Here is a 55,309-nt window from a genome sequence, read left to right as displayed (position 1 = left end):
TGCCGCCTGAGGTGGCCAGAGCCGCGCCCACCAACCAGGCCAACACCGCGCGCGGCAGGCGTAATTGCAGGATGACGAATTCATAGCGGGCACCCTCGGCGCGGCCCAAAAGCGTGCCAACCACGTCTGCCAGGGGAATCGGATACTCTCCGACCGAGACGCAGATAGCCAGCACGGCCAGGGTGGCCAGCAGCAGGGCGCCGATCACCCAAGGGACCCGCTGGTCGAAGCGCAGCGAGACCCCGCCAGGCAGCCGGTAGACCTTCCAGGAAGAGGACTGGGCACTCATCGTTTGATCTTGGAGCGAACCAAGTAGATGAAGACCGGCCCGCCAATGGCGGCGGTCATGATGCCCACGGGCATCTCCAGCGGGCGCACCAGCACGCGCCCCACCAAGTCAGAGAGCACCAGCAGGCTGGCGCCTACCAGCGCCGCGTACGGCAGGATCCAGCGGTAGTCCACTCCGGTGAACATGCGCACCATGTGCGGCACTACCAGGCCAATAAAGCCTATCGGCCCGGCCAGCGCCACTGCGCCGCCGGCCAGCACCACCACGATCACGGCGCTGATCGCTTTGATCCAGGCCACGTTTTGCCCCAGGCCGCGCGCCACGTCTTCGCCCAGCGAGAGTGTGGTGATCTGCCGGCCAAAGATCAGCGCCAGGATCAGGCCGCCCAAAATAAAGGGCAGGCTCTGCGTGACCAGCTCCATGCTGCGTCCGGCTACACTGCCCGCCAGCCAAAAACGCACTTCTTCCAGTGAGCGCTGATCAAAAAGCAATATAGTGGTGGTCAGCGAGGCCAGCAGGGCGGTCAGCGCCGCGCCGACGATGGTCAGTTTGTATGGCGTGACGCCGCCCCGGCCCATGGCGCTCAGCGCATACACAGCCAGCACGGTCAGCGTGCCGCCCACAAAGGCGAACAGGGCATACACCGGCAGGGCGCTGATCTTGAACAGGAAGATGCCGCTGACCACAGCCAAAGTGGCGCCGGCTTCGATCCCCAACAGGCCCGGGTCAGCCAGCGGGTTGCGCGTCAGCCCCTGCATGATGGCGCCGGCTACGCCCAGCGCCGCGCCGACTAGGATTGCCGTCAGGGCGCGCGGCAGCCGCAAAGTCTGAATGATCAGGTGCCCAGTGTCCTTTGCGTCGAATTGCGAGAAGGAAGCCAGCACATCCTGAAGATTGATGTCTGCTGCGCCAAAGGCAATGCTGCCCAGCGCCGCCAAGACCAAAATGGCGCCGGCCACGGGCAGCAGGCTGAAGAGCAGCCAAGGGCGGGTTTGAGAAGCGGGTTGGCCAGACATGCTGCTACGCGTGGGCGTGCTCTTCCTCAATATGCTTGCGGACCATCTCTACGCGTTCTTCCAGCGGGCGGTGCGGGCAGGAGGAACACATGCCGCCATTGTCGGTGCGATAGTACAGGCAGCAGGAATTGCGATTGACCATGTAGTGCGTCTCGCCAAGGTGTTCCACGGCGATCAAATCGTTGCGCAGGCTGAGCAAAGAAGGCACCGCCGCAAAAGCCCGGCTTTCCTGCGCCCCGATCAGCTCATTGCCCATCAGCTCGCCCAGCCACATCAAAGCGTAGGCGCAATAGTCTGCCGCGGTGGACCACATGGCGGATCTTCCCAAGCGGCTGTATGCGAAGGTCGCATCCACCACGGGTGTGAAGCTCTCGATCAGTCTGGCGCGCAGCACCTCGCGCAGCGCGTCCCGGTCGGCGACGACTTCGCAGTCCGGGTGGTCTGCGGCCGGGTCGCCGGGCAGGGCCATAAAGCCGCGCCCAATCCAGGCCAGCCCGGCGATGCCGGCCTGCTCATCAAAGCGCACTTGCAGGCTGTCGGCCCTCAGGTCGGGAACACGCTGTTCCACCAGGAACATGGCCATGGCCACCAGCTGGATGGGATAGATGTAGTGCCCGAACCACAGCATCGCCGGTGGGCGCAGCTGGTCAGCGGGACAATTTTTGCGCGTGCGTTCGATCACCTCGGCCAGCGCCGGGCCTTGGGCGTCGGCCAGTTGCCGCACGCTCATCCAACCCGGCTGGTCATCGGGCTGCGCCAGCAAGCGGTCGCGGCCCTCCTGATACAGCTGGCCCAGCCTGGCCAGCGATTCTTCAATGGGGTGCATCCTCTACAGCCTTTCTTCTATACGGCACGGGCCGGTCGTTCATTCCATCAGAATGAACGACCGGCCACGCCGACTGCGCCAAAAGGGCAGCGGGATTACTGGGTGGCTGGGTTGCCGTCCAGAGCGGCCACCAATAATGGCGGCAGCTCGCTGACCACATAGTCCAGGCTCAGCACGGTGCCGAAGTTCATGGCGTCGTACAGCGGCTGGTCTGCAGTCAGCAGGATGTCGCGTCCTTCGGCGTAGACGTTCAACTGCTGATACACAGGCTCTGCGCGGTAGGCAGCCCCTTCTTCGGCAGTATTGAATAGCCAGATGATCACATCCAGGTCCACCAGGTCCAGGCGCTCGCGACTGACGCTGGCGCCAAAGGCATCCCCCACCAGCTCACCGATCTCCGCTGGAATGACGAAGCCCAGGTTGGTCATGATGCGGCCGCGCACATCCTGCGGGCCGTAGATGTAGTAATTGTCCGGGTAACCCCAGGGCGAATTGACAACACCGCTGGCGCCCACGAACTGCGGATACTGCTGCTGGGCGGCAGCGAACTTGCCTTCCACCTCAGCCACCAGGTTGGCAGCCCGCTGCGGCTGGCCGACGATCTGGCCGATCACCAGAGTGATCTCCTGCCAGGGGATGCCCCAATCGGCGTATGCGGCGGGTTGGGCCACCACCGGAGCGATCTGGCTGAGGGTGTCGTATTCGTCCTGCGTGATGCCCGAATACAAGCCCACGATCAGGTCGGGGTTCAAGCCGGCGATCTGCTCGAAGTTGAGCTCGGCGCTGGAGAGCACCAGCGGGGTTTGGGCGTCGCCCAGGTAACTTTCGGCCCAGGGGAAGATGGCCCCCGGCTTCTCGCCGTACCACTCGCGGGTGGCCACGGGCACCACGCCCAGGGCCAGCAGGGCATCCTGCTCGGTCAGGCCCACCAGCACGATGCGGTCGGGGAGCTCTGTGATGGTGGTCTCGCCATACTTGTGGGCGATGGTCACCGGGTAGGCGCCGTCTTCCACAAGGGCTGCGGGGCCAGTCTCCTCGGCCACAACGTCTTCGGCCGGGGCTTCTACAGCAGCCTCTGGGGCTGCAACTTCCTGGTTGGCTGGGCTGGGCGCGCCGCAAGCGGCGGTCACCAGCAGCACCACAGCCAACCAGGCGAATTGGGTTTTGCGCATGTGCAACAAACTCCTAAAGGGTCTGAGAATTTGTCAGCCTTTGCTGACAGGCGTGGTTATAGTGCGCCCGTCAGGCGCGAACAAGCCTGAAGCTTGAAACCTTTGTTCAATCAGGATGAGAAGTAGCTTGTAGGTTTTGGTAAGTTTGTTTCTGGAAAACGAAAAGCCGGCAAAGTTCATTTTTATGAACTTTGCCGGCTTTTCAGTCGGGGCGAGAGGATTTGAACCTCCGACCTCACCGTCCCGAACGGTGCGCGCTAGCCGGGCTGCGCCACGCCCCGAATATGTAAGGTTGCCTTTCTGGCGGCAGCCAAACGGTGAGCGCAGATTGTATCGCGTATTTTGTGGCTTTCAAAGCCCGCCTGGCTCTAAAATGACGCCAAAGGGCGCGATGGTATAATTTTTTCTCTTAACCCAAACAAAGGTTCCAATATATGTCCGGTCACAGTAAATGGTCCACTATCAAACGCAAAAAAGCGGTCACCGACGCCAAGCGCGGCCAGGTCTTCACCCGTCTGGCGCGGGAGATCGCCATCGCCGCCCGTGAAGGCGGCGGCAACCCCGACACCAACTTCACCCTGCGCGTCGCCGTTGAAAAGGCCCGCGCTGAAAGCATGCCCGTCGCCAACATCGAGCGCGCCATCCAGCGCGGCACCGGCGAGGGCAAAGACGCCGCCGCTCTTGAGCAGATCACCTACGAAGGCTATGCCCCGCACGGCGTGGCGCTGATCATCGACTGCGTCTCCGACAACCGCAACCGCACTGTCTCCGAACTGCGCCATGTGCTCTCGCGCAGCGGCGGTAGCTTGGGCGAGGGCGGCTCGGTGGCCTGGCAGTTCACCCAGATCGCCTTCTTCGCTTTCCCCGCCGGCGAGCATACGGAAGAGCAGCTCTTTGAACTGGCCGCCGAAGCCGGCGCCGACGATGTATGGGTCGAAGACGGCCAGGCCGAGATCACCGGCCCGGTGGCAGCCTTCAAGCAGATCGGCGACGCCTTGCGCAACGCCGGCATTGCCATCAGCGACGCCGGCCTGCGCATGCAGCCCAACCAGGAGATGGATCTGGGCCCGTCCGAGACCATCCAGGTCATGCGCACCATCGAAGCGCTGGAAGACCTGGACGACGTGCAAAGCGTCGCCTCCAACCTCAACATCAGCGACGCTGCCCTGGAGCAACTCGCCTCCGCCTAAGGGCCTTATGCTGGCGATCGGGATCGACCCTGGCACCGCCATCACCGGCTACGGTGTGGTGCAGCGCGCCGCCAACGGCGACCTGCGCGCCCTGGACTGGGGCGTGATCCTGACCCCGGCGGAAATGCCCGGGGCCGAGCGCCTGCAGGTCATCTTCCACTCGCTCAACGACCTGCTCACCCGCCACCAGCCGCACACTGCGGCCGTCGAATCCTTGTTCTTTCAGCGCAATGTGCGCACCGCCATGAGCGTAGGCCAGGCGCGCGGTGTGGTGCTGCTGGCCCTGCAGCTGGCGGGCGTGCCCACCAGCGACTACAACCCCAACCAGGTCAAGCAGGCTGTCAGCGGCTACGGCGGGGCAGACAAAGGCCAGATTCAAAGCATGGTGCGTGCCCTGCTGGACCTGCCGGAGCTGCCTAAGCCGGATGATGCCGCCGATGCCCTGGCGGTGGCCATCTGCCATCTGAATACGCAGCGCACCCAGCAGTTGATTGCCCAGAATGGATAGGGTCTTATGAGCGATATTGAACTATTTATTCGATTCGGCGCCGCAATGGCGATTGGTTTTTCCATCGGTTTGCAGCGTGAGTTTTCGCACCGCGAGGGCGGCAAAGCCAACGGGGTGCAAACCCTGCCGGCCGGCGAGCGCACTTTCGCCCTGATCGGTCTAAGCGGCGCCCTGGCCGCCATGGCCTCAGACCAGTTTCGCCAGCCGCTGATCTTCTTCGGCCTCCTCATGGCGGTCGGCCTGCTGCTGGTCATCGGCTATGTCTTCAAGGCCCGCAACGAACACTTCGGCATGACCACTGAAGCGGCCATCCTGGTGACGGTGCTGCTGGGCGGGTTGTGTTATTGGAACTATGTGGGTTTGGCGGTTTCACTCGGCGTGATCACTGCCCTGATCCTCTCCATCAAGCTGGAAACTGACCGCCTGGTCACCGCCCTGACCCGCGAGGACATTTTCGCAGCCCTGCAGTTCGCCGTGATCAGCGCCATTGTGCTGCCCCTGCTGCCCAGCGGGGTCCTGTTCCCGCCGCCCTTCGATGTACTCGATCCTTTCAAGATATGGCTGATGGTGGTTTTCATCTCCGGCATCAGCTTTTTGGGCTATGTGCTGATCAAGCTGCTCGACAATGACACCGGCATCGGCATCACCGGCGTGCTCGGCGGCCTGGTCTCCAGCACGGCGGTCACCCTGGCGCTCTCCCGGCGCAGCAAAGAGAAGGGCATCGTGCGCGCCCTGGCCGTGGCCATCATGGTCGCCTGGGCGATCATGTTCGCCCGCATCCTGTTCCAGGTGGCCGTGCTCAACTTGGATCTGCTGCGCGCCTCCTGGCTGCCGCTGCTGGCCAGCGGTCTGACCGGCTTCGGCATTGCGGCCTATTTGTGGTTCTCCCGCCCGCGCAGCCCGGCCAACGGCCTGGTGCAGTTCAGCAACCCGTTCAGCCTGGGCACAGCGCTCAGCTTCGGGCTGATCTACGCGCTCGTGCTGCTGGTCTCACGGGCCGCCCAGCTCTATTTGGGCGACCAGGGTATCTTGCTCTCCAGCTTCATCGCCGGCTTTGCTGATGTCAACGCCATCACCCTGACGCTGGTGGAACTGGCCAATGCCGGCGGCCTGGATGTGCGCGTGGCCACCCAGGGCCTGGTGCTGGCAGCGGTGACCAACACGGCCTTTAAAGGCTTCCTCATGCTCCAGCTCGGTTCACCCGGCCTGCGCCGCACGCTGCTGCCCGGCTTGATCGCCGTGCTGGCCGTGGCGATTCTTGCCGTGTGGCTCTTCTAGTATGAGCGCGGGAACTCGTTTGCTTCTGCAAAGCCAGCCCCATTGCCCCAGGTCACGCTGATGGAGGAACCCCAACTCTTTTTTCATTTGTTTGCGGCAATGGCCATGGGGTTTCTTATCGGTCTCCAGCGCGAGCACTCTCACGGCGGACAGGGCCGAGAGATCCTGGCTGGTGAGCGTACTTTTGCGCTGATTGGGGCCAGCGGCTTCCTGGCTGCCTTCATGTCTGAGCAGTTCCAGCAGCCGCTGATTTACTTCGCGGCCATCGCCTTCGTGGGGGTGCTGACCGCAATCGGTTATTTCAGCGAAGCTACGCAAAAGGGCCGTGTCGGCATCACCACGGAAGTTTCCGTGCTGCTGGCCATGCTGCTGGGCGGGCTGTGCTACTGGAATTACCTGGCGCTGGCCGTGGCGGTGGCCATCGGGGCGACCTTGCTGCTCTCTTTGAAGATAGAGACGGATAGGCTGGTGGCAGCCCTCACGCGCGAGGACATTCTGGCGGCACTGCAATTCGCCGCGGTGACGGCCATCGTGCTGCCAATCCTGCCCAATGCGCCCTTGGGGCCGCCCCCGTTTGACGTACTCAACCCCTTCCAAGTCTGGCTGATGGTGGTCTTCATCTCCGGCATCAGCTTTTTAGGCTATGTGCTGATCAAGCTGCTGGGGGCCGACCATGGCATACGCATCACCGGCTTCCTGGGAGGCCTGGTCTCCAGCACCGCGGTGACCCTGTCTTTTGCCCAACGCAGCGTCAAATTCCCCAAAATGGCCAAGCCCTTCGCCCTGGCCATTTTGGTTGCCTGGACAATGATGTTCGCGCGAGTGATGGTTGAAGTGGCGGTGGTGAACGGTGACCTGCTGCGCGCGGTATGGCCGCCTGTGCTTGCCTCCGGCCTGGCTGGGCTGGGCTACGCGGTATTCCTCACCCTGGCAAAACGACGCGCTGACGAGGACACCGTGCATTTCTCCAACCCCTTCGATCTGCTTTCCGCGCTGCGCTTTGGCCTGCTCTACGCCCTGGTGCTGCTGGCGGCGCGCAGTGCGCAAATATACTTGGGCGATACAGGTGTGCTGCTGGCTGGCTTCATCTCAGGCCTGGCCGACGTGGACGCGATCACACTCTCGCTGGCGGAGTTGGCGCGCAGCGGCGGCCTCAGCCTGGACCTGGCCGCAAAGGCGCTGGTGAACGCCATTATGGCCAACACTCTGGTCAAGGGCGGCATGGTGCTCTTGGTCGGCTCGCCCAGTTTGCGCCGGACGGTATTGCCGGGGCTGATATTGATCCTCACTGTGGGCTTGGGAGCAGCCTACCTGCTATGATCGCTTCGTTGAGCGGGCGGGTGGCCCACATCGACGAGAGCGGCCTGACCCTGGAGATCTCCGGGGTCGGCCTGCGCGTCAGTGTGCCCCTGCCGCTGCTGCAAGAGACCCAGGTGGGGCAGAGTCTCTTCGTGCATACCTATCTGGTGGTGCGTGAAAATGAGCTGAGCTTGTACGGCTTCCCCAGCCTGGAGGCGCGCCAGCTGTTCACACTGCTGTTGAGTGTCGATCGGGTGGGCCCGCGTTTGGCGCTGGCGATCCTCTCCAAGCTCTCCCCCGGCGCGCTGCGCAGCGCCGTGCTGGCCGGCGACAGCTCGCTGATTGCCAAGGTTCCGGGCGTGGGCGCCAAGACCGCCCAGAAGATCTTGCTGCAGTTGGCCGATAAGGTGCAGCCCGGCGAGGGCGACGCGATCGCCTGGGAACGCCAGACCAGCGACAGCGACTTGCTGGCCGCGCTCACCGGCCTGGGCTACAGCGTGGTTGAAGCGCAAACCGCCCTGCAGTCCCTGCCAGAGGATGCCCCGGATGATCTGGAAGAAAAACTAAAACTGGCCTTGCAGTACTTCGGTCGCTAGTTGCGGCTGACGTCTTTCGGTTCGACCCCCAGGCCCAACAACTGCTCCTCCAGCTCGCTGATGCGGGCGCGGTACTCGCTTTCCATGTCGGCAAAGATGTCTCGCCGGTTGCGCTCGGTTTTGCTCTCGGTGTGCATTTGCATGGCGGGCGAAAGATCCAGCTCGCGGATCGTGTTCTCCACTTCGAAGATCATCGTGTCCAGCTGGCGCAGTTCCAGCGTCAGCCGGGCGAATTCAGCTTCCGGCCCCAGGCTGCCGCCGGCTTTGGCCGGGTGGCTCTTGGCCACGGTTTCCAAGGTCTCCAGGTCTTTGTTCATATAGGCCTGGTTGATCAGCGCCATGATCTCTTCCTGTTGCTTCTTCTCGGCCGCGTTATGGGTCACATCAGGGTGATAACGCTTGGCCAGCTGGCGGAACAGCTCGCGCAGTTTGCGCTCGTAGTCCGGGTCCTTGGCCGCCAGGGGCTTCTTGGCGGGCAGGCGTTCCTGCTCGCTGGCCGGCTCTTCGGGCGGCTGGTTGTGCGCCGCATACGGTTTGCCGCGGCGGCCGGCCAGCCAGCCGCTGGCGGGCGGCCCCTGGTCAGCCAGGATCTCGTCCAGCATCTGGCGCAGGCGCGCCCGCTGCTTCTCCAGCGGGGCCACGCGCCGGTTGTACACGTCGGTGAACTCCTGCAGAGCCCGGCGGGTGTTGCCCAGTTCGGTCTCCAGCAGGTCCAAATATTCGCGCCGGCGCTGGACTTTGGCGCGCACGCCGTCCAGATCGGGACGCACACTGGTGGAAAGGCTGGTTTTTGGGGAGGATTTCTTCATTACAAAGGTAGAATTATACCCACACGAGTCTTTTGAACCAAACAAAAGGCTTTGGGCGAGCGCCTTGGCCCAAAGTCTCTTTTGTTGCGTTTGTGAATTACTGGACAAGCAAAGGGCTTTCAGTTATCATCTGAAAATCAATTCGCCCGCCGCGATGGAGTGGATTTCATGTCAGATTTGATCAAAGACATTTCTTCTAGCCTTCAGAAACAGATCGAAGGCTTTAAACCCGAATTTGAACTGCGTGATATAGGCACCGTGACCGAAGCAGGTGACGGTATTGCCCGCGCCTCGGGCCTGGCTCAGGTGCAGGCTCAGGAGTTGGTTCAATTCGAAAACGGTGTGATGGGCATCGCCTTCAACCTCGAAGAGGACAACGTCGGTATCATCATCATGGGTGAGTTCTCCGGTATTGAAGAGGGCATGAGTGTGCGCTCCACCGGCCGCATCGCCTCCGTTCCGGTCGGCGACGGCATGATCGGCCGCGTGGTCAACGCCCTGGGTGAGCCGGTGGACGGCAAAGGCCCCATCGCCTTCAGCAGCTACCGCCCGATCGAGCGTATTGCCCCTGGTGTGATCCAGCGTAAAGACGTGGACACCCCGGTGCAGACCGGCATCAAGGGCATCGACGCCCTGACTCCGGTGGGCCGTGGCCAGCGCCAGCTGATCATCGGCGACCGCCAGACCGGCAAGACCGCCCTGGCGATCGACGCTATCATCAACCAGAAGGGCCAAGACCTTCTGTGTATCTATGTCGCCATCGGCCAGAAGAAGGCCGGTATCGCCCGCACCGTGGCCATCCTCGAAGAGCACGGCGCCATGGACCACACCGTGGTCGTGGTCGCCTCGGCTGAGGAACCCGCCGCGCTGCAATACATTGCCCCCTATGCGGGTTGCGCCATCGGTGAAGAGTTCATGGAAACCGGCCGCGACGCGCTGATCATCTACGACGACCTGTCCAAGCATGCCTGGGCCTACCGCCAGGTATCGCTGCTGCTGCGCCGCCCGCCCGGCCGTGAAGCCTATCCCGGCGATGTGTTCTACCTGCACTCCCGCTTGCTGGAACGCGCCGCCCGCTTGGCCAACAGCTACGTGCTGACCCCCAAGGACTTCAAAGAAGAGCTGGCCACCGAAAAGGATGCGCTGGACAAGAAGGTCTACGGCGGCCCGCTGGCCAAGCACTATGCCGAAGAGGCTGCCAAAGAAGTCAAAGACAGCAAGGTGGTCAAGCTGCAGGGTTCCGGTGGTTCCCTGACGGCGCTGCCCATCATTGAAACCTTGCTGGGTGACGTGTCTGCTTACGTGCCCACCAACGTGATTTCGATCACCGACGGCCAGATCTACCTGGAGGCCAACTTGTTCTATGCTGGCATCCGCCCGGCGATCAACGCCGGTTTGTCCGTCTCGCGTGTGGGCGGCGACGCCCAAACCAAGGCCATGCGCCAGGTGGCCGGTGGTCTGCGTTTGGACATGGCCTCCTTCCGTGAACTGGCTGCCTTTGCGCAGTTCGGTTCCAGCTTGGATAAAGCCACCCAGTCGCAGCTCAACCGCGGCCAACGCCTGCAAGAGGTCCTGAAGCAGCCGCAGTACAAGCCGGTGGCCCTGGAGCATGAGATTGTCGCCATTTATGCCGGCACCAGCGGCCTGGCCGACAACATCGACATCGAACGTGTCACCGACTGGGAAGCGGCCCTGCTGCGCTTCATGGACGCCTCTCACAGCGTCCTTCTCAAGGAAATTCGCGAGAAGAAAGCGCTGAGCGATGAGCTCAAAGCCCAGTTGAAGACCGCCATTGAGACTTTCAACAGCACTTGGTCGTAATTCGCTAGGAACTCATGGCTAACACCCGCGAAATTCGCCTACGCATCCGCAGCGTCAAGAACATCCGCCAGGTGACGCGCGCCCTGCAGGCGGTCAGCGCCAGCCGCGTGCGCAAGGCGATGGAGGCGGTGGAGCACACCCGCCCTTACGCCAGCAAAGCCTGGCAGGTACTGACCCACATCGCCGGGCAGCCCGGGCGCAACACCCTGCACCCGCTGCTCATCGAGCGCCCCGAGGTCAAGAACGTCATCGTGGTGATGGTCAGCGGTGAGCGCGGCCTGGCGGGACCCTATAACACCAACATCCTGCGTTATACGCTGGGACACTTCCAGAATTACGCCGTGCCCGTGCGCTATATCGCCGTGGGCCGTAAAGGCGCCGAGCTGCTGCACCGCCGCGGCCTGAATGTGATGGCGCAGTTCACTGAACTGCCGCCTGAACCCGAGTTTGCCGATGCCTCGCCGGTGGGCCGCATCGTGGTGGATGAGTTCCTTTCCGGCGCCGCCGACGAGGTCTACCTGATCTATACCAACTTCGTCAACATGGCGCGCCAGGTGCCCACCGTGAAGAAACTGCTGCCCCTGGAATTCGGCACCACTGAGGGCCTCGTGCGCTCGGAATTCGGCGAGCCGCCCGCAGCCGCCCACAGCGGCCCGGCGGCTTCGTACATTTACGAACCGGGACAAGAAGAGATCCTCGACCAGATCGTGCCGCGCTTTACCGCGTTGCAGGTTTACCAGGCGCTGCTGGAATCCAACGCCAGCGAGCACGCCGCCCGCATGGTGGCGATGAAGAACGCCACCGACAACGCCAACGAACTGGGCAACGCCCTGACCCTGGAATACAACAAGATCCGCCAGCAGAGCATCACCAATGAAATGCTGGACATCGCCGGCGGCGCCGAGGCTTTGGCGCAGGCCAGCAAGTAAGAATAGGAATTATTGGAGGACGAATGGCTGAAGCAAAAGGCAAAGTGGTGCAAATTTTGGGCGGTGTGGTGGATATCGCTTTTCCTGAAGGCGAACTGCCCTCCGTCTATGATGCCGTCGAGATCGAGCGCGGCGAAGAACGCCCGGTAGTGGTTGAAGTACAAACCCATCTGGGCAAAGGCCAGGTGCGCGGTGTGGCCATGGATGCCACCGAAGGTCTGCGCCGCGGCATGGACGTGGCATCTACCGGCGCGGCGATCACCGTGCCGGTGGGCGAGGCCACCCTGGGCCGCATGTTCGATGTGCTCGGCCAACCGATTGACGGTCTCGGCCCGGTCACCAGCGACACTTATTACCCCATCCATCGCCCGGCCCCGGGCTTCGAAGACCAATCCACCAGCGTGGAAGTCTTCGAGACCGGCGTCAAGGTCATCGACCTGATCGCCCCCTTCACCAAGGGCGGTAAGACCGGCATCTTCGGCGGCGCCGGCGTGGGCAAGACCGTGATCATCATGGAACTGATCCGCTCCATCGCCAAGGAACACCAGGGCAATTCCGTGTTTGCCGGCGTGGGTGAGCGCACCCGCGAAGGCACCCAGCTCTACCGTGAAATGATCGAGTCCGGCGTATTGAAGGATACTGTGCTGGTCTACGGCCAGATGAATGAGCCCGCTGGCAGCCGCCTGCGCGTGGCCCTCACCGCTCTGACCATGGCGGAATACTTCCGTGACCAGGGCCGCGATGTGCTGCTGTTCGTGGACAACATCTTCCGCTTCTCCATGTCCGGTTCCGAAGTGTCGGCGCTGCTGGGCCGTATGCCTTCTGCGGTGGGTTACCAACCCACCCTGGCCACCGAAATGGGCCAGCTGCAGGAGCGCATCACCTCCACCCGCTCCGGCTCCATCACCTCCATGCAGGCGGTCTATGTACCGGCGGACGATTACTCCGATCCCGCTCCGGTGGCCACCTTCACCCACCTGGACGCCACCATTGCTCTGGAACGTTCCATCGCCGACAAAGGCATTTACCCGGCGGTAGACCCGCTGGCTTCCACCTCCCGCATTCTCGACGTGAACGTGGTCGGCGAGGAGCACTACCGCACCGCCCGCGAAGTGCAGCGCGTGCTGCAGCGCTACAAAGACCTGCAGGACATCATCGCCATTCTGGGCATTGACGAGCTCAGCGAAGACGACAAGCTGATCGTGGCGCGTGCCCGCAAGGTGGAGCGCTTCTTCTCCCAACCCTTCTACGTGGCCGAGCAGTTCACCGGTATCCCCGGGCGCTATGTCTCGCTGGAGGACACCGTGCGCGGCTTCCGCGAGATCCTTGACGGCAAGCACGACGATCTGCCCGAGCAGGCCTTCATGATGGTCGGCGGCATCGACGAAGTGGTCGAGAAGGCCAAGAAGCTGTCTGAATAAGATTGCGCCTGGCTGGGTGTGGGGTTTGACCCCGCACCCAGCCGAGCGAATGTGAGCTTGCCATGACCATCCGTTGCGAAATTGTTTCCCAAGACCGTGCCGTTTTCCAGGGCGATGCCGATATTGTTGTCGTTCCTGGCACGGATGGCGAGATGGGCATTTTGCCCAGACACGTTCCCCTGCTTTCCACCCTGGGTCTCGGCGTGATCAAAGTGCGCCAGGGCACTGAGGAGCATCTCTTCACCGTCACCGGCGGCCTGGTGGAAGTGCAGCCTGACATCGTCACCATCCTGGCGGACGCCGCCGAAGATGTGGGCGAGATCGACATTGCCCGCGCCGAAGAAGCCAGGCGCCGCGCCGAGCAGCGCCTGGCCGAAGGCCCCGGTAAGGATGCCGAAGCTCTGTTGGCTGCCGAGGCGGCCCTGCGCCGCTCCTCCCTGCGTTTGGATGTCGCCCGCAAGTACGGCCGCACCACCCGGCGCAGTAGCCAGTTCCCAACTTCCCCTTCGGGCGAGTAAAATACGCCCCTTATGTCTAATTCGTCTGATCAACCGCGCCTCGCAAGAGCCGCGTTGGGTAAGCTTTAACTATGGCAATTCTGTCGCGTGAACTTGGCATCGACCTGGGCACGATGTTCATCCGCATTGTGGAAGGCGGAGAAGTCGTGCTGCAAGAACCCACCATTGTGGCGGTTGACCTGGATGAGCAAAAGATCGTGGCCGTGGGCGACGAAGCCCTGGGCATGGTCGGCCGCGTCTTGGAAGAATCCATCGAGGTCATTCGTCCCCTGCAAAAAGGGGTCGTGGCCTATTACGAACTGACTGAACTGCTTATTGACCATTTGGTGCGCAAGATCGGCGGCTCGGTGCGCTTCTTCAAGCCGCGCGTCATGGTCACCCATCCCTACGCCATCACCAGCGTAGAGCGCCGCGCCGTGCACGAAGCCGCCCTGCAGGTGGGCGACGCCCATCTGGTGCCGCAGCCCTTGGCCGCTGCCCTGGGCATTGACTTGCCCGTAGGCACGCCCACCGGCAACATGGTGGTCAGCATGGGCGGCGGCTGCACCCAGGCGGCCGTGATCGCCATGAACGACGTGGTTTCCGGCGACACGCTGCGCGTGGGCGGCCTGGACCTGGACGACGCCATCGCTGCCTATGTGCGCCGCAAATACGGCCTGCACATCGGCCAGCGCACCGCCGAAATGGTCAAGCTGCGCGTGGGCGCCGCCATCCCCCAGGATGAAGAGCACAGTATCGAACTGCAGGGCCAGGACCAGATCACCGGCCTGCCGCGCCCCATGACCATTACCACCTCGGAAGTGGTCGAAGCGGTGCAGCCCACGCTGGACGAAATGTTCGAAATGGTGCGCCAGGTGCTGGAGAAGACCCCGCCCGAACTGGCTTCGGACATCATTGACCGCGGCGTGGCCATCTGCGGCGGCGGTGCGCTGCTGCGCGGCATGGACCGCCTGATGACCCAGAAACTGGGCGTGCCGGCCTACTTGGTGGACGACCCGGTCAACTGCACCGCCATCGGCGCCCTGCGCGCCGTGGACATGGCCCAGATGCTGCAGCGCATCAACCGGTTATAGGAAAAAACTTCACTTGGTACAAAAAAAGCGGCGCTAAGCGCCGCTTTTTGTTTTTGACTGGCTAATCCAGATAGTATGTCATGCGCTGCAGGTGGATCGATGGGTCGATGTTCTGCACGCGTACCCCGGCCGGCACGCTCAGGTGCACCGGGGCGTAGCTCAGAATGGCGCGCACCCCGGCCTCGACCAGCTGGTTGACCACTTCCTGGGCCTGTGTGGCCGGCACGGCGATCATGGCAATCTTAATGCCGGCCGCAGCGATATCCTCTTTCAACTTGCGGCTGTCCCTGATCACAATTCCGGCGGCTTCTTTGTCCACCAGTTCCGGCTTGCTGTCAAAGATCATGGCAATACGAAAGCCGCGCTCACTGAACCCGCTGTAGCTCGCCAGCGCCCGGCCAATGTCGCCGGCGCCCACAATTGCCACATCCCACACGCGGTCCACTTTGAGGATCTCTCCGAGCTGCTTGGAGAGGAACTCGATGCGGTAACCCGTGCCTTGCTTGCCAAATTCGCCAAACTGCGAGAGATCCTTGCGGATCTGGGCGGCGGAAATGCCCAGGCGTTCGCCCAATTCCTGCGAACTGGTCACTTGTCGGCCTTCCTGGGCCATTTGCACCAGGGCGCGCAGGTAAATCGGCAGGCGCCCAATAACGATGTCTGGAATCGGTTTGCTCATCTGGCGAAGATCCTCCTGGCAACAGCCACATAACTTTATCACCGCTTTTTCTATTGTGCAAATCAGTACAATGACTTCACAAATGGGGTGCAATCCCCCTGTTGGATATAATCCACCCTGTCTTATGAGTGAACCCCAGTTTTTAGACGAAGTAGAAATTTCCGTGTGCTCAGGAAAAGGCGGCGATGGCATGGTCCATTTTCATCGCAGCTCACATAACCCGCGCGGCGGGCCGGATGGGGGCGATGGCGGCCGCGGCGGTGCAGTCGTGCTGGTGGTGGATGAGATGCTGCGCACCCTGCACACTTTCCGTTTCAAAAAGCAATTTGTGGCCGAGGACGGCAGTGCTGGCGGCACCAACCGGCGCAGCGGCCGCGCCGCGCCGGACTTGGAGCTGCGCGTGCCGCCCGGCACACGCGTGTGGGACGCGGCCAGCGGCGAGCTGATCGGCGACCTGACCGCCAGCGATCAGCGCATGGTGGTGCTGCCCGGCGGCCGCGGCGGCCGCGGCAACCAGCACTTCGCCACCTCGCGCAACCAGGCGCCGCGCATCGCCGAGAAAGGCGCCCCCGGCACGGAGCTGAACCTGCGCCTGGAGCTCAGCCTGATCGCTGACGTGGGCCTGGTGGGTGTGCCCAATGCGGGCAAATCCACCTTGCTGGCCTCACTGACCCGCGCCAAGCCCAAGATCGCCAACTATCCCTTCACCACTCTGCAGCCCAACCTGGGTGTCGCTGCCTTGGACGAAGACACTAGCTTGGTGTTGGCCGACATCCCCGGCCTGATCGAAGGCGCCCACGAAGGCAAGGGCCTGGGTCATGACTTCCTGCGCCATATCCAGCGCACGCGGGTGCTGGTGCACCTGCTGGATGGCCTGGCGGAGGACCCCCTGGCCGACTTTGGCCAGATCAACAGCGAGCTGGCCCTCTTCGACCCCCAGCTGGCTGAAAAGTCGCAGATCGTGGCGCTCAACAAAATGGATTTGCCCGACGTGCAGGCCCGTTGGCCGGACCTGGAGAAGCAGCTCAAAAAACTGGGGCACCGGGCGCTGGCCATTTCGGCCGCCAGCGGGCAGGGCGTGCGCCAGCTGCTGGGCGCCGCCGCGGCCACCCTGGCGGAGCTGCCGCCTCCTGAACCGGCCCCTGAATTGCCGGTCTATCGCCCGCAGACGGACCGCAATGAGTTCCACGTGGAACGTGAAGATGAGGCCTGGCGCCTCCACAACGCGCCTCTGGAACGGGCCGCCGCCATGACCTACTGGGAGCACGACCAGTCCGTGCGCCGCTTCCAGCGCATCCTGCAGCACTTGGGCGCCGATGAGGTCTTGCGCAAGGCCGGCGTGCAGCACGGCGACATGGTGCGCATTGGCGAGTATGAGCTGGAGTGGCAGGATTGAGCCCACGCCTGGGGATCTTTGGCGGCACTTTTGACCCGCCGCATCTGGGGCACCTGATCCTGGCCGCTGAGGCGCAGGCCCAGCTGGGCCTGGAGAAGGTGCTCTTCGTCCTCACCCCCCAGCCGCCGCACAAACTGGATAAGCAGATCAGCGCGCTGCAAGACCGGCTGGACTTGCTGCATGCCGCCATTCGCGGCCAGAGCATCTTTGAGCTCTCCACCGTGGAGGTCGAACGCCCCGGCCCGCACTACACCGTAGATACCCTGGCCCAACTGGCCGGCCTATATCCCCAGCACGAATTCGTCTACCTGATCGGCGGCGATTCCCTCGAGCATTTGCCCAGCTGGCACCGCCCCGCCGATTTTCTGGCGGCCTGCGCCGCCCTGGGCGTCATGCTGCGCCCTGGCGCCCAGCCGGACCTGGCCGCCCTGGAGGCGGCCCTGCCCGGCATCAGCGCCAAGCTGGAATTGGTGGACGCGCCCCTGCTGGAGATCTCCTCCAGCCAGATCCGCCGCCGGGTGCGTGAAGGCGGCCATTTTCGCTTTTACCTGCCTGGCGCAGTCTACGAGCTGATCTTGCAGCGCGGCCTCTACCGCGTCTAGTTCTCGAAGTACTCTGTCAGCAAATCGCGGATATCCGCGTCGCTGTGCTGGGCCAGGATGGCGAAAAAATCATGCTGGGTCATGAGACGCCCGCGACCCTGCTCGGCATACTCCCGCAAGAAGGCGAAGAAGACCTCGTCACCTGCCTGCCCGCGCAGCGCATGCAGGAACTGCGCCCCGCGCATGTATACTGCGCCGACATAGGACGAGAAGCCATCGTGATCGTAAATGCGGCTGTCCACGTTGCCGCTGGGGGCGAAACGGCCGATGCGGAACTCCCACCACCAATCCACCAGGTTCGGCTGCACTGCTTCGTAATAGAGCAACTCGGCGTAAATACTCAGGCTTTCATCCAGCCAGGGCTCCAGCGCCTGGTCGCTGCCCACCTGGCCAAACCACCAGTTGTGGGCGATTTCGTGGGCGGTCAGCATGGTTAGATAATTGCGCCGGTCGTAGCTGTAGCGCCGGAAGTAGTCAATATCCAGAAAGAACAGCCCGTCCGATTCCATCCCGTCCGGGAACCCGGCGATCACGATGGTGGCGCTCTCGTAGGGGTATGCGCCAAATAACTCCTCATACAGGCGCAGGGCGTCCGCCGCGGCCAGCAGTGCTGCCTGGGCCGCATCACGGAACTCCGCGTAGTAATAGATCGAAATTGGAATGTCGCCCTGGCGGGTTTGCAGACGCAGGTAGTGCCCGCTGGCCGACCAGGCGAAGCGCCGCGCATTCTGCAGCCGGTAGCGCCAGCCGCCATCTTCAGCCACAGCCGGCGCCGGGGCGGCCACGCTCAGCGTGGAAGGGCCGTTCACCACGCGCAGATGCACGTCGAAGTCGGCGCTTTCGTATACGCCGTGTTCGCCGGTGGCCGCCGGCGGGTGGGCAACCCAGCCCTGGCCCTCAATATAGGGCGGCACATAGGGATACCAGTCGATGAAATTGGTCTGCCGCTCGGCCCAGCTCAGCATGCCGGCGCCCTGCGGCAGGTACAGGCGGTACTCCAGCGCCAGGCTCAACGCTTCCCCCGGGGGCAGCGCTGCGGCCAGCGGCAGGCGCAGCAGGCCGCCCTCAATGCGGTGTTCGCTTGTGCTCAGGGCGGGGCCGGCAGTGCTTTCCAGGCGCAGCAGTTCGACGCCGGCATTTTGGCGCGGCGCTTCCACCACCAGCCAAATCTCCTCCAGTGTCTGAGCCGTGTTGTTGGTGTACTCGATCTGTTGGTTGACATCCAGGCGGTGGGCGGCGTAATCCAGCACGGCCTGCAGTTGGTAGCGCGTGCGCACGGCTGGGGCCGGCGGCGCGGTTGGCGGAGTTGCGCTTTCTACTACTGTAGGCGTGGGTGTTGGGCTGGCGGCTGCCGGCGGAAAAGGCGTCGGGGTTGGGAGGGCGGTTGCGGCCGGCGGGCTGGGCGCCGCGGCACAGGCCGCCAGCAGCCAGGTCAGCAGCAGGCCGCGCAGTCTCATTGCAGCCGCACCGGGGCAAAGCTGCGCCGGTGCTGGGCGCAAGGCCCGTATTGCTCGATGGCGCTGCGGTGGGCTTCAGTGGCATAGCCTTTGTGCGCGGCAAAACCATACAGGGGGAAGCGCCGGTCCAGTTTGCACAGCTCCGCATCACGCGCCACTTTGGCCACCACCGAGGCCGCCGCAATGCTCAGACACAGGGCATCGCCGCCCACGATCGGGCTTTGCGGCAGGTCCAGTTCCTGCAGCCGCAGATAGTCCACCAACAAATGCTGCGGTGGTATGCCCAAGCCCAGCACGGCGCGCTTGGCCGCCAACCGGGTGGCTGGCGCAATCCCGATGCGATCAATTTCTCTGCAGCTGGCTTTGCCGATCGCAAAGCCCAAGGCCTTTTCTTGAATGATCGGCGCCCAGGCTTCGCGTTCGGCCCGGCGCATCTGCTTGGAGTCACGCACGCCGTCCAACTCGCGCAAAATGCTTTTGCGGGCCGGCAAGATCACCGCCGCGGCGTAAACAGGCCCGGCCAGTGCCCCGCGGCCGACTTCATCAATGCCGGCTATCAGGCCTAACCCTTGCCGCCACAGCGGCAGTTCAAACTGCAGGCTGGGGCGCGGCCTCTGCACCGCAATCTCTTTAGGCATAGCGCCCCTGACGGGCGTTGCGCCGCACGGTCAGCACATCACGCAGCATCTGCAGCGCGTCGTGCAGCGGCCGCACATGGCTTTGCGGGCTGTAGTACCAGGGGATTGGCAATTCCAGGATCTGGTAGCCCAGCAGGCGGGCAATGTACAGAATTTCCACATCAAAGGCCCAGCCCGTGATCGTCTGGCGCCGGAAAAGCGCTTCGGCCGCTTCGGCCCGGAAGCCTTTGAAGCCGCATTGTGTGTCGTGCAGGCCGGGCAGCGCCAACAGGCGGATCATGGTATTGATCGCCCGCCCGCCAATATGGCGGTGCTCCGGTTCGTTGTAGCGTACTGCGCCAGGCGCCTCGCGTGAGCCGATCACCACCGGAACGCCGCTTTGCAGCGGCGCCAAAAAGCGGCTGACCTCTTCCACAGGCATCGAGAGATCCGCATCCAGCATCAAGCGCAATTCGCCGCACGCCTCCAGCATGCCCAGCTTCACCGCCAGACCTTTGCCGCGCCCCGTGGCGCGCAGCACCCGGAAGCCTTTATGGGCACGGCAAAACGCCTCAGCCACCTCAAAGCTGCGGTCACTGCTGCCGTTTTCAATGATCAGCACTTCGCTGGGATAGGACTGGGCCTGGACAAAGTCGCGGATCCTGGCCAAACTCTCCGGCAGGCGCCGTTCTTCGTTATAGGCGGGGACGATCAGGGAGAGCAGGGGGCCGGTCACGGGAGAATTATATACGCCCAGGGCGCGATGGTATACTGCGCGCCATGCGTGCATTGGTGCAGCGGGTACGCTCGGCGGCGGTCACCAGCGGCGACGAAGAGTTGGGACGGATTGCTCAGGGCGTTGTGATCTTGCTGGGCGTAGGCCAGGCGGATGGTGAAGCCGAAGCGCACTATTTGGCTGAAAAGATCGCTCACTTGCGCATTTTCGAAGACCCCCAAGGGAAAATTAATCTCTCGCTGCTGGATATTGGGGGACAGGCGCTGGTCGTCTCACAGTTCACCCTCTACGCCGACGCCTCCAAAGGCCGTCGCCCTTCGTTCACCCAGGCCGCCCCGCCGGAGCAGGCCGAACCGCTGGTCTCGCGCTTTGTCGAGCTTTTGGGGCAGCAGGGCGTGCCCACCGCCACCGGCCGCTTCGGGGCTGAGATGCTGGTGGAAATCCACAACGACGGGCCGGTCACACTTTGGCTGGAGAAGAATCCAAGTGAATCATCAACTCCGTGACAACCCGGTTGGGTTTCCCTTAAGTTAAGCAGAATCGCGGATAATCGTGCCAGGCTCTGGCATTGTTTGGGCGTTTTACATGTTGGGGGGCGGGGCCGCTTGTCAAGCTCCTACACGATCTACACAGGTTGCACGATCAACGAAATCGACCGGAGCAACATACGCAACACGCTCCTAGAACGCGCTGGCCTTCCACAACCCCGCATCCACCTGCACCCCCATCGCGCCAGCCGCCAGCAGCGCCTCGCCATCAGCCGGGGAATAGACGCCGCCCGCCGCGATCACCGGCAGGCTTTGTCGGGCCAGTTGGCGGGTTGCCTCCAGCGCTTGGGGCAGCTGCGCCGGGCCGTACAGTCGTCCGCTCACCAGCCGGCCACCAGCTGCGGGCAGGCTGCCGCGCGCCGGCCCCAGGCTGATCGCCGCCGCCCCGGCTTGCAGGGCCGCGTCGCACAGTTCCAGGGCGCGCGTCAGAGGCAGCTGGGCTATACAGGGCAGTTCGCCGCGGCCCGCCTGGCACAGCTCGCTCACCAGGCTGGCGGAGGCGTCTGCCGGAATGCCGATCTCCAGCGCCAGCACATTCTCCAGGCCCTCCACCCGCAGCGTCATCTTGCGCAGCTCCTCGGGCGATTGCGCCAACAAGTGCACGATAATCGGCACCTCGCCGCGCTTCCAGGCGCTGGCGTGCTTCTTCAGCGCCGCGCTCAGGCCGGGGTTGGGCAGCCCGCTGTGCAGCAGCACACCCCCGGGGAACTCCAACAGCTGCGCGGCTTCGGCCGCTCGCCGCGGCGCCAGGCTGATCGCGTTGGTGACGAACAGGCCCAGCGGCGCGGGCAGAGGCTGGCCCGCCGCGGGCGCAAAACCCAGGCTGCCGGCCGCGTTCATCCACTGGCTGGGCAAATCTAGGCCGGGTATTTCCACAGGTGTCATCTGCGCGATTATACGGGGCCAGCTATAATTCCTGCATGGCCACTCGCAAGAAGAACACCTCCCCCGCAGAAGTTGCTTCACCTCGTACAGAAGATGAGCTTGTCAGTCTGAGAGTTAAAAAGGCGCATTTGTACGGCCTTTTGGGTTTTCTGGCCGGCGTGCTGCTTGGTTACCTGGTTTGGGGCAGCAGCTTGCTCTCCGCGCTCGCCCCGCGCAGCGCCGAACTGCCGCAGCAAAGCCTGCCGCAAGAGCAGACCTCCGGCGACATCGTGGAACGCCGCTACCAAGTGCCGATAGAGGACCATGACCCCAGTTTCGGCGCCGCTGATGCGCCCATCACCATCATTGAATTTTCCGACTTCGAGTGCCCGTTCTGCCAGCGCTACGCCACGCAGACCCACGCACAGTTGATAGACACCTATGGCGGCCAGATCCGCTTCGTCTACAAAGATTTTCCGCTGACCAGCATTCACCCTCAGGCCTTCCCGGCGGCGTTGGCCGCCCAGTGCGCCAATGAACAGGGAGCGTTCTGGGCTTACCACGATATGCTCTTCAGCCAGCAGTTGCCTCTGGGCGATGAGACCTATCTGGCCTACGCCGAGCAGGCTGGTTTGGATGCAGCCGAATTCAGCGCCTGCTACGAAGAGCAGCGTTACCTGGCGGCCGTCCAGGCCGACTTTGACTTTGCCACCACCTTGGGCGTCAGCTCCACGCCGACCTTCTTCATCAATGGCATCGCCGTGATTGGCGCCCAGCCTTTCTCGGTCTTCGCGCAGATCATCGACTATGAGCTGGCCAACTTGGAAGACTAGCTTTGCCGGACGCACGTGAGCGTAAAGCCCAAATTCTCGCTGACTCAGCAAGACCCGCGGCTGCTTCCCTTGATGGAGCAAGCCAGTCAGCACTCTTTGGGCCTTTGGGCAAAGCAATGCGCACAGCGTGCGCTGCCTTATTTTGAGCAGGCTTATCCACATGACACACGCCCGCGTGATGCACTAAACACTTTGCAAACCTGGATGGATACTGGCGTCTTCCGCATGGCGGTGATACGCCGCGCCTCTCTGGATGCGCATGCCGCCGCCCGTGAGGTGGGCGCCGACACGCCGGCGCGCTCGGCGGCCCGCGCCGCCGGACAGGCTGTGGCCACGGCGCATGTGCGTACCCATGCGGTTGGTCCGGCCTTGTACGCCTTGCAAGCCATCCACAGAGACAGCAGCCCGCAGGATGCCGCCGCAGCCATCGCCAAAGAGCGTGACTGGCAATATCAGCGCTTGCTGGAGCTGGTCTCGTGAAAACAGAAGAAACCGCTCTGCAGATCGTGCCTGCCGGCCCACAGCATTGGGGTGACCTGCTGGAGTTCTTTGAGCGCATCCCCTGCACCTGCCAGTATTGGCGGGTGTCTTCTTCAGAATACAGTGGAGCCAGGAAGGAGAGTCTGGACGCCTGGGTGGCCGCCCGGCGGGCTGCCCTGCGCGCCCAGCTGAACGACCCCACGCCGCCCGGTGTGCTGGCCTATCTGGAGGGTCAGTTGGTGGGCTGGTGCGGCTTTGGCCCGCGCCCACAAATGGAGCGTTTAGTCCGTTCCCGCACGATCCCCAAGATTGACGAGCAGCCGGTATGGTCGGTGGTCTGCTTCATCGTGCGCACGGGTTTTCGGCGGCGCGGGATCGCCTCGGCCCTGTTGCAGGGCGTCATCGAGTGTGCACGCCATTATGGCGCGCCTGGGTTGGAAGCCTACCCGGTGGACCCGCAGGGCAAACGCATCAGCGGCGCCTTTGCTTATGTGGGCACCACGTCCATGTTCGAGCGCGCCGGTTTCCAGCGAGTGCTGCTCACGGATGCGACCAGCGCCAAGCTGCCGCGCTGGCTGATGCGGCTGTCGCTGAGCTGAGTTACTTCAGGGCTTGCTTGAAATTGTAGATGCCGTTTTTGCGGCCCCAGCGCCGTTGGCAGCCTGGGCAGGCGAGCACATCACCTGCCTGCTCTGGCAGTGAAGTGCCGCATTCCGGGCATTTGAAGAAGCCCTGGCTGGCGGCTGCCCCTTCGTCGCTGGCGCGCATGCGGTAGAACAGGCTCGGCGTATACTGCCACAGCGCCCCGGTCGGCTGCAGGGCTGCGTCCGCCCCGACCAACAGGCCCAAAGGGATATTGCGCTTCAGCCAACCCATGCGGAAGTGCGAGACGCTCAGTTGGCGCTCGATGCGAAAGCCGGCTTGTTTCAGCCAACCGCGCATGGTGTGTGGGTGAAAATCAAAATTCAACGGAATGTACTCAACCTGCTCAGGGGTAAACGGGTTCCACGTTTGCCGGCCGGCCCAGTAACGCAAAATGGCTTTCAGGTTGCGCTTGTTGGCAAATTCCAGCAGGAAGACCCCCTTGGGTTGCATCACCTGGCGCAGTTGGCCCAGCGCCCGCGGCGCCTCAGCCAGGTGGTGGATCACGCGGATCATGGTCACGCCGTCGAACAGCCCATCCACAAAAGGCAATTTGTAGACGTCGGCCGCCACATAGATATAGCGCGGGTCTGTTCCCAAGCGCTGCTGGGCCTGCTCCAGTTGCGTAGTGGAGTAATCCATCACCACGATGCGCTCGTAGCCATGATAGCGCGGCGTGTTGCGCCCGGCCCCAGCGCCCACTTCCAGTAGCAACTTGCCGCTGGTCGGCAGCAAACGCCGGATAGCGACCGCTTCTACCTGATCTTCGTATTGGCGTTCGCCCTGCTCCCAAAAACGCTGTTGATAATCGGACCCCTCATAATCACAAATTGGCGGATGATCGTTCTGCACCTCAGGCGGCATGGGGCCGGACCTCGATCTTGGTTTGCGCGGCGCCATTCTCGTTGTAGCCGCGCCCAATGCCGTAATACTGAAAGCCCATGCTGCGCAGGATCTGCGGCTGGTACAGGTTGCGCCCGTCCACCAGCACAGGCTGCTTCATACTGTTGCGGATGCGCAGCATGTCCAGGTTTTTGAACTCGTTCCACTCCGTGGCCACCAGCAGGGCGTCGCAGTCCTGGGCCAGTTCATAAGCATTCTCGGCCATCTCCACCTTGGGCAGCAGCTCACTGGCGGCTGGCATGGCCACCGGGTCATAAGCGGTCACTTCGGCGCCGGCGGTCAGCAGGGCCTCGGCAATGTCAATCGAGGGCGCCTCGCGCATATCGTCGGTGTTGGCCTTGAAGGCCAGACCCAGCAGGCCGATGCGGCGGCCTTGCAGCCCGCCCAGCGCCTGTTCTAGGCGGCGCACGGCGTGGTCGCGGCGGCGCACATTCACGTCCATCACCGCATTCAAAATGCGCGGCTCGTGGCCCATTTCCTCGGCCATATAGGCCAGGGCCTTCACGTCTTTGGGGAAGCAGGAACCGCCATAGCCCAGGCCGGCTTCCAGGAATTGCTTGCCGATGCGGGTATCAAAACCCATGCCGGCCGCCACTTCTTTCACATCAGCCCCCAGCGACTCGCAGACGTCGGCGATCTCATTAATGAAGGAGATCTTGGTGGCCAGGAAGGCATTGGAGGCGTACTTGATCATTTCAGCGGTGCGCAGGTCCGTGATCACGATCGGAGCGCGCAGCGGCAGGTGCAGCTGGGCCACTTTGTCGGCGGCTTCGCGGTGCAGCGAGCCCAGCACGGTGCGGTGTGGGTTCATGAAGTCGCTGATCGCGGCGCCTTCGCGCAGAAATTCGGGGCAAGACACCACCCAGAAGTCCATCGGCTTGGGCTGGGCGTGCTTAATGATCTCGGCTACAAAGTCACCCGTGCCTACCGGCACGGTAGACTTGTTGATCACCACCAGCGGAGCCTGCATGTGCTCGGCAATCGAGCGTGCCGCCGATTCTACGTACTTCAGGTCGGCTTCGCCGTCTACGCCGGAGGGCGTGCCTACGCAAATAAAGACGAACTCACTGTCCTGCAGGGCTTCGGGGTACGAGGTGGTGAACTGCAGGCGGCCCGCCTGCACGTTGCGCTGCACCAGTTCTTCCAAGCCGGGTTCGTAGATCGGCATTTCGCCGCGCTTCAGTCCGGCGACGCGTTCTTCATTTACATCCAGAGCGATGACCTGGTTGCCCAGGTCACTAAAGCAGGCGGCGGTGACCAGGCCCACATAGCCCACCCCAATTACACTGATTTTCTTCATTCAAACTCCGCAAAAATCCGGTTTCGGCAATGATAACACCGGCAAATCTCGATTGTTGGGCGTTAGAATGACGCTGTGAAGCGCCTGATTTTTACGCTGTGCTGGTTGCTGGCTGCCTGTGCGGCGCCTATAGCCGAGCCGACGCCCAACCCCAGCCCTTCCCCAGCGCCGACTGAGGCGCCACAATCTACCGTCAGCGCCACCCCGCTGCCTACGCCCACGCCCATTCCGGTCAGCGCACTGTGCTCTCCACTGGCGGGGCATACTTTCCAGGTTTTGTTGGGCTATATCAGCCAGGAGTTCCGTGCCCCGCCCAGCAGCAGCGACTGGGATGGCGGCCACCATGGCCTGGACTTTGCCTACTACCAGCGCAACGACCCGGGCGGGCAGGGCGGGCATATTGACGGCGCCGCGCTGCAGTCCGCCTTGGACGGCTATGTGGCCGGGCTGGGTTATGCGTCTATTTATGGCTATTACCTGATCGTGGAGACACCTTGGGCGCAGTTGTCGCCGGACCTGGCGGCGCTGTTTGAAGTGGCACAGGGCCAGTCGCTTTACCTGCTGTATGCGCACCTGCAGAACGAGGCGCCTTTTGTGATGCGTGAGCCGCTGGATTGTGGCCAAGGGCTGGGCCAGGTCGGCGCCAGCGGCGATGCCTACTTCGTCGTAGAGCCGCACCTGCATTTTGAGGTGCGCGTGGGCCAGAGCAGCATCCAGTTGGGGCCGATGACCTATTACGACGGCCATGCCAGCCAGGCCGAGCAGGATGAGTACCGCCGCTGGCGCAATAGTCCCGATTTTGTGCTGCACGACCCGTTACCGTTCTTCGAGCATGGAGCGCAGCACGGCGGCTAACCCAAGACCGCCAAGGTTATGCAGTACACTGGCGCTGGCACCAGCAAAGGACAATTGATGAATACACCCCGAGTAATCCGCTCCCCGCGCGGCATTGAGTTGCACTGCCAAAATTGGCTGATCGAAGCCGTCTATCGCATGCTGCAAAACAACCTGGACCCCGAGGTGGCCGAACGTCCCGAAGATCTGGTGGTGTATGGCGGCCGTGGCCAGGTCGCCCGCTCCTGGGAAGCTTTCGACGCGATTCTCGAGACATTGCGTACCATGCAGCCGGACGAAACCTTGCTGGTGCAGTCTGGCAAGCCGGTGGCCGTCTTCCGCACGCACGCGGATGCGCCGCGGGCGCTGATCGCCAATTCCAACCTAGTGCCGCACTGGGCCACCCAGCAGCATTTCGACGACCTGGCCGCCAAGGGCTTGATGATGTACGGCCAGATGACCGCCGGTTCGTGGATCTATATTGGCACGCAGGGCATTCTGCAGGGCACATACGAGACGCTCGGCTCGCTGGCCCAGCAGCGCGGCTGGCCTTCGCTGCGCGGCAAGTTCGTGCTTACCGCCGGTCTGGGCGGCATGGGCGGCGCCCAGCCGCTGGCGGTCACCATGAACGAAGGCGTGGCCCTGGTGGTGGAGGTGGACCCGGCCCGGGCGCACCGCCGACGCGAGATCGGCTACATCGACGCTGTGGTGGACACGCTGGAAGAGGCCATGACCTTGGTCGAAGAATCCGTGCAGGCTGGCCAGCCGCGCTCGATCGGCTTGATTGGCAACGCGGCTGAGATCTTCCCGGAATTGCTGGCGCGCGGCATCGTCCCAGACGTGGTCACTGACCAAACCCCGGCTCACGATATGCTCGCTTATATCCCGGCAGGTATGACCCTCTCCGAGGCCGATGCGCTGCGCAGCAGCGACCCGGCCGAATTTGAGCGCCGCTCACAGGCCAGCATGGCCCGCCATGTGGAGGCCATGCTGGGTTTCCAGCAGCGCGGCAGCGAGGTCTTCGATTACGGCAACAACCTGCGCCAGCGCGCTCTGGACTATGGCGTCCAGAATGCCTTTGATTTCCCCGGCTTTGTGCCGGCCTACATTCGCCCGCTGTTTTGCGAGGGCAAAGGACCGTTCCGCTGGGTGGCGCTCAGCGGCGACCCGGAGGACATTTATAAGACGGATGCCGCCATCGCCGAGCTGTTCCCTGAGGATCAGCACTTACAGCGCTGGCTAAAGCTGGCGCGCGAGCGCATTCCCTTCCAGGGTCTGCCCGCCCGCATTTGCTGGCTGGGTTATGGCGAGCGTGCCAAGGCCGGCTTGCGCTTCAATGAGATGGTGACCAGCGGCGAATTGAGCGCGCCGATCGTGATCGGCCGGGACCACTTGGACTCAGGCTCGGTGGCTTCGCCCAACCGTGAGACCGAAGGCATGCAGGACGGCACCGATGCGGTCAGCGACTGGCCGATCCTCAACGCGCTGGTCAACGCGGTCGGCGGCGCCACCTGGGTGTCTTTCCACCACGGCGGCGGCGTGGGCATCGGCTACAGCCAGCACGCCGGCCAGGTGATCGTGGCCGACGGCACGCCTGAAGCCGCCAAGCGCATTGAGCGCGTGCTGACCAGCGACCCTGGCATGGGTGTGGTGCGCCATGCTGACGCCGGCTACCGCGAGGCGATTGACTTCGCCCACCAGCATGGGGTTAAGATCCCCATGCTCAAGTCCTAGCTTTTTGAGGTTCATCGACTAATGAAACCCTCTGCCCTGGGCTGGCAACTGGCCCTGTTTACGCTGATTCGCACTGTGGTCAGCACGGCCTATCGCATGGTCTACCCCTTCCTGGGCGTCTTCCGAGATGGGTTGGGGGTGCCCTTGGATTCACTGACCTACGCCGTCGGCTTACGCTCCCTGGTGGCCGGCCTGCTGGGGCCGCTGCTGGCCGCGCAAGGTGACCTGCGCGGGCGCAAGGCCGGTATGCTGCTGGGCCAGTTGACCTTCCTGGCGGGTATGAGCGCAGTGGTGCTGTGGCCCAGTTTCCCCACATTCGTGCTTGCCCTGATCCTTTCTGCGCTGGGCAAGATCACCTTTGACCCGACCATGCAGGCCTACATTGCCGACCGAGTGCCCTACAGCCGGCGCAGTGTGTTTCTGACTGTCACGGAATTCAGCTGGTCTGGCGCCTTTCTGCTTGGCATGCCGCTGGTCGGTTGGATCATTGCTGAGCGGGGCTGGATAAGCCCATTCTATTTGTTGGGCGGATTGGCTTTGCTGGCCACGATCATCTTTTACAAAAGTCTCCCGGCAGACCCGCCGCGTCCTGCCCAGCGGCCCAATCTGCTCAGAGAATTGCTGGCCTCTAAACCGGCTTTGGCAGCTTTGGGACTGACCTTCTTTTCCTGTGTGGCCAACGAGTTCATCAATCTCACTTTTAGCATTTGGCTCGAGGAGCGTTTCGCCCTGCGCCTGCTGGCTCTGGGCACCACTGCGGCTATCCTGGGGGCCGCCGAACTGAGCGGCGAGGGACTGGTGGCTGCATTCACTGACCGCCTGGGGAAGCGCCGGGCGATCGTGTTGGGCCTGCTGGCCAATTGCTTGGCGGTGATCGCCCTGCCTGTGGCAGGCGGCATGAGCCTGCTGGCGGCTCAGGTGGCGCTGTTCTTGTTTTACATCAGCTTCGAGTTCTTCATCGTCAGCGCCATCCCGTTGATGACCGAGGTTATGCCGCAGGCGCGTACGACGATGATGGCGGGCTTCTTCACCAGCGCCTCCGTCAGCCGGGCGCTGGCCAGCCTGTTGGTGCCTGCCCTGTTTGGCTGGGGCTTTTGGTTCGTGGTGTTGGCTGCGGTGGCGGGCAACCTGCTGGCCTTGGCTTTTGTCAGCCGGGTGCGCTTGGCAGCCGAAGGCTGAGCCTGCCTTAATATACGGCTTAATCCCAGCCGCCAGGACGGCGGCTATAATTTCCCCATGAAATCCCGCCGCTTCGCCTCTTTGATTCTGGCTCTTCTGCTCTCTGTGCTGGCTGTTCCGGCATCCGCCGCCCCCGCAGCGGATGCGCCGTTGTGTCTGCCGGAAACCTTTGCCCCCCAAGCGCAAACTGACTGCCTCCCTTACGGTTCGGCGGCCTACCTGGCCCGCCTGGCGGAAATGGGCATTTCTTTGCCGCTCAAACCGCTTTCCGCCACGCTGGTTGACCAGTCTCTGAGCGAAAGCAATGTGAACTATGCCATCGTCAATACGATGAATGAAGCCGGCCAGGTGCTGCAGCGTCCTGTGTTTGCCAGTGCGGCGGACGCGGCCGCCAACAGCAACCCCACCAGCTTCGTTAAGGCCGGCAGCAGCCCGCACTATGTCGCCTACACATCGATCCAGGACGGGGGCGGAGTGTACTTCACCGACCTGGGCTGGATGCGCCGCAGCGACCTTTCCCCTGTGCAAGTGCGCCGCTTTGCCATGGGGCTGGAGTTCAAGTCCACACCAGAACGCCCCTTTGGCTGGGTGCTGGAATTTGCCGGCGGCGAAACTGCGCCGTTCAACGCCTACACCGGTGCTGATCTGCGCGCCCCGCGCTCCGGCAGTACGTTTGCCGCCTACGACGTGATCGAAGTCTTTGATATTCAACAGGTGGGCGATCTCAAGTGGTACCTGGTCGGCCCGGACCTGTGGCTGAACTCGCTGCAAATGCGCCTGGTCTTCCCCAATACCCAAGCGCCGCAAGGGGTGGACAATGGCCGCTGGATCGAGATCAATCTTGACCAGCAGTCCCTTTCTGTCTACGAGAACTCTGAGCTGGTCTTTGCCACTCTGATCGCCACAGGGCTGGACGGGTTGTGGACCCGCCCCGGCGTGTTCCAAGTGTACGAGAAGCACGACAGCACGCCGATGAGCGGCGACTTCTCCGGCGGCGCCGGCGGCTACTATTACTTGGCCGAAGTGCCCTGGACCTTGTATTACGACCAGGCCCGCGCCATCCACGGCGCCTACTGGCGGCAAAAGCAGTTCTTCGGCTACCAGGGCTCCCACGGCTGCGTCAATCTCTCGCTGGGCGATGCCCACTGGGTCTACCAATGGGCGGATGTAGGCGACTGGGTCTATGTCCACGACCCGTCCGGGCGCACGCCCACCGATGAGGAATTCGCCTACGGGGCGGGGGCGCCGTAGATTGCTTCGGCGACCCTGGCTTTGCCGGGTTTTCTCGCAATGACCTAAAACAGCGGCCTCAGGCCGCTGTTTTCGTCTATGGTAAACTCGATTTTAAACCCCGCCATGCTGACCTTAATTGAAAAAATCGTCTTTGTTTTGGCGGCCCTCACCACCCTGGCGCTGGTGGCTCGGGCTGTGCAGCGCATTGTGCGCATCATCGGCCGCGGCCACGGCAAACCGGACTGGAAACTGATCCCTAAGCGCCTGCTGGAAGTGGGCGTCAAGACCGTGGCGCTCACTCCCACCTGGCGTAAACGCCTGCTGGCCAGCCTGCTGCACGCCATGGTGGTCTGGGCCTTCATGTTCTACCTGCTGGTCAACATTGGCGACGTCCTGGAAGCTTTTGTCCCTAACTTCGTTTTCTTGGGAGAAGGTGGACTGGGCAACGTGTACCGCCTGTTGGCGGATGGGCTGACCGTCACCGGCATCGCCGGCATGCTCGCTTTGCTGGCCCGCCGCTTTGTGCTGCGCACCCCGGCCCTGCGTATCCGTGAGAGCACGCTGGTGCACCCCAAGGCGCGTGAAGGCATCGCTCGTGATTCGCTGATCGTGGGCTTGTTCATCGTATTGCACTTGGGCGGCCGCCTGCTGGCGGCCAGCTTTAAGCTGGCCCTGCACGGCGCCGACCCCTGGCAGCCGCTGGCCAGCGCTGCGGCGGGGCTGTGGGCCGGCTGGTCGCCGGCCGCGCTGGTGGTGGGCGAGCATGTCGGCTTTTGGCTGGCCATCGGCCTGATCATGGCCTTCTTCCCGTATTTCCTGTATTCCAAGCACATCCACATCTTCATGGCTCCGCTGAATTTCCTGCTGCGCCCGGAACGTCCCTCGCCCGGTCAGCTGGAGAAGCTCAACTTCGACGACCCGTCTATTGAGCAGTTTGGCGCGGCCCGCCTGGAAGACTTTGCCTGGCACCAGATCATGGATGCCTATGCCTGCATCATGTGCAACCGCTGTCAGGATGCCTGCCCGGCCTACACCACCGGCAAGGTGCTTTCCCCGGCGGCGCTGGAGGTCAATAAGCGCTATTTCATCAATGAAGAAGGCGCCCGCCTGGCCAACAGCGAGGCCAGCACCAAGACCCTGCTGGAATTTGCGATCACCGAGGAAGCCGTGCTGGCCTGCACCGCCTGCGGCGCCTGCACCGACATTTGCCCGGTGGGCAATGACCCGATGCGCGACATCATGGACATCCGCCGCAGCATGGTGCTGATGGAGAACAAGGCCCCTGAACCCTGGCAGGTGGCTTTCCGCGGCATGGAGCGCAGCGTTAACCCGTGGAACGTGCCGCCCAGCGAGCGCATGAAGTGGGCCGAAGGCTTGAATGTGCCCACGGTGGAACAGAATGCCGAGCCCGAATTGCTGTGGTGGGTGGGTTGTGCCCCCTCCACCGATGCGCGCGCCCAGAAGACGGCCCAGGCTATGGTGCAGATCCTGGAAGCCGCCGGCGTCAGTTACGCCGTGCTGGGCAACCAGGAACAATGCACCGGCGACTCGGCCCGCCGCGCCGGCAACGAGTTCCTGTTCAATGAACTAGCCAACGCCAACGTAGAAATGCTGAACGCGGTGGCGCCCAAGCGCATCCTGACCACCTGCCCGCACTGCCTGCACACCCTGGCCAACGAGTACCCGCAGTTCGGCGGCAATTACGAGGTGGTACACCACACCGAATTCATTGATGAGCTGATCAAAAATGGCCGGCTTGAGGTCAAAGCCGGTCCCGCCACCCAAATGGCCCTGCACGACCCCTGCTATCTGGGTCGCCAGAACGGCGTGGTGGTGGAGCCGCGCAATGTGCTGAATGCCGTGGATGTGGACCTGGTTGAGATGGTCAAGCATGGCAAGCAATCCTTCTGCTGCGGCGCCGGCGGCGCCCAGATGTGGAAGGAAGAAGAGCACGGCACCAGCCGGGTGAGCAGCGAGCGCATCCGCCAGGCCCAAGAGGTCGGCGCCCAAACCCTGGCGGTGGGCTGCCCCTTCTGCATGGTGATGCTCAGTGATGCCGCCAAGGCTGAGGCGCCCAACCTGCTGGTGCGTGACGTGGTCGAAATTATTGCCGACGGACTGTTTGAGAAGAGCTAACCGGAGGGTGATGCATGGCTGTTAAAGTGACCCTGCCGCAAATGGGCGAAGGCGTGATCGAGGCCACCGTGACCCGCTGGCTCAAACGCGAGGGCGACGAGGTCAAAGAGTACGATCCGCTGGTGGAAGTCAACACCGACAAGGTGGACACCGAGATCCCCAGCCCGGTCAGCGGCACGGTTCTGAAGGTGGTGGTGGACGAAGGCGCTACCGCTCCGGTGAACGCCGTGCTGGCCTGGATCGGCCAGCCGGGCGAAGCGCTGGAGGGCGGCGAGGCTCCTGCCCCTGCGGCCAAAGCGCCGCCAGCTGCCACACCTAAGGCGGCTGCCGCCCCATCTCCCGCACCCCTGCCTCCTGCGCCCGCTCCGCAGCCCATCCCGGCGGCCCCTGCGCCAATCGTCGCGCACAATGGCGGCCCCGGCCCCATTTCGCCGCTGGTGGCGCGCATCGCCGCCGAGCACGGCCTGGACCTGGCCGGGCTGCGCGGCAGCGGGCCGGGCGGGCGCATCACCAAAGCCGACGTGCTGGCCTACGCGTCTGGCGGCGCGGTCGCCGCGGCGACCGCCACAGCTGCCCTGCCGAAATCCGATGGCCAGAACATGGCCACGTTCCTATCGCCGGTGGTCAAGAAGTTGGCCGCCGAGCACAGCCTGGACCTGACCCGCATCCCCGGCAGCGGCCTGGGCGGCCGGGTCACCAAGGCGGATGTGGAAGCCGCCATTGCCGGCGGCGGGGCCGTGCTGCGCGTTCCGCCGCCGGCGCCTTTAGCGCCCGCAAAGACGCCGTTCCCGCCGGCCTTCCCGGATGCCGTGCCGGGCAGCGTAATGAAGCTCAACCCGGTGCGCAAGGCCATCGCCGAGCACATGGTGCGCAGCAAGCACACCTCGCCGCACGTCACCACGGTGATGGAAGCCGACATGAGCACGGTAACTGCTCACCGGGCCGCCAACAAGGCCGCCTTCGCCCAGCAGGGCGTTAACCTGACCTTCACCGCCTACCTGGTGGCCGCCATCGTGGCCGCGTGCAAGGCTTACCCCATCGTCAATTCCTCCTGGACGGACGAGGGCATCGCCGTGCACGGCCAGATCAACGTTGGCGTGGCCACGGCGCTGGAACCGGACGGGCTGATCGTGCCCGTGATCAAGAACGCCGGCGCGCTGAACCTGGTGGAACTGGCTCGTGCGGTCAACGATCTTTCCGGCCGGGCGCGCGGCAAGCAGCTCAAGACCGACGAGGTCAAAGATGGCACGGTCACTCTGACCAACCACGGCACCAGTGGTTCGCTGTTCGCCACGCCGATCATCAACCAACCGCAGTGCGCTATCATAGGCACCGGCGCTATCGAGAAGCGCGTTAAGGTGATCCACGACGCCATCGCCATCCGGCCGATGATGTACATCAGCTTGACCTTTGACCATCGCATTCTGGACGGCGCGGTGGCGGACTATTTCCTAGGCACGTTCAAATATACGCTGGAGAACTGGGCCTAGACGGCCCTGGGAAACACAAAGAGGATAAGACATGGCAAATTACGACGTGATTGTGATCGGGGCCGGCCCCGGCGGTTATGTGGCCGCCATCCGTGCCGCCCAGTTGGGTAAGAAAGTCGCCATCGTGGACAAGGAATTCCTCGGCGGCATTTGCTTGAACGTAGGCTGTATCCCCTCCAAAGCGCTGCTTAAGAACGCCGAAGTGGCCCATACCCTGCGCACCAAGGGCGAGGAATTTGGCTTCAGCTTCACCAATCTCAAAGTGGATTACGGCGCGGCGGTCAAGCGCAGCCGCCAGGTCTCTGAACGACTGGTCAAAGGCATCGACTTTTTGATGAAGAAGAACAAGATCGATGTGATTTGGGGGACGGCCAAACTGACCGCCAAGGACACGGTGGAAGTGACCCCCAAGAAGGGCGCCGCCGAAAGCCACAAAGCCAAAGATATTGTGATCGCCACCGGAGCCACCGCCATGAGCGTGCCCGGGGTGGAGGCGGACGGCAAGCAGATCCTGACCTATTGGCCCGCCATCCTGCAGGAAACCCTGCCCAAATCGGTTGTGATCGTTGGCGGCGGCGCCATCGGCCTGGAGTTCGCCACGGTCTGGAGCGCTTACGGCAGCCAGGTGACCCTGGTGGAGATGCTGGACCGCATCGCCCCGCTGGAGGACGAAGAGGTCAGCAAAGAGCTGGCCAAGGCCATGACCAAGAACGGCATCAACGTCAAAACCAGCACCAAGCTGGAGAAGGTCGAGAAGACCAAATCCAAGGTCAAGGTTACTGTTTCAGGCAAGGACGGCCAGGAAACCATCGAAGCTGAGCAGATCCTGCTGGCGATTGGCTTCCGCCCCAACACTGCTGACCTGGGGCTGGAGGCGGCCGGCGTCAAGCTGGGCCAGCGCGGCGAGATCCTCATCGACGAGCGCATGGCCACCAACGTGGCCGGCATCTGGGCCGTGGGCGATGTGACCGCCAAGCTGATGCTGGCCCATGTCGGTTCCGCCATGGGCATCATCTGCGCCGAGAACATCGCCGGCGTGGAAACCGTCACCCTGGACTATCGCATGATGCCGCGGGCGACTTATTGCCATCCACAGGTGGCCTCCTTCGGCTTCACCGAGGCGCAGGCCAAAGAAGCCGGCTACGAGGTCAAGGTCTCCAAGTTCAACTTCCAGGCGAACGGCAAGGCGCTGGGTTTGGCGGACTACGGCGGCTGGGTCAAGCTGGTCACCGATGCCCGCTATGGTGAGATCCTGGGCGCCCACATGATCGGCCCCGAGGTCACCGAACTGCTGCCGGAGCTGACCATCGCCCAGATGGCCGAGCTGACCGCCGCTGAGATCGCCCGCAACGTGCATGCCCACCCCAGCCTCTCGGAAGTGCTGATGGAAGTGGCCCACGCCGCGGAAGGCGAAGCCATCCACATGTAATTCAAAACGGGCCGCAAGGCCCGCTTTGCTTTTAAAGGCGTCTTAACGATGCGTATGATTCCTGTAACCCAATAACGATTCCCCTCGTATAAGGGTTAACATTGTTGCTGTACTTATTGGTGACAGAGGAGAGTTAAATTAAATGATCGAAATCTTGACCAACATTGGCACCGCTTTTGGCCTGTCGTCTTCGGCAGGCCTGAATGCGTATTTGCCGCTGTTGATTGTGGCGCTGACTGCCAAATACACCACTCTGATCAAGCTCAACCAGCCCTGGGATCTGATGACCAACTGGTGGGTGATCGGTGTGTTGGCGGTTTTGGTGGTGATCGAGATCACGGTGGACAAGATCCCGGCCGTGGACACGGTCAACGATGTGTTGCAGTCGGTCGGTCGCCCGGCGGCTGGCGCCATTCTGTTCGCCTCCAGTTCCGGCGCGGTCGGTGAACTGCACCCCATCCTGGCCCTGATCGCCGGCTTGTTCCTGGCGGGCGGTGTACATGCGGTCAAGACTGCGGCACGCCCAGCCGTCACCGCCAGCACCCTGGGCACGGGCAACTGGCTTGTCAGCCTGGTGGAAGATGTCGTCGTGCTGGTTTCAGCCATCCTGGCCATCCTGGTGCCGCTGGTCATCGTGTTGCTGGTGATCTTCATGTTCCTGGCTTTCCTGTGGTGGAAGAACCGCCCATTCAAGCCGCAAGCCACAGCTTAACCTTTGCATAGGCAGACAACAATAGGCGGGCCATCGGCCCGCCTTTTTGTTTTTAACCTGCACTCACCCAAGCGGATAATGCCCGCTCGTCTGATGCGTTGTCTTGAATGGAGGTATGTATGCCTTATAAGACGATCGCGCAATTGCCCAAGGGGGTGAAAAACAACCTGCCCAAGCACGCCAAGCGCATCTACAAAGAAGCTTACAACTCCGCCTGGGAGCAGTACGACCAGGATGAAGAGCGCGCCCACCGCGTGGCCTGGTCGGCGGTCAAGAAGGCCGGCTATCAGAAGGACGCGGATGGTGATTGGAAGAAGCTGGACTAACGTCCGGCTGGCGGCAAGCGCAGGCTGCGCCCGGAATTGGGGCCGGGGAATGAGCCGCTGACGCTGATATTGCTGGTGCGCAAGTCTTCCAGCAGCTGTGCGGCATCCCGCCGCGCAGCTCCCTCTTCCGGCCGGGGCTTGCTGACCGGTTTGGCTCGATACACCTCAACCACGCCCTCGCCTTGCAGGGCCAGCCGGCAAACCGCGCGCATGTAATAGCGGTTGAACTCGCCTTCGGCGATGGTTTGGGCGGCCGTATGCGGCACTTTGGCGGTGATCAGCTCGCCGCCCGGCAGCCTGCGTTCTTCGTGGCTGCGCAGCAGAGCGCTGCCCGCCAGCGCCTCACTGAAGCTTTCCGGCGTGCCATCTTGCAGCGCGGCTCGCAGCAGGCCGAGATAGCTTGGCGCGGCCCCGTCCGCCAAACGGGGGTCAAGGTACTCTCGCTGAGCGGCCAGGTCGTCATCCAGTTCCGCCAGCATCAGGAGGCGGGTATGCCTGTCGAGATGCTCAAGCGCGAATACCACTGATCTCCTCATAAAACGCGGTTGCTCTCAGCATATTGGCTTGGTAGTCGGCGCGTTCCGCCACCAGCTCCTGGTTGATCTCGGCCGCCTGCTGGCGCAGTTGGGCGTCCTTCAACCCGTGCAGCAGCGCGGCGGCCAGGGCCTGTGCATCCGCCGGGTCCACCAGCAGGCCATTGCGCCCGGGCTCGATCCATTCGCGGATCGAAGGCAGGTCGCCGCACACCGGCAGCAGGCCGCTGGCCATGGCTTCCAGCAGGCTGTTGGGCGTGCCGTCGTGCGTGCTGGGCGAGGCCATCACCTGCGCGGCGCGATAAGTGTCTGCCAACTGGGCGGCGGAGAGCTGCGGCAAAAGATGCACGCGCCCCGCCAGCCCCAGACGCTGTACCCAGCGCTCGGCCTCAGCTTCACCCTGCATACCCGGGCAGTCAAAGTGCACGTCGGGCAGGGCGGCCAATACCGGGGGTATGGCCTGGAAGAAGCTGTCATTGCGTACATAGGCGCGGATGCCGCGCGGGTTCACCACGCGCAGTTCCCGGGGCGGCTTGGCAGCTGGATAGAAAATGTCACTGCGCACGCCGCCGTTGCCGGGCAGCACCAGCCAGGGCTTTTCGGGGTTGAAGCCCCAGCCGCGGGCGCGCTCTTGGTCCAGGTGAGTGTCGCTGTGCAGGGCTTCTGCCGCCGCCAGCGCTTGGCGTGTGGCTGTCGCCAGCAGCGGGCTGCTGTCGGCATGCAGCGTGAAATCGTTGCCCCATACCGAGATGAGCAGCGGCGAGCTGGCGGCCTTGGCGGCCAAAATGCCTTCGTAGGGGATGCGCATGGCGTGCACCAGGTCAGGCTGAATGCGCCGGATGTGGGCGTCCAGCCGCTGGGCGGCTTGACCCAGCGTGGCGGGCGCCAGCCAGTTGCGCAGCCGCGCCCGCCAGGCAGCGGGCAGTGCGGCGCGCAGGCCGCGCCCGCCGGGGCTGTCCTTGGCCATCGCTCCACTGAATGCCACGGGGATGACCTCAAAAGAGGCCAGCCCAGCCAGCGCCTCGCAGGGGAAAGTACTCACCAGGTGCACTTCATGCCGGGGGATGAAGTAGTCCATCCAGCGCAGCGCCGTGGGGGAGCGGCCGTCTGCTACAAACAAAATGCGCATTTAGCCGCCCACCTCGTTCAGCGCCGCTACAAAACCGGCCACCATATTCTCCAGGTTGAAGGTTTCCTGCACCAATCGGTAGGACTCGGCGCCCATCCGTGGCAGGCGTTCTGGCTGGCTGAGCGCCTCGGCCAGAGTGGCTTGCAGGTGGGCTTGGTCGCCCGGGCGCAGACGCCAGCCGTTGGCCGGGGTGACCATGTCTGCCTGGCTGCCGTCGCCTTCAGCGGCGATGACGGGCAGGCCGTGGCTCATGGCTTGCTGCAGGGCCAGGCCGCCGGTGCCGGGCAGTACGAACAGGTCGGCTTGGGCAAAGGCGGCGGCCAGTTGAGCGCCGTACAACGCACCGCGGAATTCGGTGGCCGGGTAGACCTGGCGAGCCAAGGCTTCCAGGGCGTCGCGTTCTGGCCCGTCGCCCACGATCAGCAAGCGCGGCTGCTGGGGCAACCCGGCGCAGGCGCGTAGCAGCGCGTCCAGGCGCTTGCGGGCCTGCAGCCGGCCCACGTACAACAGGGTCAAGGGCTGTTGGCTTTGTCGTTGGGGCAGCTTGCCCGCCGGCCGGCGGCTGGCCGCGTTGGGTGCTACGAATATTTTGTCTGCGGGCAGCCCCAGGGCGCGGTATTGCGCGGCGCCTTGCTGGCTATAGGCGATCACGCCATCGAATTGCGCCAGGAAGCGCTTGCGCCGGGCGGTACGCCACCCGGCCAAAGGGCCGGCCAGCGGCGGTGCGCCCAGCCCCCAGGCCAACACGGGACGCTTGCGGGCCTGCATCCAGCGCAGGGCGGCCGGAGTACTCAGGTAGCGCGGGTTGGCTTCCACCACCAGCGCATCCGGGTTCCAAGCTTCCAGCCAATCCAGCAGGCCGCCTTGCCAGCACAGATACAGCCCACCGTGGAATAAGTGCAGGTTGCGGGCCTGCGTCCATTGGGCCTTTTCCAGCTGCTTTGCCTGGGCAATGCCCTCTGTGGGGCGCGCTTGCCCGGCAAATACGCCCAGTCCGCCGCGACAGCTTTCGGCGAGCAGGTCAAAGAAGCCGGCTCGGTAGCCTGGCAGCACGCGCTGCACTACGCCCAGCTTTGCGGCGAACTTAGCCATGCAGTGCCCCGATGTACGCGTCCAGCATGGCCTCCAGCCCGAAAGCGGCTTCGGCCTGCTGACGGGCCCCAGCGCGCAAGTTGTCCAGGTCCGCCAGGATCGCCTGCGCTCCCTGAACCAGGGCCGCGATATCCGGAGGATCCAGCTGCCAGGGGTCGCCGCCGTAGGGCACCACGCGGCCGGCGCTGTCCGGCACCATTTCTGGCAGGGCACCGGTGTCGTAGGCCAGCACCGGCAGCCCACAGGCCAGGGCTTCGATCACGGAATTGGGGCAGGCGGCGTTAATGTCCGAGGAATACAACAGGTGCGCACCGCGGCACAGGGCCGGCACTTGGGCATTGGGCAGCACGCCCAGCCATTCAATCGCTGTGTTGTTGGCGTTCCACTTCTGGCGCACAGCCGCGCCCACCTGGCCGGCGACGGCCAGGCGCACCGGCTGCCCCAGCGCGCTTTGCAGGCCGGCCGCCAGGGCTGTGCCGCTCTCCAGTCCCAGCTCGTAGCCGCCCTGCAGGCTGCCTTCAAGTATCAAGATGCGGATGTGATCATTGGGCGGTCTTTCAGGCCCTTTGGGAGAAAAGCTGCCCAGGTCCACGCCGTTGTAGATCACCCTGGAAGGGGTCTGGTTTTGCCGGTATTGGCGCGCCCACCAGCCTTTGACAAACTGGCTTTGGTAGACGATGTGGTTGGCCAGGCTGTCGCGAATATAGGCCAGCAGCAGGTTGGCGGTTTCAGCTCGCAGCCAGTGGCGCAGCCCTGTGCGGGTCTTGCGTTGCAGCCAATTCATGCCGTCCAGCCGCTGCACCACGCGGATGCCGCGCCGGGCGGCGCGGCGCAAAGCCGGCAGCTGGCGGCTGCCGCCGATCACCAGTATCGCCTGGTAGTCTTCATCTTCCAGGTTTTGGGTGACAGTGATGCCGCGGGCCGCCAGGCCGGCGCGGAACTTGGCCTCGAAGGAAACCATGCCGCCTACACCAGAGACTTTGGGCACAATGCACACACGGGTGAGGGGAGGGGCGGGGTTATTCAATGTGGAGGTCGCTGATCTCTATCCAACAGCCGGGGGGCGTGGCCAGGCTGCCTGCCGCCAGTGAGCCGTCCGGCCGCCAGGCGGCGTATTGATTGTCCAGCCATAGTACCAGACCCAGCGGCGGCCGCGGCTGCAGCGAGCTGCGCAATACCGCTTGGCCGTCTACTCGGAATTCCAGGCCGGTTTCGTCCCAAAGGATGTGGTAGGTGTGCCAGGCTGTTGTGTCCAGCACCAGTGCGTGCAGGTCCTGCTGCACGGCGCGGGCGGCAATGCGGCGCAGTTGGCGGGCGGCGGGCCGCCAGGCCAGCAGGGGGGCGGCGATCACGCCTGGGGCCAACAGGGCGATCGGCAGCTGGGAGGCATACCCGCCCACCAGCGCGCCGTAGCCGGGCTGCTCATCGTGCAGAGAGAGATGGTTTTCGGCGGAAGCGAAGAAGAACCAAGCCGCGTTGGGCAGGCTGGGCAGCCGGCCCTGTGTGCCGCGCAGCCCCAGAGACAATCCAAAAGGGTCGTTCCACAGCCCGAAGCCCCAGGTGCCGGGCAGGGCTTTGGCGGCGCGGGCGCGCATCTGCAGGCTGCAGGGCGGGCGGTGCGGGAAAGCGCGGCGCGGCAGGCGGCTGTAGTCGTCCAGCTGGGCCAGGCGGTACTGCCCTGCGTCACCGGCGGGCAGGCTGAGCCGCCAGCCGTTAGCCGCCGGCTCCACGGCCGCCCCGGGCGTGCTGCGGATTTGCATGTCGCTATTATACGGACGGCAAAAATCCGCGATGATATAATCCGTCTGCGTTGCCTCTCCCCGCAGTTTGAGAGGCCTTGCCAGAACTTATCCGGCGCTGGCGCCGGTACCCCTGAATAGCACGATCTTTCCGAGGTTTGTATGGAAATTACCTGGTACGGACACTCCTGTTTTCGCGTCACGGAGCGCAGCATGCCGACTGTGGTGGTGGACCCTTACGATCACCATAGCGTCGGTTTCAAGCCGCTCAAGCTTAAAGGCGACATCGTGGCCATCAGCCACGACGCTCCGGGTCACAACTTTGTCAGCGGCGTTAAAGGCGCTGAATGGGAATTGCGCGGCCCGGGCGAATACGAAATTGGCGGCGTCTTCATCACCGCCGTGCCTATGCGCGGCGAGAACCAATCCCGCAATATCGTCTTTGTCCTGGACTATGACGGGGTCAGCGTGGCCCACTTGGGTGATATGACCAAGCCGCCCAGCCAGACCCAGTTGGAAGCGATTGGCAATGTGGATGTGCTGCTGGTGCCTGTCGGCGGCGGCAACGCCTTGAACGCCAGCAAAGCAGCTGAAGTGGTCTCCATGATCGAGCCGGGCATTGTGATCCCCATGCATTACAAGGTGGAAGGCAGCACTCTCGCGCTTAATGCGCTTAAGCCTTTTCTGCAGGACATGGGCGTCTCGGAAGAAAAAGCCGAACCTTCTTTGAAGATCAGCAAAGGCGCAAGCCCTCAGGAAACCAAAGTGGTGGTGCTTGAGGCCAGCCAATGACCGGCTCGGTCAAGCTGCTGATGTCTTGGGACATTCAACCCGGGCGTGAGGAAGACTATTTCGAGTTTCATATTCGCAAGTTTGTCCCGGCGTTGGAAGGTTTGGGCGTCGCGCTCAGTGAAGCCTGGCTGACCGTATATGGCGAGCAGCCGCGCCTGATGGCCGAAGCGGTGATGCCAGACCTGGCCAGCGCCCGCCAGTTGTTGGATTCCAACGACTGGGAAGACCTGGGCAGCCAAATGGAAGAACTGGTCGAGAACTTCGATTACAAATTGGTCGCCGCCCGCGGTGGCTTTCAGATCTAGACCTTAGCCTCTGCATTGAAATCCCTGATCGCTGAACCTCTGCTGCGCTGGTATGCCTCTCGCCAGCGCAGCCTGCCTTGGCGTACCCAGCCAGAGCCGTATGCCGTGTGGGTGGCGGAGATCATGGCGCAGCAAACCCGGCTGGAGAGCATGCTGCCTTATTATCAGCGCTGGATGGCGCGCTTCCCCACGCTGCGCAGCCTGGCCGAGGCCGAGCAGCAAGAGGTGCTCGGTTTGTGGGAGGGGCTGGGCTACTACAGCCGGGCGCGCAACCTGCACCGGGCTGCCCAAATGGTGCTGGCAGACTATGGCGGCCAACTGCCGGGCCGCCTTGAAGACTTACGGCGCCTGCCTGGGATTGGCGCCTACACGGCTGGGGCGATCGCCTCGCTGGCTTTCGGCCTGGACGTGCCGGCGGTGGATGGCAATGCCATCCGCGTACTGGCGCGCGTTTTCGATGTGGATCTGCCTCTGGGCAGCGGAGCCGCGCAGCAACGCTTTTGGCAGCTGGCCGCGGAGCATCTGCCGCCGGGCAAGGCCGCAGAGTACAACCAGGCGCTGATGGATCTGGGCGCCAGCCTGTGCAGCCCGCGCCGCCCGCAGTGCGACCTGTGCCCGCTGGAAGCGATCTGCCAGGCGTGCCAACTTGGCCTGCAGGCGCAGCGCCCGGTGCGCGCCGTGAGGGCGGCCACGCCGCTGCGACGGATGGCAGCGGCTGTGCTGTGCAAGGGCGAGCAAGTGCTGGTGGCGCGCCGCCCCGAGGGCGGCCTGCTGGGCGGCCTGTGGGAGTTCCCCAATCTGGAACTGCAAGAGGACCAGCCTGCGCAGGCTCAGCTGCGCGCCGCCTTCGGCCTGAAGTCAAAGGGCCGGGTGCTGGGCGAGTTCACGCATGCCTACAGCCACTTCAAGGTGGAATTGCAGGCGTTGGCCTATGTGGTCGAGCAAGTTCCCACCAGCTTGGCTCCGAGCGGTGTCTGGGTTCGCCTGGCGGACCTGCAGGACCTGCCGATGGGCAAACTGGACCGCAGCATCGCCAATGTGCTGCGCCATGGCCTAGAATAGGCGTATGGCTAAGCATTTCCAGCGCCGCCCAGAGGACTTCACCTGCGCCCACTGTGGGACGCAGGCGCAGGGGGATGGTTACACCAATCACTGTCCCGCCTGCCTGCACAGCCTGCATGTGGATCTGAGCCCCGGCGACCGGCTGGCGGGCTGCAAAGGTCTGATGGCTCCGGTAGCTGTGGAGCAGAAAGACGGCCAGTATCGCATTCTGCATCGCTGCCAGCGCTGCGGCTACCAAAAATGGAACCGGGCTGCGGCAGATGACAGCTTCGAGCGTTTGCTGGATGTGGCGCGCCGCCGGGCCGGCCCCAGCTAATCTTGCTTTTAGCCCTGTCTGGGTACAATCATCCTAATGAACAAGGTTTTCAATATTCTGGGTTTGCTGGGGTTGGCGCTCTTGCTGCTGGCGGCCTTTCTTGGTGTCCAAAATTGGGCGGTGGCGGGTTTTACCCTCCCGGATCAGTTTTATACGCTCTCCACCATTTTTCTGGGGATTTTCATTGAAGCAGCGCCCTTTTTGCTGATGGGCACCCTGGCCTCCGGTTTTGTGGAGGTCTTTCTTGACCGGGATGCGATCCAAAGGCTGATGCCCAAGAATGCCCTGCTGGGGGCAGTGGCGGGCGGTTTGCTGGGCTTCATTTTCCCGGTATGTGAGTGCGGTGTCATCCCGCTGACCAGGCGCTTTTTCAGCAAAGGTCTGGCGCCGGCCACCGGCATTGCCTTTTTGCTGGCTTCCCCGGTGATCAACCCGATCGTGGTGGCCAGTACCTACGCGGCCTATGGCTGGGGGCCGGTCTTGTTTTGGCGCATTGGCCTCAGCCTGTTTATTGCCGTGGCGGTGGGCCTGGTGTTCGCCTTGCAGCCGCGCCCGGCCCAGTTGTTGAAGCCCATGCCGCTGATCCAGATCAGCGGCGCCAGTGTGGACCATCCCCACATCGCCCCGGCTGCGCCGGGCTTGGGGCCGCGTATCCAGCGCGCCCTGGTCATCGCCGGCGATGAATTCTTCGAGATGGGTCGTTACCTGATCGCCGGTTCGCTGCTCGCCGCGCTGCTGCAAACCGTGGTGCCGCAGACGGCTTTGCTGGCGGTAGGTTCCGGCCCGCTGCTTTCTGTGCTGGTGATGATGGCTTTGGCCGTTCTGCTCTCGATCTGTTCCACGGTGGATGCTTTTGTCTCGCTGGCTTTCGTGGGCAGCTTCACCAGCGGCTCGATCCTCTCTTTCCTGGTCTTCGGTCCCATGGTGGACATCAAGAGCGTGATGCTTTATCTGCAAGTCTTTCAGCGCAAGACTGTCTTGTACATTGTCTGGTTGGTGTTCTTGTTTGTTTTGCTGGCCAGCGTTTTCATCAATCTCAATATAGGGATCTAGCCATGACTGCACGCCGCTACGCCGTACTCAAAATTGTCATGCTGCTGGGGCTGGGTATTTACCTGCTCTACAAAACTTTCTCCGGCACGCTGTATTTCTATATCAGCGACCGCTTCACCTGGCTGGTGCTGTTCGGTGGGGCCGGGTTTGTCTTGCTGGGGCTGGCGGCTCTGCGTAACCTGTTGCGCCAGGCGGCGCCTGGGCACAGCCATGCCAGCAATTGGACAGTCTTGATCGTGGCCGTGCCGCTGCTGTTCGGTTTTCTGGTGCCAGACCGGCCGCTGGACAGCTCTGCTTTGGATACGCGCGGCCTGACCACCAACACGGGCCTGGGGGGCGGCGCCTGGTCGAATGTGGAATTGAGTTTGCCCTCCGACCAGCGCAGTGTGCTGGACTGGGTGCGCACTTTTAACTTCGCCAGTGATCCCTCTATCTATACGGGAGAACCGGCTGATGTGATCGGCTTCGTTTATCACGATGATCGTCTGGGCGCGGATGAATTCATGGTGGGGCGCTTTGCGGTGACCTGCTGTGTGGCCGACGCTTTTGCGGTGGGCGTGATCGTGCGCACTCCCCAGGCCGCCGATTGGCCCAGCAACGCCTGGGTGCACATCAGCGGTCAGGTGGCGGTGGGCCAGTTTGACGGCCGGCCCTATCCGGTGATCGAGGCCGCCAGCATCAAAGAAGTGCCCGTGCCGCCGCAACCGTATTTGTTCCCATGAACCGTTTTAGTCGCCTGGATATAGCGGTTGGCGCGCTGTCTCTGTTTCTGCTGGCCGCCCTGGGCCTGGTGCTGTGGCGTGGTGACCAGGTGGGTGTCAGCGTGCTGGCCGTCTCACCGCTGGATGGGGCCGCGGCGGCCGCCTCCGCGCCGGTCGCCATCACCTTCGGTGAGGCGATGGATGCCGCCAGCGTGGAAAGCCGTTTCAGCCTGCAGCCGCAGACAGCCGGCCGCTTCATCTGGCGCGACAACACGCTGTACTTCCTGCCTGAGCAGGCATTCGCAGAAGGCCAAACCTATACAGTGCGCCTCGCATCCGGGGCCAGCACCTATTTGGGGCACGTCCTGGCCGAAGAGCTGAGTTGGTCCTTCACCACGCGTTCGCCCGGCATGGCCTTTATGCGCAGCTCAGACCAGGGGGCGGAGCTGTGGACCTTGACGGATCTGGAAGGCTCCCCGCGCCAAGTCACTGATATGGCAGGGGATGTCTTCGATTTCGCCGTTTCTGTGGACGGGCAGCAGATCCTTTACTCGGCCTTTAACGAGCAGGCCGGGATCGACCTGTGGCTGGTGGGCCGCCAAGGCGAAGACAACCGCATGGTGCTCAATTGCGGCCTGGACCGCTGCTATGCACCCGATTGGTCTGCGGACGGGCGCGTGGCCTACAGCCGGGCGCCCGGCCCGCTGAATCCCGGCGAGGGCTACGGCGCCCCGCGCATCTGGTTGCTGGAACCGGCCACGGGCCAAAGCGTGCGCCTGCATGCCGACACGCAGAAGATCGGCTATGGCCCCAGCTGGTCGCCGGAAGCGGGCCGTTTGGCTTATTACGATGGCGTGCAGAACCGCATTGTGGTGGTGGACATGCTCAGCGGGCAGGAGATCTATCTGCCGTCGCGCGTCGGGGTGGTGGGCAGCTGGATGCCGGACGGCGACCAGATGCTGTATTACGACACCAAGCTGGCGGATGGTCTGGCGCTCTACACCATCTTCCGGGCGGATTTTTCCACCGAGGATATCCTGCCGTTCTTTGAGCCCCAGCCCGCTGATGGGGATTACAGCATGCCAACCCTCTCGCCTTCGGGCGAGTGGGTGGCGCTGCGCGTGCGCCCGGCGGATGGAGGCCCGGCTGACCAGGTCTGGGTCACCCCCGCAGATGGGCGCTTTGCCCTGACAGCTGCCGAGACAGAGGCCTCGCTCTTCTCTGACCTGAGTTGGGATCCACAATCGCGGTATCTGCTGTATCACCGCATGCAACTGGGCGTGGGCAACCCCGTGCCCGAAGTGTGGGTCTGGGATCGCTCAAGCGGGACAACGCGTTTGCTGGTGCGCGACGCCAGTGCCCCGGCCTGGTTGCCCTAAGCGTTATAATTTTTGATGATGACCCATCCGCAGATTGTCACCGAACAAAGCCCGGCTGAAAAAAGCCGTTTGTGGCTGCGCTATTTGCAGCAGCAGGGCTACCGGATCACCGGCTCGCGCCGCGCAGTGGTGGATGCTTTGGCGCAGGCTGAACGTTCATTGACCGCCGCGGACCTCTACGAGATCGGGCGCGCCAAGCACAAAGGGCTGGGCCTGGTTTCGGTGTATCGCACGCTGGAGAAGCTGGAGGAGTTGGGCCTGGTGCAGCGCGTGCACGGGCCGGGCGGGTGCCATGCCTACATCTCCGCCCAGGATGGGCACAACCACATGCTGGTGTGCGAGAACTGCGGCCGGGTGGAGATGTTCGAGGGGGATGACTTGAAGGACTTCACCCGCAACCTGGAGAAGCAGAGTGGTTTCCGCATCCACGAGCACTGGCTGCAGTTCTTTGGAGTGTGTACTCAATGTCAAGTCTAGCTTGACATATTTTTTTGTCTCATTATAATGAAAATGATTTTCAATATCATTTGGAGGCAGAATCGTGAAGTTTCATAAGCAAGCAGGATTTGTTCTTTTTGTGGCCGGTGCTTTGTTGTTGTCCGCCTGTGCGGGAACCCCAGCCGCAGAGACCGGCAAATTGCAGGTGGTGGCAACCACCGGTATTGTCGGTGACGTAGTCGCCCAGGTGGGTGGCGAGCACATCGCCGTCAACGTCTTGATCCCGGCGGGGGCGGACCCGCACTCTTTTGAACCGACCCCACAGGATGCGGCCGCTTTGGCCTCTGCTGACGTGGTGGTGGCCAATGGTTTTGGTTTGGAAGAATCGCTGCAAGCGCTGTTGGATGCGCAGGGCGATAAGGTAGTGTATGCCTCAGAAGGCATTCACGCCCTGGAATTTGATGAGCATGACCATCATGACGAAGATCATGACCATGAGCATGAAGGCGAAGAGCACGGTCACGACCACGATCATGGCGATGTCAGCGACTTAAGTTTATGGGGAGGTGATTGGATCAGTACTTCGGCTTACGACCCGGATGCTTTCCAGCCTGCCTATGACGCGATCATCGCTTCCACACCGGAATTGAGTAACGAAGATGTGGTGCGCGCTTTTCTTGACGAAGGCTACACAACCAGTTTCGATACTTTTTTGGTTGAGGCCGAGACTGTGACCTTCACCTCAGAAACAGGAAGCATCGCTTGCGACTATGCCTACACCGGCACGACGCCTGTACTTCAAGTAGAGGGTGAAGTTTGGTCAGTCTTCGAAACTGGCGATCACGACTGTGATGAATACCGTTACTTGCTCCTGAGTCCGCCGCATGCAGTCGAAGCAGAGGCAAGTTTGCATTTCCATATGATTTATGGCAGTACCAGCCCTGAAGAGATTGCCGAATCAAGCGGCGTCTGGGTGCCTGCTTTGTACCCCGCAGGAACCGATGTCCAGGCACTGGTGAATATGTGGGTTGCCAGCGCCAGATTGATTGGTGTCTACATTGCTGGTGTCAATGGCATTGAAGCCGCAATGACTGAAGAAGAACAAGCCGCACTGGCTGGGGCCACAGGCGGTCATGACCATGAGCACGAAGACGAAGAAGGCCATGAGCATGAGCACGAAGAGGAAGCCGGCCATGACCATGAGCACGAAGGCCCCGACCCGCACGCCTGGATGAATCCCCAAAATGTGAAGGTCTGGGCGGACAATGTGGCCGCAGCGCTCAGCGCGGCTGATCCGGCCCACGCGGCCAGCTACCAAGCCAATGCCGAGGCCTACAAGGCCGAGCTGGATGCGCTGGACAGCTGGGCCGCCGAACAGCTGGCGGGCATCGATCATGAGCGGCGCGTGCTGGTGACCGATCACGAGACCCTGGGCTACTTTGCCGCTCGCTACGACTTTGAAGTCATCGGTGCACTGATTCCCAGCCTCAGCACGCTCAGCGAGCCTTCCGCCGGTGAGCTGGCTGCGCTGCAAACCGCCATCGCAGACCACGAGGTCGATGTGATCTTCATCGGCTTCAGCATCACGCCGGGCTTGGCCCAGAGCGTGGCGGCAGACACCGGCGTGCAACTGGTGACCTTGTACACCGAAGCGCTTAGCGCGGCGGATGGCCCCGCCGCCAGCTATCTGGATATGATGCGCTACAACGTTAGTGCCATCGCCCAAGCGCTCAAGTAGCAACCTTCAAAGATGAGCGGGCCGGCGCCACCGGCCCGCTCATCTGTTATGTCGTCTTCGCGGTAAAATCGCAAACTCTATGTTGAAAAGTATTTTCAATCCAAGCCCTGCCCATACACATGGCCAGCGCTCGGTGGCCGTCGATCTGCGCAAGCTGAGCGTGCGTTTTGACGGGCACTTGGCGCTGGAGGACGTTTCGCTGCAGGTGGAGCCTGGGTTGCGCGTGGCCGTGGTTGGCCCCAATGGGGCGGGCAAATCGACTTTGTTCAATGTCCTGGCGGGCCTGCTGCTGCCCAGCGCCGGCCAGGTGCGCATTTATGGGCACGCCCCGGCCCAGCACCACTGCCTGGCTTATGTGCCGCAAAGCAGCCAGGTGGACTGGACCTTCCCGGTCAGCGTGCGAGATGTGGTCATGATGGGTCGCAGCGGGCACCTGGGCCTGCTGCGCTGGCCGGGCGCGGAGGACCGGCGACTGGTGGATGAGAGCCTGGCCCGCGTGGGGCTGACTGGTTTGGCCCAGCGCCAGATCGGCCAGCTGTCCGGCGGCCAGCGCCAGCGCATGTTCATCGCCCGCGCCCTGGCCCAGGGCGCCGATCTGCTGCTGCTGGACGAACCACTGGCCGGGTTGGATATCCCCTCGCAGGAACAAATTGTGAATATTTTGGACGAACTGCGCGCTCTGAGCATCAGCGTGCTTTTTGCCACGCATGACCTGGGGCTGGCCGCAGAACACTTTGACCGCATTCTGTTGCTCAACCGCCGGCTGGTGGCTTACGGGCCGCCGGAGCAAGTCCTCAGCGGCGAGCATTTGACCGCGGCCTATGGCGGCCATATGCAGGCGATCGAGACCAAAGACGGACGCCTGTTGCTGGGCGACAGCGGGGGTCACACCCATGTTTGATTGGCTGCTGGAACCGCTGGCCTTTGACTTCATGCAGCGCGGGCTGCTGGCCGCCAGCCTGGTCGGCGTGATCTGCGCCGTGGTGGGCTGCTACATCGTATTGCGCGGCATGGCCTTTCTGGGCGATGCGCTGGCCCACACCATTCTGCCTGGCATGGCCCTGGGTTACCTGGTCAGCGGCGGGCAGCGCGGCGCCCTGTTCTGGTGGGCACTGGCCGCCGCAGTGGTGAGCTCCCTGGGCATTGGCGCCCTCAGCCGGGACGGCCGTTTGAAGCAGGACACCGCCATCGGCATTGTTTTTGCCGGCATGTTTGCGCTGGGTGTGGCGCTGATCTCCACGGCGCGCAGTTATGCGGTGGATCTTTCACATTTCCTTTTCGGCAATATTCTGGGGATCACCAATCAGGATATTGGGCTGACCTTTACTGTAGGGGCGGTTGTGCTCTTGCTGGTGTGGGCCTTTTATAAAGAATTCCTGGTGCTGGCGTTTGACGCCCAGCTGGCCACCACCCTGCGGCTGCCCGCTCGCTTTCTCGAAATCCTGCTCTCCCTGCTGACGGCGGTGGCGATTGTGGCTTCGCTGCAAACTGTGGGCGTGGCCTTGGTGGCTGCCATGCTGGTTACCCCGGCGGCCACTGCTATGCTGCTGACCAAAAGCCTGCCGCGGATGATGCTGCTGGCCGCCCTGATCGCGGCGGGCAGCGGCTTCCTGGGTTTATACATCTCCTTTTACTTCAATGTGGCTTCCGGGGCCGCCATTGTGCTGACCTGCACCCTGATCTTTGTCCTGGTCTGGTTGCTGAGACGACCCGGCGCGCACAACGCGGCCGCCTAGCTGGGGAACTAAGCGGCTCCCCTCAACGTTCTCTCTTCAGGAGAAACCACTATGAAAAAGCTTATATGGCTTGGTTTGTTGGCCGCACTGGCGGCCTGTTCAGCACCCGCACAACCCGTATCTAACAGTCCACTGGATGCCATCGTCGCCGAAGAGGCTGCCCCATCCAGCCAGCCGGCGAGCACCCTGCCGGCCTTGGAGGCTGTGTATCAGGACGGGCTGAATCGGTTCGCCCTGCACTATCCGGCTGCCTGGCATCTGCTGGGCGGTGAGCAAGGCTCGCGCGGCGGCTACCTACAGATCGCTTCCTGGGACCCGGGCGCGGCGGGCATCGAAAGTGTTCCTGAAGGCGAGAGCCTACTGCAGATCGCCGGTTACCTGTGGGATCCCAAAGGCGACCTGCCTGCGCGGGTAGCGATGCGGCATGGCGCGCTGACCAGTTCTGGCAATGCAATCCTTGAGGAAAGCGAGCTTTCCTTCGCTGGCGGCCCGGCGGCAGTGCGTATGCTTTTGGAGGACACCAGCGGCAGGCAAAGCTTGCTGTATTTCTTTGTCCTTGGCGATGACTACCTGGAGATCACCGGCGTGGGCGACTTGGCGGTGATCGACCAGATCATAAGCACTTTCAATTATCTGAGCCAATAGATATAAAACAGCCCTGGCGAAGCCAGGGCTGTTTTATGACTCCCCTGCGGCCCGCGCGGCCGCAATTTCCTGGCGAACGTACTCGTCGGTTTCTGATTGCTGAGCGGCCTGCAGGGCCGCCTGGGCTTGCTGGCCGCCAATGCAGCCCAGCGCCCAGGCGGCATGGCCGCGCGCCAGCGGCTCCTCATCTTGTTGCAGCAGGCTGGCGAGGGCTGGCACCCGCTGCCGGTCGCGGCTGTTGCCCGCCGCTACGGCCAGGTTGCGCAGGTAGCCGCGGCGCTTGCTGCGCTTGATGGGCCTGCCTTTGTATGTCTGATTGAAGCCCCTGCGGTCCAGGGAAAGACCGGCGTCAAAATCCACCCAGGCCTGCTGGGGGTCGCTGCCCAGCAGGCTGGCGCCTTCTCGTGGCGCAAAGCGCTGGTTCCAGGGACAGACCTGCTGGCAAATATCGCAGCCGAACACCAGGTTGCCCAGGGCTGGGCGCAGTTCCGGGGGGATCGGCCCTTTGAGCTCAATGGTCAGGTAGGAGATGCAACGTGTGGCGTCCAGGGTGCGATCCGGCAGAATGCAGTCGGTCGGGCAGGCGTCAAGACAGCGCGTGCAGCTGCCACAATGGTCGGTTTCCAAAGGTGCATCGGCTAGCAGTTCAATGCCCAGCAGGATCTCGGCCAAAAGAAAATAAGAACCGGCTTGGGGGTTGATCAAGAGGCTGTTCTTGCCGATCCAGCCCAGCCCGGCGCGCTGGGCCAGTTCGCGTTCCAGCAAGGGTCCGCTGTCGGTATGCCAACGGTTGGGCACCGCCTGGCCGGCCTGCTCTTCAATAAAAGCCACCAGGGCTTGCAACTGGGGCTTGAGCACTTCGTGATAGTCCTGCCCCCAGGCATAGGCGGCCACACGGCCGGCGTTTTCCTGGGGCTGCGGCGGGCCGGGGTTATCGTATGGCAGACCCAAGACCAGGATGGATTTGCATTCCGGCAAGATGGAGCGCGGATCACGGCGGCGCTCAACAGCGCGCGGCTCGGCCAGGTAGGCCATGCTGCCGTGGCGCCCGGCGGCCAACCAGGCCAGGTAGCCTTCCATTTGCGCCGACGGCTGCGCTTCAGTCACGCCCACCAGGCCAAAACCCATCTGGCGGGCTTTGGCTTTGATGCGGGCGGTCAGCGTGCTTGTGTCCATGCGCATAGTAAAACAAAGGCCCTGCAACTGCAGGGCCTTTGTACTTCGGGTTGCACTTACTTGTCTAGGGCGTAGTGTAGCTGATGGTCAGCTTGATCCCGCCCAGGAAGCGCACCAGGGTACTGCCGGCTGGTGTACCGGTGAAGCGCAGTTGGTACTCGAGCGTGGAGGAGCCCAGGGCAGCCTGCAGGCGGCTCTTGACGGCGTCATTGATGAACACTGTGGATAGCTCGGTCTTGTTGCACCACTGCATGTCCGGCCCGGCGCCGCTGGCGTTGTAGTCGCCGGCGTCCAACGGGAAGAAACTGCCGGCATAGCCCTGCAGACAGCCCAGGCTGTCAAAGGGGTTGCCCATGGTGTCGTAGCTGCTAAAGTCCACTTTGACTTCCGTGATGGTGGCGTTGCTGGGGATCTTTGAGATGTCAAAGGCCACAAAACCGCGCACGCCCACGTCGTTGTTGGCGCCGACATGGGCGGCGGAACCAAAGGCGCCGTTGGCGTCGATCTGGCCGACGCTGACGGCGTTAAAGTTGCTGCCGCTGCCGCTTCCGCCCCCACTGCTGCCGCCACTGCCCGAGTTGATCACCACGTAGAAACTGCCGAAGTTCTGGTTGCTGGTGTTGCGCAGCGCCCAATAGCCGGTGTGCTCACCGCTGCTGGTGGGCGCGATCAGTTTTACGGAAATGTCCACTGTGCTGCCAGGCACTACGTTGGCGCTCAACGGCTGGCTGGCCGGGCCGCTCATCGAATTGCCGCTGACAAATACCACGGCATAGCCTGTGGTCCAGGTGCAGGTGCCCGCATTGCGCAGGCGCCAGGTCTTGGTGAATTCCGTGCCGGCGGCCACCTGCTGCCCATCCGGGATGGTCACATCAGACACGAATTGAATGTTGTCGCAGCTGTTGCCGCCCGTGCCGCCGCCGCTGGAGGTGGTGGGCGGTGGCGTGTTGGTTACGTCCGGTGTGTTGCTCGGCTCTGGCGTGGGGCTGGGTTCCGGAGTGTTGGTGGCACTAGGGGTTAGCAGCGCGCTCTGGGTCAGGTTAGCGCTTACGGTTTCTGCCGCGGCGGTCTGCACCTGAGCGGCAGAGTTGCCGCCCGGCATATTGCAGGCGCCGAGCGCCAGCAACAAGACCACACCAAGGGCGAGGAATGTCCCTTTTTTCATATGATTCAAACTCCTATGCCAATTTCTTGGATTCTAGCCTAAAACGTTTGCGTTTGTGCGGGCAGGGAGAGGCACAGCCGGATGCGCTCCAGCAGGTCTTCCAGCTCAAACGGCATGCTTAGGTATTCGCTGGCGCCCATTTCCAAGCAGGCTTCTCCATATCCAGCTTCCCTTTCGCTGGATATCACCATTACCGGCACTCCCTTAGCCTGCCATGCGGCCAACTGGCTGGCCAGGGCGCCGGGTGGGTCGTCTGGCCCGCTGTGCAGGATGACCAGTTGCGTTTCTGTGGTGGGCTTGGTGCCAGGCAGGTAACCTTGCAGGCTCAGGCCAGCCACCAGCATCTGGCGCAGGTCTGCCTGTTCGATCAGCAAAAGAATTGGAATGCGTGGATAGGCACGCAACGTACTGGCGTCCATCTAGACAGAGAACGTAGCCCGCCCCCATGCCCTCATGGCCCATTGGTACTATTTGGTCGGTGTGGCTAAGCGTCCAGCTCGTTGAGGATGTTCTCGAGGAGTTCCAGCAGCACGGTTTTGACGTTGTCTTTGTTCATGGAGACGCAGGGCAGCATTTTGACGCCTTCTTCCAGACGCAAGGCCACGCGCATGTCGTCCAGATCCCAGGCGTCTGGCAGGTCTTGCTTGCTGGCGGCCACTACATAAGGAGTGGGGGAGAAGGCCCGGAACGCTTCGAGGATGCCGCGCGCTTCACGGAAGGTTTCGGGCCGGGTGCTGTCCACCATGACAATGAAACCCAGCATGCCCTCAGACAAGATCTCCCACATAAAGTCGAAGCGTTTTTGCCCTGGCGTGCCAAACAGATACAGCACCAGGTTGTCATCCACGGTGATGCGGCCGAAGTCCATGGCCACCGTGGTGGTCTCTTTAATGCGCTCTTCGGCGCTGCTGATCTTGCGTTCGGTGGAAACTACATCGATTTCACTGACGGTTTGGATGAATTCTGTTTTGCCTGCACTGAAGGGGCCGGTGACGACCATTTTTACGGTAAGCATGGCGGGCTCCCTAAATTGAGCGAATGCGATCCATCAGTCGGGTGATCAGGTTCTTTTGCTCCTGGGCTTCCATGCCGGGGAAGGCGGCTTTCAGACCGTCCAACTGGGTGGACGCCCCTTCGGCGCGCACCAGCTTCACCAGCCCGGCCTGCAGCAAGCCGTACACGATGCGGCGGATCTCCAGATCATTCATTTTGCTGGCTTTGGCGATCTGGCGGATGCTGTTCTTGGGATTGATATAAGAGACGACCCGCCATTCTTCAACATTGAGGTTGACCTTCTTGAGATTGACCCCAGGGCGGTCAGTGAAGGCCAGCGCCATATCCAGCGTGGGCACTTCCAAGTTGAGTTGCTCCCACTCGGATACCTGGCGGGCGCCCTCAATGATCAAATTCTCCAATGGGATGCGCAAGGGGATCT

General features: G+C 62.9%; 59 protein-coding genes and 1 tRNA gene (2 of these 60 only partly in view). 37 read left to right on the top strand and 23 right to left on the bottom strand.

Annotated elements, in window-relative coordinates:
* The 5 genes from KF885_02730 to KF885_02710 all read right to left on the bottom strand — a co-directional run.
* Positions 1 to 289 carry the beginning of an iron ABC transporter permease gene (locus tag KF885_02730; protein MBX3048067.1) on the bottom strand. Its footprint begins 776 nt before the window's first position, so 289 of the gene's 1,065 nt are visible here — the first part of the coding sequence; its start codon is at positions 287 to 289; its stop codon lies beyond the left edge, outside the window.
* Complete coding sequence (locus KF885_02725; GenBank protein ID MBX3048066.1) at positions 286 to 1,305, bottom strand: iron ABC transporter permease; 1,020 nt, start codon at positions 1,303 to 1,305, stop codon at positions 286 to 288. The genes KF885_02730 and KF885_02725 overlap by 4 nt, the downstream gene beginning before the upstream one ends.
* 4 nt (positions 1,306 to 1,309) lie before the next feature.
* Positions 1,310 to 2,131: a (2Fe-2S)-binding protein gene (locus KF885_02720; protein MBX3048065.1), complete on the bottom strand. Its 822-nt coding sequence runs from the start codon at positions 2,129 to 2,131 to the stop codon at positions 1,310 to 1,312.
* Positions 2,132 to 2,226: 95 nt separating this feature from the next.
* Entirely contained in the window at positions 2,227 to 3,303 is a 1,077-nt protein-coding gene (locus tag KF885_02715; GenBank protein MBX3048064.1) for an iron-siderophore ABC transporter substrate-binding protein, read from the bottom strand.
* A gap of 206 nt (positions 3,304 to 3,509) precedes the next feature.
* A tRNA-Pro gene (locus tag KF885_02710) sits at positions 3,510 to 3,584 on the bottom strand.
* Positions 3,585 to 3,737: 153 nt separating this feature from the next.
* On the opposite strand from KF885_02710, the gene KF885_02705 reads away from it, so the two are divergent.
* From KF885_02705 to ruvA, 5 genes are all read left to right on the top strand, one after another.
* Positions 3,738 to 4,493 carry a YebC/PmpR family DNA-binding transcriptional regulator gene (locus tag KF885_02705; protein ID MBX3048063.1) on the top strand — a complete coding sequence of 252 codons (756 nt, stop codon included), beginning with the start codon at positions 3,738 to 3,740 and terminating at the stop codon, positions 4,491 to 4,493.
* Between the two features lie 7 nt (positions 4,494 to 4,500).
* Positions 4,501 to 5,001 carry a crossover junction endodeoxyribonuclease RuvC gene (ruvC, locus tag KF885_02700; GenBank protein ID MBX3048062.1) on the top strand — a complete coding sequence of 167 codons (501 nt, stop codon included), beginning with the start codon at positions 4,501 to 4,503 and terminating at the stop codon, positions 4,999 to 5,001.
* A gap of 6 nt (positions 5,002 to 5,007) precedes the next feature.
* Positions 5,008 to 6,279 (top strand): MgtC/SapB family protein, encoded by a 1,272-nt coding sequence (locus KF885_02695; GenBank protein ID MBX3048061.1) that lies wholly within the window; start codon positions 5,008 to 5,010, stop codon positions 6,277 to 6,279.
* Between the two features lie 105 nt (positions 6,280 to 6,384).
* The gene (locus tag KF885_02690) at positions 6,385 to 7,599 is read left to right on the top strand and encodes an MgtC/SapB family protein (protein MBX3048060.1); all 1,215 of its coding nucleotides are present in this window, start codon (positions 6,385 to 6,387) and stop codon (positions 7,597 to 7,599) included.
* Entirely contained in the window at positions 7,596 to 8,174 is a 579-nt protein-coding gene (ruvA, locus tag KF885_02685) for a Holliday junction branch migration protein RuvA (protein MBX3048059.1), read from the top strand. The genes KF885_02690 and ruvA overlap by 4 nt, the downstream gene beginning before the upstream one ends.
* Here the strand turns inward: ruvA and KF885_02680 are convergent.
* A complete protein-coding gene (locus KF885_02680; GenBank protein ID MBX3048058.1) occupies positions 8,171 to 8,983 on the bottom strand; it encodes a J domain-containing protein in 813 nt (270 codons plus the stop codon). The genes ruvA and KF885_02680 overlap by 4 nt on opposite strands.
* 168 nt (positions 8,984 to 9,151) lie before the next feature.
* Between KF885_02680 and atpA the strand changes: the two genes are divergently transcribed.
* The 5 genes from atpA (at position 9,152) to KF885_02655 (ending at position 14,745) form a co-directional block, all read left to right on the top strand.
* The gene (gene atpA, locus KF885_02675) at positions 9,152 to 10,804 is read left to right on the top strand and encodes a F0F1 ATP synthase subunit alpha (GenBank protein ID MBX3048057.1); all 1,653 of its coding nucleotides are present in this window, start codon (positions 9,152 to 9,154) and stop codon (positions 10,802 to 10,804) included.
* Positions 10,805 to 10,818: 14 nt separating this feature from the next.
* Positions 10,819 to 11,733: an ATP synthase F1 subunit gamma gene (atpG, locus tag KF885_02670; GenBank protein MBX3048056.1), complete on the top strand. Its 915-nt coding sequence runs from the start codon at positions 10,819 to 10,821 to the stop codon at positions 11,731 to 11,733.
* Positions 11,734 to 11,756: 23 nt separating this feature from the next.
* On the top strand, positions 11,757 to 13,154 hold the full coding sequence (atpD, locus tag KF885_02665) for a F0F1 ATP synthase subunit beta (protein MBX3048055.1): 1,398 nt from the start codon (positions 11,757 to 11,759) through the stop codon (positions 13,152 to 13,154).
* A 62-nt stretch (positions 13,155 to 13,216) separates the two neighbouring features.
* A complete protein-coding gene (atpC, locus tag KF885_02660; protein MBX3048054.1) occupies positions 13,217 to 13,672 on the top strand; it encodes an ATP synthase F1 subunit epsilon in 456 nt (151 codons plus the stop codon).
* A gap of 71 nt (positions 13,673 to 13,743) precedes the next feature.
* A complete protein-coding gene (locus tag KF885_02655) occupies positions 13,744 to 14,745 on the top strand; it encodes a rod shape-determining protein (GenBank protein ID MBX3048053.1) in 1,002 nt (333 codons plus the stop codon).
* 61 nt (positions 14,746 to 14,806) lie between these two features.
* On the opposite strand, the gene KF885_02650 is transcribed toward KF885_02655, so the two are convergent.
* Positions 14,807 to 15,424 carry a redox-sensing transcriptional repressor Rex gene (locus KF885_02650; GenBank protein MBX3048052.1) on the bottom strand — a complete coding sequence of 206 codons (618 nt, stop codon included), beginning with the start codon at positions 15,422 to 15,424 and terminating at the stop codon, positions 14,807 to 14,809.
* Between the two features lie 124 nt (positions 15,425 to 15,548).
* Here KF885_02650 and obgE point away from each other — a divergent pair, with 124 nt between their 5' ends.
* A complete protein-coding gene (obgE, locus tag KF885_02645; GenBank protein ID MBX3048051.1) occupies positions 15,549 to 16,820 on the top strand; it encodes a GTPase ObgE in 1,272 nt (423 codons plus the stop codon).
* Positions 16,817 to 17,422, top strand: a complete 606-nt coding sequence (nadD, locus tag KF885_02640; protein MBX3048050.1) for a nicotinate-nucleotide adenylyltransferase — start codon at positions 16,817 to 16,819, stop codon at positions 17,420 to 17,422. Before obgE ends, nadD begins: the two co-directional genes overlap by 4 nt.
* Here nadD and KF885_02635 read toward each other — a convergent pair.
* From KF885_02635 to KF885_02625, 3 genes are read right to left on the bottom strand one after another with little or no spacing between them, the layout of a single operon-like run.
* Entirely contained in the window at positions 17,419 to 18,879 is a 1,461-nt protein-coding gene (locus tag KF885_02635) for a hypothetical protein (GenBank protein ID MBX3048049.1), read from the bottom strand. The two genes, nadD and KF885_02635, sit on opposite strands and share 4 nt — an antisense overlap.
* Positions 18,876 to 19,517, bottom strand: a complete 642-nt coding sequence (locus KF885_02630; protein ID MBX3048048.1) for a ribonuclease HII — start codon at positions 19,515 to 19,517, stop codon at positions 18,876 to 18,878. Before KF885_02630 ends, KF885_02635 begins: the two co-directional genes overlap by 4 nt.
* Entirely contained in the window at positions 19,510 to 20,286 is a 777-nt protein-coding gene (locus KF885_02625) for a glycosyltransferase family 2 protein (protein ID MBX3048047.1), read from the bottom strand. The genes KF885_02630 and KF885_02625 overlap by 8 nt, the downstream gene beginning before the upstream one ends.
* Between KF885_02625 and dtd the strand changes: the two genes are divergently transcribed.
* Complete coding sequence (gene dtd, locus KF885_02620; GenBank protein MBX3048046.1) at positions 20,277 to 20,738, top strand: D-tyrosyl-tRNA(Tyr) deacylase; 462 nt, start codon at positions 20,277 to 20,279, stop codon at positions 20,736 to 20,738. The genes KF885_02625 and dtd overlap by 10 nt on opposite strands.
* Positions 20,739 to 20,912: 174 nt before the next feature.
* Here the strand turns inward: dtd and KF885_02615 are convergent, their stop codons facing one another.
* A complete protein-coding gene (locus tag KF885_02615) occupies positions 20,913 to 21,665 on the bottom strand; it encodes a hypothetical protein (protein MBX3048045.1) in 753 nt (250 codons plus the stop codon).
* 35 nt (positions 21,666 to 21,700) lie between these two features.
* Between KF885_02615 and KF885_02610 the strand changes: the two genes are divergently transcribed.
* From KF885_02610 to KF885_02600, 3 genes are all read left to right on the top strand, one after another.
* Complete coding sequence (locus KF885_02610) at positions 21,701 to 22,477, top strand: DsbA family protein (GenBank protein MBX3048044.1); 777 nt, start codon at positions 21,701 to 21,703, stop codon at positions 22,475 to 22,477.
* Between the two features lie 204 nt (positions 22,478 to 22,681).
* Positions 22,682 to 22,957, top strand: coding sequence for a hypothetical protein (locus KF885_02605; GenBank protein MBX3048043.1), 276 nt, complete (start codon positions 22,682 to 22,684; stop codon positions 22,955 to 22,957).
* On the top strand, positions 22,954 to 23,556 hold the full coding sequence (locus KF885_02600; GenBank protein ID MBX3048042.1) for a GNAT family N-acetyltransferase: 603 nt from the start codon (positions 22,954 to 22,956) through the stop codon (positions 23,554 to 23,556). Before KF885_02605 ends, KF885_02600 begins: the two co-directional genes overlap by 4 nt.
* Before the next feature lies 1 nt (position 23,557).
* Here the strand turns inward: KF885_02600 and KF885_02595 are convergent, their stop codons facing one another.
* Positions 23,558 to 24,463 carry a methyltransferase domain-containing protein gene (locus tag KF885_02595; protein ID MBX3048041.1) on the bottom strand — a complete coding sequence of 302 codons (906 nt, stop codon included), beginning with the start codon at positions 24,461 to 24,463 and terminating at the stop codon, positions 23,558 to 23,560.
* Positions 24,453 to 25,802 (bottom strand): UDP-glucose/GDP-mannose dehydrogenase family protein, encoded by a 1,350-nt coding sequence (locus KF885_02590; GenBank protein ID MBX3048040.1) that lies wholly within the window; start codon positions 25,800 to 25,802, stop codon positions 24,453 to 24,455. The genes KF885_02595 and KF885_02590 overlap by 11 nt, the downstream gene beginning before the upstream one ends.
* Before the next feature lie 75 nt (positions 25,803 to 25,877).
* Here KF885_02590 and KF885_02585 point away from each other — a divergent pair, with 75 nt between their 5' ends.
* From KF885_02585 to KF885_02545, 9 genes are all read left to right on the top strand, one after another.
* The gene (locus tag KF885_02585) at positions 25,878 to 26,657 is read left to right on the top strand and encodes a hypothetical protein (GenBank protein MBX3048039.1); all 780 of its coding nucleotides are present in this window, start codon (positions 25,878 to 25,880) and stop codon (positions 26,655 to 26,657) included.
* A 57-nt stretch (positions 26,658 to 26,714) separates the two neighbouring features.
* Positions 26,715 to 28,370 (top strand): urocanate hydratase, encoded by a 1,656-nt coding sequence (gene hutU, locus KF885_02580; protein ID MBX3048038.1) that lies wholly within the window; start codon positions 26,715 to 26,717, stop codon positions 28,368 to 28,370.
* 21 nt (positions 28,371 to 28,391) lie between these two features.
* Positions 28,392 to 29,549, top strand: a complete 1,158-nt coding sequence (locus KF885_02575) for an MFS transporter (protein ID MBX3048037.1) — start codon at positions 28,392 to 28,394, stop codon at positions 29,547 to 29,549.
* Between the two features lie 57 nt (positions 29,550 to 29,606).
* Entirely contained in the window at positions 29,607 to 30,800 is a 1,194-nt protein-coding gene (locus tag KF885_02570; GenBank protein MBX3048036.1) for a L,D-transpeptidase, read from the top strand.
* A gap of 105 nt (positions 30,801 to 30,905) precedes the next feature.
* Positions 30,906 to 32,918, top strand: a complete 2,013-nt coding sequence (locus KF885_02565; GenBank protein MBX3048035.1) for a 4Fe-4S dicluster domain-containing protein — start codon at positions 30,906 to 30,908, stop codon at positions 32,916 to 32,918.
* A 14-nt stretch (positions 32,919 to 32,932) separates the two neighbouring features.
* On the top strand, positions 32,933 to 34,408 hold the full coding sequence (locus KF885_02560; protein MBX3048034.1) for a 2-oxo acid dehydrogenase subunit E2: 1,476 nt from the start codon (positions 32,933 to 32,935) through the stop codon (positions 34,406 to 34,408).
* 31 nt (positions 34,409 to 34,439) lie between these two features.
* Positions 34,440 to 35,837, top strand: coding sequence for a dihydrolipoyl dehydrogenase (gene lpdA / locus KF885_02555; protein ID MBX3048033.1), 1,398 nt, complete (start codon positions 34,440 to 34,442; stop codon positions 35,835 to 35,837).
* A 142-nt stretch (positions 35,838 to 35,979) separates the two neighbouring features.
* Entirely contained in the window at positions 35,980 to 36,549 is a 570-nt protein-coding gene (locus KF885_02550) for a DUF4126 domain-containing protein (protein MBX3048032.1), read from the top strand.
* A gap of 119 nt (positions 36,550 to 36,668) precedes the next feature.
* Complete coding sequence (locus KF885_02545; protein ID MBX3048031.1) at positions 36,669 to 36,875, top strand: ChaB family protein; 207 nt, start codon at positions 36,669 to 36,671, stop codon at positions 36,873 to 36,875.
* Here the strand turns inward: KF885_02545 and KF885_02540 are convergent.
* The 5 genes from KF885_02540 to KF885_02520 are packed head-to-tail and all read right to left on the bottom strand — an operon-like array spanning position 36,872 to position 41,389.
* A complete protein-coding gene (locus KF885_02540) occupies positions 36,872 to 37,399 on the bottom strand; it encodes a hypothetical protein (protein MBX3048030.1) in 528 nt (175 codons plus the stop codon). The two genes, KF885_02545 and KF885_02540, sit on opposite strands and share 4 nt — an antisense overlap.
* Complete coding sequence (locus KF885_02535; protein MBX3048029.1) at positions 37,383 to 38,537, bottom strand: glycosyltransferase family 4 protein; 1,155 nt, start codon at positions 38,535 to 38,537, stop codon at positions 37,383 to 37,385. Before KF885_02535 ends, KF885_02540 begins: the two co-directional genes overlap by 17 nt.
* Positions 38,538 to 39,629 carry a glycosyltransferase gene (locus tag KF885_02530; protein ID MBX3048028.1) on the bottom strand — a complete coding sequence of 364 codons (1,092 nt, stop codon included), beginning with the start codon at positions 39,627 to 39,629 and terminating at the stop codon, positions 38,538 to 38,540.
* On the bottom strand, positions 39,622 to 40,617 hold the full coding sequence (locus tag KF885_02525; protein MBX3048027.1) for a glycosyltransferase family 4 protein: 996 nt from the start codon (positions 40,615 to 40,617) through the stop codon (positions 39,622 to 39,624). The genes KF885_02530 and KF885_02525 overlap by 8 nt, the downstream gene beginning before the upstream one ends.
* Positions 40,618 to 40,648: 31 nt before the next feature.
* A complete protein-coding gene (locus tag KF885_02520; GenBank protein ID MBX3048026.1) occupies positions 40,649 to 41,389 on the bottom strand; it encodes a family 16 glycosylhydrolase in 741 nt (246 codons plus the stop codon).
* Between the two features lie 141 nt (positions 41,390 to 41,530).
* Here KF885_02520 and KF885_02515 point away from each other — a divergent pair, with 141 nt between their 5' ends.
* The 12 genes from KF885_02515 to KF885_02460 all read left to right on the top strand — a co-directional run bounded on the left by KF885_02515 (position 41,531) and on the right by KF885_02460 (position 51,533).
* A complete protein-coding gene (locus KF885_02515; protein MBX3048025.1) occupies positions 41,531 to 42,160 on the top strand; it encodes an MBL fold metallo-hydrolase in 630 nt (209 codons plus the stop codon).
* Positions 42,157 to 42,465, top strand: coding sequence for a hypothetical protein (locus KF885_02510; protein ID MBX3048024.1), 309 nt, complete (start codon positions 42,157 to 42,159; stop codon positions 42,463 to 42,465). Before KF885_02515 ends, KF885_02510 begins: the two co-directional genes overlap by 4 nt.
* Before the next feature lie 15 nt (positions 42,466 to 42,480).
* The gene (mutY, locus tag KF885_02505; protein ID MBX3048023.1) at positions 42,481 to 43,527 is read left to right on the top strand and encodes an A/G-specific adenine glycosylase; all 1,047 of its coding nucleotides are present in this window, start codon (positions 42,481 to 42,483) and stop codon (positions 43,525 to 43,527) included.
* Between the two features lie 4 nt (positions 43,528 to 43,531).
* Positions 43,532 to 43,843: an RNHCP domain-containing protein gene (locus tag KF885_02500; GenBank protein ID MBX3048022.1), complete on the top strand. Its 312-nt coding sequence runs from the start codon at positions 43,532 to 43,534 to the stop codon at positions 43,841 to 43,843.
* A 36-nt stretch (positions 43,844 to 43,879) separates the two neighbouring features.
* Positions 43,880 to 44,896, top strand: coding sequence for a permease (locus tag KF885_02495; GenBank protein MBX3048021.1), 1,017 nt, complete (start codon positions 43,880 to 43,882; stop codon positions 44,894 to 44,896).
* A 2-nt stretch (positions 44,897 to 44,898) separates the two neighbouring features.
* Positions 44,899 to 45,618: a TIGR03943 family protein gene (locus KF885_02490; protein ID MBX3048020.1), complete on the top strand. Its 720-nt coding sequence runs from the start codon at positions 44,899 to 44,901 to the stop codon at positions 45,616 to 45,618.
* Positions 45,615 to 46,976: an Ig-like domain-containing protein gene (locus tag KF885_02485; GenBank protein ID MBX3048019.1), complete on the top strand. Its 1,362-nt coding sequence runs from the start codon at positions 45,615 to 45,617 to the stop codon at positions 46,974 to 46,976. Before KF885_02490 ends, KF885_02485 begins: the two co-directional genes overlap by 4 nt.
* Before the next feature lie 18 nt (positions 46,977 to 46,994).
* Positions 46,995 to 47,453 carry a transcriptional repressor gene (locus KF885_02480; GenBank protein MBX3048018.1) on the top strand — a complete coding sequence of 153 codons (459 nt, stop codon included), beginning with the start codon at positions 46,995 to 46,997 and terminating at the stop codon, positions 47,451 to 47,453.
* Positions 47,454 to 47,517: 64 nt separating this feature from the next.
* Positions 47,518 to 49,152, top strand: coding sequence for a zinc ABC transporter substrate-binding protein (locus tag KF885_02475; GenBank protein MBX3048017.1), 1,635 nt, complete (start codon positions 47,518 to 47,520; stop codon positions 49,150 to 49,152).
* A gap of 79 nt (positions 49,153 to 49,231) precedes the next feature.
* The gene (locus KF885_02470; GenBank protein MBX3048016.1) at positions 49,232 to 50,053 is read left to right on the top strand and encodes a metal ABC transporter ATP-binding protein; all 822 of its coding nucleotides are present in this window, start codon (positions 49,232 to 49,234) and stop codon (positions 50,051 to 50,053) included.
* Entirely contained in the window at positions 50,046 to 50,888 is an 843-nt protein-coding gene (locus tag KF885_02465; protein MBX3048015.1) for a metal ABC transporter permease, read from the top strand. The genes KF885_02470 and KF885_02465 overlap by 8 nt, the downstream gene beginning before the upstream one ends.
* Before the next feature lie 51 nt (positions 50,889 to 50,939).
* Positions 50,940 to 51,533: a hypothetical protein gene (locus KF885_02460; GenBank protein MBX3048014.1), complete on the top strand. Its 594-nt coding sequence runs from the start codon at positions 50,940 to 50,942 to the stop codon at positions 51,531 to 51,533.
* Between the two features lie 33 nt (positions 51,534 to 51,566).
* Here KF885_02460 and queG read toward each other — a convergent pair whose 3' ends face one another.
* The 5 genes from queG to KF885_02435 all read right to left on the bottom strand — a co-directional run.
* Positions 51,567 to 52,709 carry a tRNA epoxyqueuosine(34) reductase QueG gene (queG, locus tag KF885_02455; protein ID MBX3048013.1) on the bottom strand — a complete coding sequence of 381 codons (1,143 nt, stop codon included), beginning with the start codon at positions 52,707 to 52,709 and terminating at the stop codon, positions 51,567 to 51,569.
* 64 nt (positions 52,710 to 52,773) lie between these two features.
* Entirely contained in the window at positions 52,774 to 53,874 is a 1,101-nt protein-coding gene (locus tag KF885_02450) for a hypothetical protein (GenBank protein ID MBX3048012.1), read from the bottom strand.
* A gap of 38 nt (positions 53,875 to 53,912) precedes the next feature.
* On the bottom strand, positions 53,913 to 54,293 hold the full coding sequence (locus KF885_02445; protein MBX3048011.1) for a response regulator transcription factor: 381 nt from the start codon (positions 54,291 to 54,293) through the stop codon (positions 53,913 to 53,915).
* A 65-nt stretch (positions 54,294 to 54,358) separates the two neighbouring features.
* Positions 54,359 to 54,889, bottom strand: coding sequence for an ATP/GTP-binding protein (locus tag KF885_02440; GenBank protein ID MBX3048010.1), 531 nt, complete (start codon positions 54,887 to 54,889; stop codon positions 54,359 to 54,361).
* A 10-nt stretch (positions 54,890 to 54,899) separates the two neighbouring features.
* Positions 54,900 to 55,309 carry the end of a DUF4388 domain-containing protein gene (locus KF885_02435; GenBank protein ID MBX3048009.1) on the bottom strand. It continues 424 nt past the right edge of the window, so the window shows 410 of its 834 coding nt (coding positions 425–834); its start codon lies off the right edge, out of view — the gene reads right to left on this strand; it ends in the stop codon at positions 54,900 to 54,902.

It is taken from the genome of Anaerolineales bacterium (genome assembly GCA_019637805.1).
Taxonomy (GTDB): domain Bacteria; phylum Chloroflexota; class Anaerolineae; order Anaerolineales; family UBA11579; genus JAMCZK01.
This window is presented reverse-complemented; position numbering and strand designations above follow the sequence as displayed.

Excerpts from the sequence above, each read along its gene's own strand:
- KF885_02725 (MBX3048066.1), bottom strand. The coding sequence starts at position 1,305 with ATGTCTGGCCAACCCGCTTCTCAAACCCGCCCTTGGCTGCTCTTCAGC.
- KF885_02720 (MBX3048065.1), bottom strand. The coding sequence starts at position 2,131 with ATGCACCCCATTGAAGAATCGCTGGCCAGGCTGGGCCAGCTGTATCAG.
- KF885_02715 (MBX3048064.1), bottom strand. The coding sequence starts at position 3,303 with ATGCGCAAAACCCAATTCGCCTGGTTGGCTGTGGTGCTGCTGGTGACC.
- KF885_02705 (MBX3048063.1), top strand. The coding sequence starts at position 3,738 with ATGTCCGGTCACAGTAAATGGTCCACTATCAAACGCAAAAAAGCGGTC.
- ruvC (MBX3048062.1), top strand. The coding sequence starts at position 4,501 with ATGCTGGCGATCGGGATCGACCCTGGCACCGCCATCACCGGCTACGGT.
- KF885_02695 (MBX3048061.1), top strand. The coding sequence starts at position 5,008 with ATGAGCGATATTGAACTATTTATTCGATTCGGCGCCGCAATGGCGATT.
- KF885_02690 (MBX3048060.1), top strand. The coding sequence starts at position 6,385 with ATGGGGTTTCTTATCGGTCTCCAGCGCGAGCACTCTCACGGCGGACAG.
- ruvA (MBX3048059.1), top strand. The coding sequence starts at position 7,596 with ATGATCGCTTCGTTGAGCGGGCGGGTGGCCCACATCGACGAGAGCGGC.
- KF885_02680 (MBX3048058.1), bottom strand. The coding sequence starts at position 8,983 with ATGAAGAAATCCTCCCCAAAAACCAGCCTTTCCACCAGTGTGCGTCCC.
- atpA (MBX3048057.1), top strand. The coding sequence starts at position 9,152 with ATGTCAGATTTGATCAAAGACATTTCTTCTAGCCTTCAGAAACAGATC.
- atpG (MBX3048056.1), top strand. The coding sequence starts at position 10,819 with ATGGCTAACACCCGCGAAATTCGCCTACGCATCCGCAGCGTCAAGAAC.
- atpD (MBX3048055.1), top strand. The coding sequence starts at position 11,757 with ATGGCTGAAGCAAAAGGCAAAGTGGTGCAAATTTTGGGCGGTGTGGTG.
- atpC (MBX3048054.1), top strand. The coding sequence starts at position 13,217 with ATGACCATCCGTTGCGAAATTGTTTCCCAAGACCGTGCCGTTTTCCAG.
- KF885_02655 (MBX3048053.1), top strand. The coding sequence starts at position 13,744 with ATGGCAATTCTGTCGCGTGAACTTGGCATCGACCTGGGCACGATGTTC.
- KF885_02650 (MBX3048052.1), bottom strand. The coding sequence starts at position 15,424 with ATGAGCAAACCGATTCCAGACATCGTTATTGGGCGCCTGCCGATTTAC.
- obgE (MBX3048051.1), top strand. The coding sequence starts at position 15,549 with ATGAGTGAACCCCAGTTTTTAGACGAAGTAGAAATTTCCGTGTGCTCA.
- KF885_02635 (MBX3048049.1), bottom strand. The coding sequence starts at position 18,879 with ATGAGACTGCGCGGCCTGCTGCTGACCTGGCTGCTGGCGGCCTGTGCC.
- KF885_02630 (MBX3048048.1), bottom strand. The coding sequence starts at position 19,517 with ATGCCTAAAGAGATTGCGGTGCAGAGGCCGCGCCCCAGCCTGCAGTTT.
- dtd (MBX3048046.1), top strand. The coding sequence starts at position 20,277 with ATGCGTGCATTGGTGCAGCGGGTACGCTCGGCGGCGGTCACCAGCGGC.
- KF885_02625 (MBX3048047.1), bottom strand. The coding sequence starts at position 20,286 with ATGCACGCATGGCGCGCAGTATACCATCGCGCCCTGGGCGTATATAAT.
- KF885_02615 (MBX3048045.1), bottom strand. The coding sequence starts at position 21,665 with ATGACACCTGTGGAAATACCCGGCCTAGATTTGCCCAGCCAGTGGATG.
- KF885_02610 (MBX3048044.1), top strand. The coding sequence starts at position 21,701 with ATGGCCACTCGCAAGAAGAACACCTCCCCCGCAGAAGTTGCTTCACCT.
- KF885_02605 (MBX3048043.1), top strand. The coding sequence starts at position 22,682 with ATGGATACTGGCGTCTTCCGCATGGCGGTGATACGCCGCGCCTCTCTG.
- KF885_02595 (MBX3048041.1), bottom strand. The coding sequence starts at position 24,463 with ATGCCGCCTGAGGTGCAGAACGATCATCCGCCAATTTGTGATTATGAG.
- KF885_02590 (MBX3048040.1), bottom strand. The coding sequence starts at position 25,802 with ATGAAGAAAATCAGTGTAATTGGGGTGGGCTATGTGGGCCTGGTCACC.
- hutU (MBX3048038.1), top strand. The coding sequence starts at position 26,715 with ATGAATACACCCCGAGTAATCCGCTCCCCGCGCGGCATTGAGTTGCAC.
- KF885_02575 (MBX3048037.1), top strand. The coding sequence starts at position 28,392 with ATGAAACCCTCTGCCCTGGGCTGGCAACTGGCCCTGTTTACGCTGATT.
- KF885_02570 (MBX3048036.1), top strand. The coding sequence starts at position 29,607 with ATGAAATCCCGCCGCTTCGCCTCTTTGATTCTGGCTCTTCTGCTCTCT.
- KF885_02565 (MBX3048035.1), top strand. The coding sequence starts at position 30,906 with ATGCTGACCTTAATTGAAAAAATCGTCTTTGTTTTGGCGGCCCTCACC.
- KF885_02560 (MBX3048034.1), top strand. The coding sequence starts at position 32,933 with ATGGCTGTTAAAGTGACCCTGCCGCAAATGGGCGAAGGCGTGATCGAG.
- lpdA (MBX3048033.1), top strand. The coding sequence starts at position 34,440 with ATGGCAAATTACGACGTGATTGTGATCGGGGCCGGCCCCGGCGGTTAT.
- KF885_02550 (MBX3048032.1), top strand. The coding sequence starts at position 35,980 with ATGATCGAAATCTTGACCAACATTGGCACCGCTTTTGGCCTGTCGTCT.
- KF885_02545 (MBX3048031.1), top strand. The coding sequence starts at position 36,669 with ATGCCTTATAAGACGATCGCGCAATTGCCCAAGGGGGTGAAAAACAAC.
- KF885_02535 (MBX3048029.1), bottom strand. The coding sequence starts at position 38,537 with ATGCGCATTTTGTTTGTAGCAGACGGCCGCTCCCCCACGGCGCTGCGC.
- KF885_02530 (MBX3048028.1), bottom strand. The coding sequence starts at position 39,629 with ATGGCTAAGTTCGCCGCAAAGCTGGGCGTAGTGCAGCGCGTGCTGCCA.
- KF885_02520 (MBX3048026.1), bottom strand. The coding sequence starts at position 41,389 with ATGCAAATCCGCAGCACGCCCGGGGCGGCCGTGGAGCCGGCGGCTAAC.
- KF885_02515 (MBX3048025.1), top strand. The coding sequence starts at position 41,531 with ATGGAAATTACCTGGTACGGACACTCCTGTTTTCGCGTCACGGAGCGC.
- KF885_02510 (MBX3048024.1), top strand. The coding sequence starts at position 42,157 with ATGACCGGCTCGGTCAAGCTGCTGATGTCTTGGGACATTCAACCCGGG.
- KF885_02500 (MBX3048022.1), top strand. The coding sequence starts at position 43,532 with ATGGCTAAGCATTTCCAGCGCCGCCCAGAGGACTTCACCTGCGCCCAC.
- KF885_02495 (MBX3048021.1), top strand. The coding sequence starts at position 43,880 with ATGAACAAGGTTTTCAATATTCTGGGTTTGCTGGGGTTGGCGCTCTTG.
- KF885_02490 (MBX3048020.1), top strand. The coding sequence starts at position 44,899 with ATGACTGCACGCCGCTACGCCGTACTCAAAATTGTCATGCTGCTGGGG.
- KF885_02485 (MBX3048019.1), top strand. The coding sequence starts at position 45,615 with ATGAACCGTTTTAGTCGCCTGGATATAGCGGTTGGCGCGCTGTCTCTG.
- KF885_02480 (MBX3048018.1), top strand. The coding sequence starts at position 46,995 with ATGACCCATCCGCAGATTGTCACCGAACAAAGCCCGGCTGAAAAAAGC.
- KF885_02470 (MBX3048016.1), top strand. The coding sequence starts at position 49,232 with ATGTTGAAAAGTATTTTCAATCCAAGCCCTGCCCATACACATGGCCAG.
- KF885_02465 (MBX3048015.1), top strand. The coding sequence starts at position 50,046 with ATGTTTGATTGGCTGCTGGAACCGCTGGCCTTTGACTTCATGCAGCGC.
- KF885_02460 (MBX3048014.1), top strand. The coding sequence starts at position 50,940 with ATGAAAAAGCTTATATGGCTTGGTTTGTTGGCCGCACTGGCGGCCTGT.
- queG (MBX3048013.1), bottom strand. The coding sequence starts at position 52,709 with ATGGACACAAGCACGCTGACCGCCCGCATCAAAGCCAAAGCCCGCCAG.
- KF885_02450 (MBX3048012.1), bottom strand. The coding sequence starts at position 53,874 with ATGAAAAAAGGGACATTCCTCGCCCTTGGTGTGGTCTTGTTGCTGGCG.
- KF885_02445 (MBX3048011.1), bottom strand. The coding sequence starts at position 54,293 with ATGGACGCCAGTACGTTGCGTGCCTATCCACGCATTCCAATTCTTTTG.
- KF885_02440 (MBX3048010.1), bottom strand. The coding sequence starts at position 54,889 with ATGCTTACCGTAAAAATGGTCGTCACCGGCCCCTTCAGTGCAGGCAAA.